Origin of the sequence: Pseudomonas sp. F8002 (genome assembly GCF_013385495.1) — a bacterium.
Taxonomy (GTDB): domain Bacteria; phylum Pseudomonadota; class Gammaproteobacteria; order Pseudomonadales; family Pseudomonadaceae; genus Aquipseudomonas.
Genome location: NZ_JACAPW010000018.1, coordinates 1 through 57,671, shown reverse-complemented (window position 1 = coordinate 57,671; position 57,671 = coordinate 1). Strand labels below are relative to the sequence as shown.

Annotated in this window: 51 protein-coding genes and 1 pseudogene (1 of these 52 running past the window's edge); 23 read left to right on the top strand and 29 right to left on the bottom strand. The window is 61.2% G+C overall.

The features are described 5' to 3' along the window. From HX811_RS15905 to bioB, 10 genes are all read right to left on the bottom strand, one after another. Window positions 1–1,076, bottom strand: the 5' portion of a protein-coding gene (locus tag HX811_RS15905) for an acyl-CoA dehydrogenase C-terminal domain-containing protein (RefSeq protein ID WP_177046501.1). 703 nt of this gene lie to the left of the window's left edge; 1,076 of the gene's 1,779 nt are visible here — the first part of the coding sequence; the start codon lies at window positions 1,074–1,076; its stop codon lies beyond the left edge, outside the window. 122 nt (window positions 1,077–1,198) lie between these two features. Beyond that, window positions 1,199–2,983, bottom strand: a complete 1,785-nt coding sequence (locus HX811_RS15900; protein ID WP_177008814.1) for an acyl-CoA dehydrogenase C-terminal domain-containing protein — start codon at window positions 2,981–2,983, stop codon at window positions 1,199–1,201. A 90-nt stretch (window positions 2,984–3,073) separates the two neighbouring features. After that, window positions 3,074–4,363: a diguanylate cyclase gene (locus HX811_RS15895; RefSeq protein ID WP_023659318.1), complete on the bottom strand. Its 1,290-nt coding sequence runs from the start codon at window positions 4,361–4,363 to the stop codon at window positions 3,074–3,076. 205 nt (window positions 4,364–4,568) lie between these two features. Continuing rightward, a complete protein-coding gene (locus HX811_RS15890; RefSeq protein ID WP_008434376.1) occupies window positions 4,569–6,374 on the bottom strand; it encodes a phenylacyl-CoA dehydrogenase in 1,806 nt (601 codons plus the stop codon). Window positions 6,375–6,713: 339 nt separating this feature from the next. Beyond that, complete coding sequence (locus tag HX811_RS15885; protein ID WP_008434375.1) at window positions 6,714–6,995, bottom strand: hypothetical protein; 282 nt, start codon at window positions 6,993–6,995, stop codon at window positions 6,714–6,716. 107 nt (window positions 6,996–7,102) lie between these two features. After that, window positions 7,103–7,783 carry a dethiobiotin synthase gene (bioD, locus tag HX811_RS15880; protein ID WP_008434374.1) on the bottom strand — a complete coding sequence of 227 codons (681 nt, stop codon included), beginning with the start codon at window positions 7,781–7,783 and terminating at the stop codon, window positions 7,103–7,105. Next, window positions 7,780–8,589: a malonyl-ACP O-methyltransferase BioC gene (gene bioC, locus HX811_RS15875; RefSeq protein ID WP_177046500.1), complete on the bottom strand. Its 810-nt coding sequence runs from the start codon at window positions 8,587–8,589 to the stop codon at window positions 7,780–7,782. Before bioC ends, bioD begins: the two co-directional genes overlap by 4 nt. After that, window positions 8,582–9,313 carry an alpha/beta fold hydrolase gene (locus HX811_RS15870; RefSeq protein ID WP_177046499.1) on the bottom strand — a complete coding sequence of 244 codons (732 nt, stop codon included), beginning with the start codon at window positions 9,311–9,313 and terminating at the stop codon, window positions 8,582–8,584. Before HX811_RS15870 ends, bioC begins: the two co-directional genes overlap by 8 nt. Further along, on the bottom strand, window positions 9,306–10,484 hold the full coding sequence (gene bioF / locus HX811_RS15865) for an 8-amino-7-oxononanoate synthase (protein WP_177008816.1): 1,179 nt from the start codon (window positions 10,482–10,484) through the stop codon (window positions 9,306–9,308). The genes HX811_RS15870 and bioF overlap by 8 nt, the downstream gene beginning before the upstream one ends. Before the next feature lie 153 nt (window positions 10,485–10,637). After that, on the bottom strand, window positions 10,638–11,693 hold the full coding sequence (bioB, locus tag HX811_RS15860) for a biotin synthase BioB (RefSeq protein ID WP_177046498.1): 1,056 nt from the start codon (window positions 11,691–11,693) through the stop codon (window positions 10,638–10,640). Window positions 11,694–11,782: 89 nt separating this feature from the next. Between bioB and HX811_RS15855 the strand changes: the two genes are divergently transcribed. From HX811_RS15855 to rarD, 5 genes are all read left to right on the top strand, one after another. Further along, window positions 11,783–12,520 (top strand): ComF family protein, encoded by a 738-nt coding sequence (locus tag HX811_RS15855; RefSeq protein WP_177046497.1) that lies wholly within the window; start codon window positions 11,783–11,785, stop codon window positions 12,518–12,520. 57 nt (window positions 12,521–12,577) lie between these two features. Then, window positions 12,578–13,342, top strand: a complete 765-nt coding sequence (locus HX811_RS15850; RefSeq protein ID WP_003211075.1) for a TOBE domain-containing protein — start codon at window positions 12,578–12,580, stop codon at window positions 13,340–13,342. Window positions 13,343–13,413: 71 nt separating this feature from the next. Next, a complete protein-coding gene (locus HX811_RS15845) occupies window positions 13,414–15,312 on the top strand; it encodes a PhoX family phosphatase (RefSeq protein ID WP_177046496.1) in 1,899 nt (632 codons plus the stop codon). Between the two features lie 178 nt (window positions 15,313–15,490). Further along, entirely contained in the window at window positions 15,491–16,465 is a 975-nt protein-coding gene (locus HX811_RS15840; RefSeq protein WP_003211077.1) for a serine/threonine protein kinase, read from the top strand. 178 nt (window positions 16,466–16,643) lie between these two features. After that, a complete protein-coding gene (rarD, locus tag HX811_RS15835; protein WP_177046495.1) occupies window positions 16,644–17,528 on the top strand; it encodes an EamA family transporter RarD in 885 nt (294 codons plus the stop codon). Between the two features lie 222 nt (window positions 17,529–17,750). Here rarD and HX811_RS15830 read toward each other — a convergent pair whose 3' ends face one another. After that, window positions 17,751–18,269, bottom strand: coding sequence for a glycine cleavage system protein R (locus tag HX811_RS15830; RefSeq protein ID WP_177046494.1), 519 nt, complete (start codon window positions 18,267–18,269; stop codon window positions 17,751–17,753). Window positions 18,270–18,689: 420 nt separating this feature from the next. On the opposite strand from HX811_RS15830, the gene HX811_RS15825 reads away from it, so the two are divergent. After that, a complete protein-coding gene (locus HX811_RS15825) occupies window positions 18,690–20,867 on the top strand; it encodes a malate synthase G (protein WP_003211083.1) in 2,178 nt (725 codons plus the stop codon). A 44-nt stretch (window positions 20,868–20,911) separates the two neighbouring features. Here HX811_RS15825 and HX811_RS15820 read toward each other — a convergent pair whose 3' ends face one another. Together HX811_RS15820 and HX811_RS15815 are read right to left on the bottom strand one after the other, a co-directional pair. Then, entirely contained in the window at window positions 20,912–21,340 is a 429-nt protein-coding gene (locus HX811_RS15820; protein ID WP_177046493.1) for a hypothetical protein, read from the bottom strand. A gap of 134 nt (window positions 21,341–21,474) precedes the next feature. After that, window positions 21,475–21,921, bottom strand: coding sequence for a response regulator (locus HX811_RS15815; RefSeq protein WP_003211086.1), 447 nt, complete (start codon window positions 21,919–21,921; stop codon window positions 21,475–21,477). 246 nt (window positions 21,922–22,167) lie between these two features. Between HX811_RS15815 and HX811_RS15810 the strand changes: the two genes are divergently transcribed. The 8 genes from HX811_RS15810 (at window position 22,168) to HX811_RS15775 (ending at window position 31,182) form a co-directional block, all read left to right on the top strand. Beyond that, window positions 22,168–24,090, top strand: a complete 1,923-nt coding sequence (locus HX811_RS15810; RefSeq protein ID WP_003211088.1) for a putative nucleotidyltransferase substrate binding domain-containing protein — start codon at window positions 22,168–22,170, stop codon at window positions 24,088–24,090. Then, entirely contained in the window at window positions 24,087–24,794 is a 708-nt protein-coding gene (locus HX811_RS15805) for a PolC-type DNA polymerase III (RefSeq protein ID WP_003211091.1), read from the top strand. The genes HX811_RS15810 and HX811_RS15805 overlap by 4 nt, the downstream gene beginning before the upstream one ends. 259 nt (window positions 24,795–25,053) lie before the next feature. Continuing rightward, on the top strand, window positions 25,054–25,572 hold the full coding sequence (locus HX811_RS15800; protein WP_134327431.1) for an RNA polymerase sigma factor: 519 nt from the start codon (window positions 25,054–25,056) through the stop codon (window positions 25,570–25,572). Next, complete coding sequence (locus HX811_RS15795) at window positions 25,569–26,537, top strand: FecR family protein (RefSeq protein WP_177008822.1); 969 nt, start codon at window positions 25,569–25,571, stop codon at window positions 26,535–26,537. Before HX811_RS15800 ends, HX811_RS15795 begins: the two co-directional genes overlap by 4 nt. A 211-nt stretch (window positions 26,538–26,748) precedes the next feature. Continuing rightward, a complete protein-coding gene (locus HX811_RS15790; protein WP_134327433.1) occupies window positions 26,749–29,178 on the top strand; it encodes a TonB-dependent siderophore receptor in 2,430 nt (809 codons plus the stop codon). Window positions 29,179–29,240: 62 nt separating this feature from the next. Further along, window positions 29,241–30,344, top strand: coding sequence for a PepSY domain-containing protein (locus tag HX811_RS15785; RefSeq protein ID WP_003209218.1), 1,104 nt, complete (start codon window positions 29,241–29,243; stop codon window positions 30,342–30,344). Continuing rightward, a complete protein-coding gene (locus HX811_RS15780; protein ID WP_003209216.1) occupies window positions 30,341–30,517 on the top strand; it encodes a hypothetical protein in 177 nt (58 codons plus the stop codon). Before HX811_RS15785 ends, HX811_RS15780 begins: the two co-directional genes overlap by 4 nt. 35 nt (window positions 30,518–30,552) lie before the next feature. Next, window positions 30,553–31,182, top strand: a complete 630-nt coding sequence (locus tag HX811_RS15775; protein ID WP_177046491.1) for a glutathione S-transferase — start codon at window positions 30,553–30,555, stop codon at window positions 31,180–31,182. Between the two features lie 219 nt (window positions 31,183–31,401). On the opposite strand, the gene creD is transcribed toward HX811_RS15775, so the two are convergent. From creD to HX811_RS15755, 4 genes are read right to left on the bottom strand one after another with little or no spacing between them, the layout of a single operon-like run. Beyond that, window positions 31,402–32,751, bottom strand: coding sequence for a cell envelope integrity protein CreD (creD, locus tag HX811_RS15770; protein WP_177046490.1), 1,350 nt, complete (start codon window positions 32,749–32,751; stop codon window positions 31,402–31,404). Window positions 32,752–32,803: 52 nt separating this feature from the next. Further along, a complete protein-coding gene (gene creC, locus HX811_RS15765; RefSeq protein WP_177046489.1) occupies window positions 32,804–34,243 on the bottom strand; it encodes a two-component system sensor histidine kinase CreC in 1,440 nt (479 codons plus the stop codon). After that, on the bottom strand, window positions 34,243–34,911 hold the full coding sequence (creB, locus tag HX811_RS15760) for a two-component system response regulator CreB (RefSeq protein WP_003209207.1): 669 nt from the start codon (window positions 34,909–34,911) through the stop codon (window positions 34,243–34,245). Before creB ends, creC begins: the two co-directional genes overlap by 1 nt. 9 nt (window positions 34,912–34,920) lie before the next feature. Next, the gene (locus HX811_RS15755) at window positions 34,921–35,421 is read right to left on the bottom strand and encodes an ATP-dependent zinc protease (protein ID WP_003209205.1); all 501 of its coding nucleotides are present in this window, start codon (window positions 35,419–35,421) and stop codon (window positions 34,921–34,923) included. Between the two features lie 173 nt (window positions 35,422–35,594). Here HX811_RS15755 and HX811_RS15750 point away from each other — a divergent pair, with 173 nt between their 5' ends. Further along, window positions 35,595–36,473, top strand: coding sequence for an acyltransferase (locus HX811_RS15750; RefSeq protein ID WP_177046488.1), 879 nt, complete (start codon window positions 35,595–35,597; stop codon window positions 36,471–36,473). A 51-nt stretch (window positions 36,474–36,524) separates the two neighbouring features. Here HX811_RS15750 and HX811_RS15745 read toward each other — a convergent pair whose 3' ends face one another. Next, the gene (locus tag HX811_RS15745; RefSeq protein ID WP_177046487.1) at window positions 36,525–37,154 is read right to left on the bottom strand and encodes a hypothetical protein; all 630 of its coding nucleotides are present in this window, start codon (window positions 37,152–37,154) and stop codon (window positions 36,525–36,527) included. 476 nt (window positions 37,155–37,630) lie between these two features. After that, a complete protein-coding gene (locus HX811_RS15740; RefSeq protein ID WP_177046486.1) occupies window positions 37,631–38,200 on the bottom strand; it encodes a DUF2780 domain-containing protein in 570 nt (189 codons plus the stop codon). A 153-nt stretch (window positions 38,201–38,353) separates the two neighbouring features. Here HX811_RS15740 and HX811_RS15735 point away from each other — a divergent pair, with 153 nt between their 5' ends. The 3 genes from HX811_RS15735 (at window position 38,354) to HX811_RS15725 (ending at window position 40,206) form a co-directional block, all read left to right on the top strand. Continuing rightward, complete coding sequence (locus HX811_RS15735; protein WP_032899276.1) at window positions 38,354–38,989, top strand: sigma-70 family RNA polymerase sigma factor; 636 nt, start codon at window positions 38,354–38,356, stop codon at window positions 38,987–38,989. After that, the gene (locus HX811_RS15730; RefSeq protein ID WP_177046485.1) at window positions 38,986–39,663 is read left to right on the top strand and encodes an anti-sigma factor domain-containing protein; all 678 of its coding nucleotides are present in this window, start codon (window positions 38,986–38,988) and stop codon (window positions 39,661–39,663) included. The genes HX811_RS15735 and HX811_RS15730 overlap by 4 nt, the downstream gene beginning before the upstream one ends. Window positions 39,664–39,747: 84 nt before the next feature. Continuing rightward, window positions 39,748–40,206, top strand: a complete 459-nt coding sequence (locus HX811_RS15725) for an anti-sigma factor domain-containing protein (protein WP_177046484.1) — start codon at window positions 39,748–39,750, stop codon at window positions 40,204–40,206. A 65-nt stretch (window positions 40,207–40,271) separates the two neighbouring features. On the opposite strand, the gene fdhA is transcribed toward HX811_RS15725, so the two are convergent. The 8 genes from fdhA to HX811_RS15685 form a co-directional block, all read right to left on the bottom strand. Then, window positions 40,272–41,471: a formaldehyde dehydrogenase, glutathione-independent gene (gene fdhA / locus HX811_RS15720; protein ID WP_177046482.1), complete on the bottom strand. Its 1,200-nt coding sequence runs from the start codon at window positions 41,469–41,471 to the stop codon at window positions 40,272–40,274. A 194-nt stretch (window positions 41,472–41,665) separates the two neighbouring features. Further along, complete coding sequence (gene purU / locus HX811_RS15715; protein WP_177046481.1) at window positions 41,666–42,523, bottom strand: formyltetrahydrofolate deformylase; 858 nt, start codon at window positions 42,521–42,523, stop codon at window positions 41,666–41,668. 120 nt (window positions 42,524–42,643) lie between these two features. Continuing rightward, a complete protein-coding gene (locus HX811_RS15710; RefSeq protein ID WP_102604381.1) occupies window positions 42,644–43,276 on the bottom strand; it encodes a sarcosine oxidase subunit gamma in 633 nt (210 codons plus the stop codon). 132 nt (window positions 43,277–43,408) lie between these two features. After that, the gene (locus HX811_RS15705) at window positions 43,409–46,426 is read right to left on the bottom strand and encodes a sarcosine oxidase subunit alpha (protein WP_177046480.1); all 3,018 of its coding nucleotides are present in this window, start codon (window positions 46,424–46,426) and stop codon (window positions 43,409–43,411) included. Further along, complete coding sequence (locus tag HX811_RS15700; protein ID WP_003209187.1) at window positions 46,423–46,725, bottom strand: sarcosine oxidase subunit delta; 303 nt, start codon at window positions 46,723–46,725, stop codon at window positions 46,423–46,425. Before HX811_RS15700 ends, HX811_RS15705 begins: the two co-directional genes overlap by 4 nt. 15 nt (window positions 46,726–46,740) lie before the next feature. Continuing rightward, a complete protein-coding gene (locus tag HX811_RS15695; protein ID WP_003209185.1) occupies window positions 46,741–47,991 on the bottom strand; it encodes a sarcosine oxidase subunit beta in 1,251 nt (416 codons plus the stop codon). Window positions 47,992–48,013: 22 nt separating this feature from the next. Further along, window positions 48,014–49,267 carry a serine hydroxymethyltransferase gene (glyA, locus tag HX811_RS15690; RefSeq protein ID WP_087694757.1) on the bottom strand — a complete coding sequence of 418 codons (1,254 nt, stop codon included), beginning with the start codon at window positions 49,265–49,267 and terminating at the stop codon, window positions 48,014–48,016. A 323-nt stretch (window positions 49,268–49,590) separates the two neighbouring features. Then, a complete protein-coding gene (locus tag HX811_RS15685) occupies window positions 49,591–50,319 on the bottom strand; it encodes a TraX family protein (protein ID WP_177046479.1) in 729 nt (242 codons plus the stop codon). A 90-nt stretch (window positions 50,320–50,409) separates the two neighbouring features. Here HX811_RS15685 and HX811_RS15680 point away from each other — a divergent pair, with 90 nt between their 5' ends. Further along, window positions 50,410–51,450, top strand: a complete 1,041-nt coding sequence (locus tag HX811_RS15680; RefSeq protein ID WP_177046478.1) for a low specificity L-threonine aldolase — start codon at window positions 50,410–50,412, stop codon at window positions 51,448–51,450. 39 nt (window positions 51,451–51,489) lie between these two features. Here the strand turns inward: HX811_RS15680 and HX811_RS15675 are convergent, their stop codons facing one another. Next, a complete protein-coding gene (locus HX811_RS15675; RefSeq protein ID WP_177046477.1) occupies window positions 51,490–53,307 on the bottom strand; it encodes an FAD-dependent oxidoreductase in 1,818 nt (605 codons plus the stop codon). Window positions 53,308–53,571: 264 nt separating this feature from the next. Here HX811_RS15675 and HX811_RS15670 point away from each other — a divergent pair, with 264 nt between their 5' ends. The 4 genes from HX811_RS15670 (at window position 53,572) to HX811_RS15655 (ending at window position 56,826) form a co-directional block, all read left to right on the top strand. Next, window positions 53,572–55,017 (top strand): cytosine permease, encoded by a 1,446-nt coding sequence (locus tag HX811_RS15670; RefSeq protein WP_177046476.1) that lies wholly within the window; start codon window positions 53,572–53,574, stop codon window positions 55,015–55,017. Next, window positions 55,014–55,829 carry a nitrilase-related carbon-nitrogen hydrolase gene (locus HX811_RS15665; protein WP_177046474.1) on the top strand — a complete coding sequence of 272 codons (816 nt, stop codon included), beginning with the start codon at window positions 55,014–55,016 and terminating at the stop codon, window positions 55,827–55,829. Before HX811_RS15670 ends, HX811_RS15665 begins: the two co-directional genes overlap by 4 nt. Before the next feature lie 174 nt (window positions 55,830–56,003). Continuing rightward, a complete protein-coding gene (locus HX811_RS15660; protein WP_076017825.1) occupies window positions 56,004–56,204 on the top strand; it encodes a hypothetical protein in 201 nt (66 codons plus the stop codon). Window positions 56,205–56,292: 88 nt separating this feature from the next. Further along, window positions 56,293–56,826, top strand: coding sequence for a transposase (locus HX811_RS15655; RefSeq protein ID WP_177046473.1), 534 nt, complete (start codon window positions 56,293–56,295; stop codon window positions 56,824–56,826). Window positions 56,827–57,377: 551 nt separating this feature from the next. Here the strand turns inward: HX811_RS15655 and HX811_RS15650 are convergent. Then, a pseudogene (locus HX811_RS15650) lies at window positions 57,378–57,530 on the bottom strand (2Fe-2S iron-sulfur cluster-binding protein); the annotation flags it as partial. Window positions 57,531–57,671: the final 141 nt, after the last annotated feature.

The window sequence follows — 57,671 nt, the reverse complement described above, 5'->3', positions numbered from 1 at the left end:
TCGTTGGAGGCTTTCATGGTCAGCAGCATGCGCCGCACGTCCGGGTGGACGATGATTGGGTCAGCGACCTTGTCCTTGGCTTTCGGACCGGTTGGCGAACGGCTTTGCAGGCGGTCGCGCGCATATTCGATAGCGTTCTGATAAGAGCGCTCACCGGAGGCCAGGCCCTGGATGCCCACACCCAGGCGCTCGTAGTTCATCATGGTGAACATCGCGGCCAGGCCACGGTTCGGCTCGCCCACCAGGTAGCCCACGGCTTCGTCGAAGTTCATCACGCAGGTCGCAGACGCCTGGATGCCCATCTTGTGTTCGATGGAGCCACAGGTCACCGGATTACGCGCCCCCAGGCTGCCGTCGGCATTGACCATGAACTTGGGCACCAGGAACAGCGAAATACCCTTTGGACCCGCCGGTGCGTCCGGCAGCTTGGCCAGCACCAGGTGGATGATGTTCTCGGTGAGGTCGTGCTCGCCACCGGTGATGAAGATCTTGGTGCCGCTGACCTTGTAGGAACCGTCTGCCTGAGGCTCGGCCTTGGTCCGAATTATCCCCAGGTCAGTGCCGGCATGAGGTTCGGTCAGGCACATGGAACCGGCCCACACGCCGGAGTACATATTCGGCAGGTAAGTGGCCTTGAGCTCTTCACTGGCGTGGGTGTTGATCGACACGCAGGCGCCGGAGGTCAGCATCGGGTACAGGCCGAAGGCCAGGCCCGAGGAGTTGATCATCTCTTCCACCTGAGCCGACACCGCCTTGGGCATGCCCATGCCGCCGTACGCCGGGTCGCCGCCAACACCTACCCAACCGCCTTCAGCGTAGGTTTTGTAGGCGTCCTTGAAGCCAGCCGGGGTGAAGACCGCGCCATTCTCCCAGCGGCAGCCTTCTTCGTCGCCGCCGCGGCTGAGCGGGGCGACGGTCTTGGAGGTGACTTTGCCGGCTTCTTCGAGGATTGCCTCAACGGTCTCGGCGTCAACGGTCTCCGCCAGCGCGGGCAGTTGGGCCCAGAGTTTGGCGACCTCGAAAACTTCGTTGAGGACGAAGCGCATATCGCGCAGCGGCGCTTTGTAGTCAGCCATGGCAAACCTCGTGAGAACTTTAACGTTATTCGGGTGGGGTCGGTTTTACAGACCCCGAGTGTAACCGAACAACTTTTGTGACACATAGGGTCTGCTTGTGACCAACAAGTATTTTACGGTCACTAAAGCGCAAACAGCTCCGCCGGCAGACTCATCAGGCACTCACTGCCCGCCTCCACCGCCGCCCGGTGCGCGGCCGTGCGCGGTAGCAGGCGCTTGAAGTAGAACTCGCAGGTCGCCAGCTTGCCTTGGGCGTAATCGGCATCACCGCTACCGCTGTCCAACTGCTCCTGTGCCACCAGCGCCATGCGCAGCCACAAGTAGGCAAGGATGATGTAGCCGCTGTACATCAGGTAATCCAGGGCTGCAGCGCCGACTTCATCCGGGTTTTTCATGGCTGCCATGCCTACCTTGACCGTCAGCTCACCCCACTGCTGATTCAACTGGTTGAGCTGAGCCACATGGGCCTTGAGTTGCGGATGTTCGGCGTTGGCCGCGCAAAACTTGTGGACGATTTTGGTAAAGCCGCGCAGCAGCTTGCCCTGGCTGCCGAGCACCTTGCGCCCGAGCAAATCCAGGGCCTGGATGCCGTTGGTCCCTTCATAGATCGGCGCAATCCGGCAATCGCGAACCAGTTGCTCCATGCCCCATTCACGAATGAAGCCATGGCCACCGAACACCTGCATGCCGTGGTTGGTCACCTCCAGCCCGGTTTCGGTCATGAACGCCTTGCAGATCGGCGTAAGGAAGGCCAACAGATCTTCGGCTTCCTGGCGTTGCCCCTCGTCGCCACTCAGGTGTGCGGTATCGAGCAACTGTGCCGAGAAGTAGGTCAATGCGCGGTTGCCTTCATTGAAGGCTTTCATGGTCAGCAACATGCGCCGCACATCCGGGTGGACGATGATCGGATCAGCGGCTTTTTCGGGTGCCTTGGCGCCGGTCAGCGAGCGCATCTGCAAGCGGTCGTTGGCGTACTTGATCGCACCCTGGAAGCTCGCTTCCCCCAGGCAAAGGCCCTGCATGCCGGTGCCCAGGCGCGCATGGTTCATCATGGTGAACATGCAGTTGAGGCCCTTGTTCGCCTCACCGATCAGGAAACCCCGGGCGCCATCGAAGTTCAGCACGCAGGTGGCCGACGCCTTGATGCCCATCTTGTGCTCGATGGAGCCGCAACTCATCGTGTTGCGCTCGCCCGAGTCGGCATGGAACTTGGGCACGATAAACAGCGAGATTCCCTTGGTGCCGGCCGGCGCATCCGGCAGCTTGGCCAGCACCAGGTGGATGATGTTGTCACTCATGTCATGCTCGCCGGCCGAGATGAAAATCTTGCTGCCGGTGACTGCATAACTGCCGTCGGCCTGCGGGACGGCGCGGGTCTTGATCAGGCCCAGGTCGGTGCCGCAATGGGCTTCGGTCAGGCACATGGTGCCGGTCCACTGGCCCGCGGTGAGTTTGCTCAGGTAGGTGTTTTTCTGCTCTTCAGTGCCGTGGGCACGGATCGCCGACATCGCACCGTGGGTCAGGCCGGGGTACATGCCCCAGGACGTGTTGCTGGAGGAGATCATCTCCGCGAGTACCAGGCCCAGGGACATTGGCAAGCCCTGCCCGCCGTAGGCCGGGTCAGCCGCCAAACCGTGCCAGCCGCCTTCCACGTACTGCGCGAAGGCTTCCTTGAAGCCCTTGGGCGTGGTCACCACACCGTTGTCGAAATGGCAGCCTTCTTCATCGCCGGAGCGGTTCAACGGCGCCAGGACGTTTTCGCAGAACTTCGCACCTTCCTCAAGGATCGCGCCGACCATGTCCGGGCTGGCATCGCTTGCACCCAGCGCGGCGTAGTGGCCGTGGAAGTCAAAGACGTGATCGATCAGAAAGCGCATGTCGCGCAGGGGAGCTTTATAGTCAGGCATGGCAATGTCTCCGGCAGCAGATGCCTTCAACCTACTGCCGCACGGCCCACCGGACAATCACTGTAGGGCCGCTGAATACACCACCATCACTCAACCGGCAGCGCTGTCCATGCGGACCGCGCCGCGGCGGGTCTGCCCCGCAGCGACCACGCAGTTACGCCCCGCGCCCTTGGCGTTGTACAGCGCCTGGTCGGCGGATTTGAGCACTTCTTCAGGGCTGCGCTGCTCGGCCTGGCGTTCGGCCACGCCGATGCTGACGGTCACCGACACGCTGGAAGCGCCATTGCCCACACGACGCTGGCGCCCCTGCTGGTCGTCGTGGGGACGGTCCGGGTTACGCAGCTTGATGTCGTAGTTGGCGATGATTTCGCGGATCTCTTCCAGGTGCGGCAGGCATTCATCCAGGGTCTTGCCGGCGAATACCACGGCAAATTCCTCACCGCCATAGCGGTAGGCCCGGCCGCCGCCGTTGACCTTGGACAACTTGCTGGCCACCAGGCGCAGTACCTGGTCGCCCACGTCGTGGCCATGGGTATCGTTGAAACGCTTGAAGTGATCGACGTCGCCCATGGCCAGCACATAATTGCGCCCCAGGCGTTGCATGCGCTCATTGAGCGCGCGGCGGCCCGGCAACCCGGTCAGCTCGTCACGGAAGGCCATTTGATAAGCCTCGTGGGCCACCCCGGCAGCGATCATCAGCATCACCTGGCTGCACATGATGTTCAGGGTGAACGGCAGAATGAACGTCTGCGGCAACATCCAGAACAAGCCCAGCAACCCTACCAGCTGCGCGGCGTGCAGCGGTCTTGGTTGATACCAGTACTGCGCGGCCAGGGTCACAAAACCAATCAGGAACATCGGATAGGATAGCTGGATCAGGCTCATCCAGCGGCCATGCAAGGCGGGCCAGCGAATTTCGGCCAACCAGCTTAACAAGGCATGGGGGAAACTTTGTTCAAGGGCAAGCGCCACGCTGCCTACCGCAAACAGCACCGCGCAGCGTGCGACGAAGTCGCGAAACAGGTGGGTTTTTTCTTGCCAGACCGCGTAGATGCCGAACAGCAACGGTAACAACAGGCAACACAGATGGAAGACCACGGCCGCGTCGTCCCGCACGCGACCGTTATCGCGGTAGTAATCGGTCTGGGTATCCAGCAGGAAATAGACCACGTACACCGTGATCATCAGGAACAGCTCTCGCTGGCGCCGGTAGACCGCGCAGTACGAACCGCCCAGCAGCAGCACGAGGGTCGGCAGCACATTGAACAGTGAAGTGAAGAACACATTGAGATCCTTCACATACGCAGCCGAGAGCCCCGCCAGCAGTAAAAGCAGTGAAGGTAAAAAATGACTGAAACGTACAGCAGACGCGCGCGACAAGGGTAAAGCTCCGACCCACAAAAAAAGATGGCACAGTGCCTTCACTGATCACAGTTAAGCACATTCAATGTGATGCGTATCACATTGCCATCACTGTAACGGCCGCTCGGAGCAATCCCTGAGTGCGGTACTGTGGTTTTTTATCGCGCAAAAAAAACCGCCGCTCCCGAAGGAGCGGCGGCTTTTGAAGCGAACTGGCCGAGGCTTAGTAGCCCAGGTCGAAGTTCTCTTCTTTCATGTCCATCAGGTTGTTGGCGCCCGACAGCATGGTTGCAACGTGGGTGCGGGTACGCGGCAGGATGCGCTGGAAGTAGAAGCGCGCTGTCTGCAGCTTGGCGGTGTAGAAGCCTTCTTCGGTGGTGCCGGCAGCCAGTTTCTCGGCGGCCAGGCGGGCCATGTCGGCCCAGAAGTAAGCCAGGCAGGCATAACCGGAGTACATCAGGTAATCCACCGAAGCGGCACCGACTTCTTCGCGGTCTTTCATGGCCGCCATGCCGACCTTCATGGTCAACTCGCCCCACTCTTTGTTCAGTGCCGCCAGCGGTGCAACGAATTCCTGTACGGCTTCGTTGCCTTCGTTGGCCTGGCAGAACTTGTGGACGATCTTGGTGAAGCCCTTCAGCGCTTCGCCTTGGGTCATCAGCACTTTACGGCCCAGCAGGTCGAGGGCCTGGATGCCGGTGGTGCCTTCGTACAGCATCGAAATGCGGCTGTCGCGAACGTTCTGCTCCATGCCCCACTCGGCGATGAAGCCGTGGCCGCCGTAGATTTGCACGCCGTGGTTGGCGGCTTCAAAACCGACTTCGGTCATGAACGCCTTGGCAATCGGGGTCATGAACGCCAGCAGTGCGTCAGCCTGTTTCTTGGCTTCGTCGTCGGTGCCGTACTTGACCACGTCAACCTGCTTGGCGGTGAAGTACACCATCGCGCGGTTGCCTTCGGCGAAGGCTTTCATGGTCAGCAGCATGCGGCGCACGTCAGGGTGCACGATGATCGGGTCAGCGGCCTTGTCCGGCGCTTTCGGGCCAGTCAGGGAGCGCATTTGCAGGCGGTCACGAGCGTATTTGAGGCCGCCCTGGAAGCCGATTTCAGCGTGGGACAGGCCTTGCAGCGCGGTGCCCAGGCGAGCGGTGTTCATAAAGGTGAACATGCAGTTCAGGCCTTTGTTCGCCGGGCCGATCAGGAAACCGGTGGCCGCGTCGAAGTTCATCACGCAGGTGGCGTTGCCGTGGATACCCATCTTGTGTTCCAGGGAACCACAGGACACCGCGTTGCGTTCGCCAATCGAACCGTCGGCGTTTGGTACGAACTTGGGAACGATGAACAGCGAAATGCCCTTGGTGCCAGCCGGTGCGTCCGGCAGGCGAGCCAGCACGATGTGGACGATGTTGTCGGCCATGTCGTGTTCGCCGGCCGAGATGAAGATCTTGGTACCGGAAACCTTGTAGGAACCATCAGCCTGAGGCTCGGCCTTGGTGCGCAGCATGCCCAGGTCGGTGCCGCAGTGCGGTTCGGTCAGGCACATAGTGCCGGTCCACTCGCCCGACACCAGTTTGGTCAGGTAAGCCTCTTGCTGCTCGGGAGTGCCGTGCTCGGAAATGGTGTTCATCGCGCCATGGGAAAGGCCCGGGTACATGCCCCACGACCAGTTGGCTTCGCCGACCATTTCGCTGACCGCCAGGCCCAGGGATTCCGGCAGGCCCTGGCCACCGTGCGCCACGTCGTGGGCCAGGCTTGGCCAGCCGCCTTCAACGAACTGTTTGTAGGCTTCTTTGAAACCGGTAGGGGTCTTAACGCCTGACTCGCTCCAGGTGCAACCTTCGATATCACCCACGCGGTTCAGCGGCGCCAGTACCTGCTCACAGAACTTGGCGCCTTCTTCGAGAATGGCGTCAACCATGTCCGGGGTAGCGTCCTGGCAAGCCGGCAGGCTCTGATAGTGCGCTTCATAGCCAAGCAGTTCGTCACGAACGAAGCGAATATCACGCAAGGGGGCCTTGTAGTCAGGCATAGCGATAAACCTCTGCTGATGTATCTGGGATGAACAACCGCATGGATGTGTTGTGGCGGTCAAACAGTTGTTTGAAACATACGTTTACGACCAATCCTTGTCAAGCGTCGCGCAAACGCCGTTTGTCATGACGCAGGTCAACGTCAGGCACGGCAAGGCCTGCAGCGAAATGCCGCATTACGATTCAGGGGGAAAAAGATTATTGAGCGGTGAAGATCAATGTGGGAGCTGGCTTGCCTGCGATGCGGGCGCCGCGGTGTATCAGGAGGATCGAGGTGACGCTATCGCAGGCAAGCCGGCTCCCACAGAGAAGCCAGCTCGCACGATAAGAGGGGGGGGTTATGCGTAAGTATCGATCAAGGTGCCGAGCATTTCGTCGGAAGCCTTGGCGACTTTGGCGCCCAGTTCAACCTGGAACTTGCCTTGGGCCATCTCGACCATGTTGCTCGCCGAGTTGCTCGCCTGATTGGCGTCTACCGAACGCAAACGATCATTTTGCGCGTCCGAAGGCTGGGAAGTGGCGGCGCTGGCAATCTTGCCGGCGGCCTGGTCGACACGGTTCTGCCCGGTCTGAATCGCGCTCAGTCCCGAGTAAAACGCACTGCTACCAGAGATTTCCATGGCGTGAACCTGCCTATAAGAGAATCGTGAACTGTTATTGAAGCAGACCTACCGGCAAAACGCCCGTCAAAAACACTAATGGCATAATGCCTTCGCGATAGGCAAAACTAGTCAAGCAGGTCCAGTTGCAAGTACGCGGCGACCGCTTCGGCGCTGGGATGCTTGAGCTTGGGCACCCTTCCCAGGCATGGCGCGGGGAGTCGTTCAGCCAGGGTCGCGAGGTTTTCTTCCAGACGAGAGGTCTTGGGGTCGATGATATTGGCCACCCAGCCCGCCAGCGGCAACCCGTCCCGGGCGATGGCTTCTGCGGTCAACAACGCGTGGCTGATACACCCCAGCCGCACACCCACCACCAGGATCACGGGCAGCTTCAGCGCCTGGGCCAGGTCCGACAAATTGTCCTGGTCCGCCAATGGCACACGCCAGCCGCCCGCACCTTCGATCAAGGTGAAGTCCGCCTGTTTGGCGAGAACGTGCTGCATGGGTTTCAACAACGACTGCACCGTCAGCGCCACGCCGGCTTCACGGGCCGCCAGATGCGGCGCGATGGCCGGCTCGAAGGCCACCGGGTTGACCTCGGCATAACTCAACGGCAACGAACACTCGGCCAGCAACGCCAGGGCGTCCGAATTGCGCAGGCCCTTGGGCGTCAGCTGGCACCCAGAGGCTACCGGCTTGCCCGCCGCCGTACTTTTGCCGGCTTGCCGCGCGGCATGCAGCAGGCCGGCAGCGACGGTGGTCTTGCCGACGTCGGTGTCGGTCCCCGTGATGAAGTAAGCGGCATTCATAGAGGTTTCTCCAGGACGGCGTACACCACTTGATAAGTTGCCGGCAGGCCCTGGGCCTGGCGGAACTGCTCGTAGGCTTGCACCAGTGCAACAATCCGCGCCCGGCCCGTCAACCCTCCTGGGCGCCCCGGGTTCAGATTGTGCGCACCCAACGCTTTCAGTTCGTGGGTCAGGCTGCGCACGTCGGGGTAATGCAACACGTGGGGACACTGCTCCAGGCTGCGCACCCGCAAACCACTGGCTGCGCACAGTTGCTCATAAGCACTGAACGGCCGGAAGCGGTTCACATGAACCATGCCATCCGCTGCGCGCCAGCTTTCGCGCAACTCATCCAGCGTTCCCACGCAGAGGCTGGCAAACGCCAGCACGCCGCCGGGCTGCAATACGCGCCGCGCTTCGCTGAGCACTGCGGAAAAATCCGAGCACCACTGCACCGCCAAACTGGAGTAGATCAGCCCGCAACTGGCGTCCTGCAACGGCAAGCGCTCGGCATCGCCAGCGATGAAATGTTGTGCACCGCCCAGCGGCCGGGCGTGTTTGAGCATGCCCTCGGCGATATCCAGGGCCAAACCTTGGCTACCCGCAAATGACTGGCCCAGCACACGACTGAAATAGCCCGTGCCACTGCCCAGGTCCAGCCAGCGTTGTGGAGAAAGACCTTCGGGCAAACGCCGCAACAGCTCGCTGCCCACCGCACGCTGCAACTCGGCAACGCTGTCGTAACTGGCGGCTGCGCGGGAAAAGGAGGCCGCTACCTGGCGCTTGTCTGGCAAGCCGCCGGGCAGCACATGGGACAAATCAGTCATCACCGCACTCATGCAAAAAAGCCTGGATGGCCCCCGCCACACCGTGGGGGTCCTCCAGTAGAAAAGCGTGACCGGCCTGTTCAATCAGGCCGATTTCAACGTCAGGCAACAAGGCGAACAACTCACTGGCCACTTCAGCCGGAACCAGCCCGTCCAGCCCGGCAAACAGATGCAACTGCGGCCCTTGAAAGTCGACCAACGCCTGGCGGGTGTCCAATCGGCCCAACAGCTCCAGACCACTGAGCAAGGTCTGCGCGCAGGTTTTAGGGGCACCCGCCAGCAATAGCCGAGCAAGTGATCGGGGATCGCTGGAACCCCGGGCGCAAAGCAGACTGAAGCGTTTTAACGTCGCAACCGGATCAAGGCGGCAACCGTTAAGAAACGCAATAAAATCCTCTTCGTGCATGCCATGGTCCCAGCGGGACCAGGCCACGAAGCTTGCGTTGCTGGCAAAGGTGAGCAAACCGCAACAATGATCACCGCGCCGGGCGGCCAACTCGGCAGCAAGCATGCCGCCGAGGGACCAACCACCCAGCCAGACGTCTTGGGGCAAGGTCGAATCCAGCTCATCGAGCCACTCTTGAAGGTCGTCCGACTCCACGTCCGGCAACGGTTCGATCTGCACCTGCAAGTGTTCATCCAGCCCCTGCAACGCCGCCGCCAGCGGTTCCAGCGGCGAAACGCCGAGGCCCCAGCCAGGCAGCAATATCAGTCGATCACGCATGGTCGGGCTCCTGGCCTAACAAGCGGAAACACTCTTCCAATGCGCTTAACAATAGCTGCACCTGGGCTTCACTGTGGGCTGCCGTGAGAGTCACCCGCAGACGGGCACTGCCGGCGGGCACGGTTGGTGGGCGGATCGCGGTCACCATCAGCCCGCGCTCGCGCAGCATCTGCGACAACCGCACGGCGCGGGCACTGTCGCCAATCATGATCGGCTGGATCGGCGTGAAACTGTCCATCAGTTCCAGGCCAATCTGCTCGGCGCCCTGACGGAACTGGCGAATCAGCCCATTGAGATGCTCACGGCGCCAATGCTCGGTGCGCAGCAATTCCAGGCTTTTCAGCGTGGCACAGGCCAATGCCGGCGGTTGGCTGGTGGTGTAGATATACGGGCGGGCGAACTGGATCAGGCTTTCGATCAGCTCTTCGCTGCCCGCGACAAAGGCGCCAGCGGTACCGAAGGCCTTGCCGAGGGTGCCGACCAGCACCGGCACATCTTCCTGGCTCAAGCCAAAATGCTCGACGATCCCACCACCGTTGGCGCCCAAAGGCCCGAAACCATGGGCGTCATCCACCATCAACCATGCGCCCCTGGCCCGGGTTTCACGGGCCAGTGAGGGCAGATCCGCCAGGTCGCCGTCCATGCTGAACACGCCGTCGGTCACCACCAGCGTATTGCCGGTGGCTTTCTCCAGGCGCTTGGCCAGGCTTTCAGCATCGTTGTGCAGGTAACGATTGAAGCGCGCACCCGAGAGCAAACCGGCATCCAGCAACGAGGCGTGGTTAAGGCGGTCTTCCAGCACCGTATCGCCCTGCCCCACCAGCGCGGTGACGGCGCCAAGGTTAGCCATGTAACCGGTGGTGAACAGCAGCGCCCGCGGGCGACCAGTGAGGTCGGCCAGGGCCTCTTCCAGTTCATGGTGCGGCGTGCTGTGGCCGATCACCAGATGCGAAGCGCCGCCACCCACGCCCCAGCGAGCCGCGCCCGCGCGCCAGGCTTCAATCACTTGCGGGTGATTGGCCAGGCCCAGGTAATCGTTGTTGCAGAACGCCAGCAACGGCTGGCCGTCGACCACCACGTCAGGGCCTTGCGGGCTCTGCAGCAGTGGACGTTGGCGATACAGGTGTTCGGCACGACGAGCCGCAAGACGCGCGGCGAGATCGAAAGACATGAGACCTCGGTAGATCAGGTTGAACGCAGTCAAAAATGTGGGAGCGGGCTTGCTCGCGAAAGCAGTGGATCAGTCAGCTTATGTATTGGCTGACACACCGCCTTCGCGAGCAAGCCCGCTCCCACATTTGGGTGGCATTCCAAAGTGGACTTATCAAACAGCCGCGTTATAGAACTGCTCGCTGCTCTTCTGCTCCACCAGCGCCTGCTCGATCGCCGCCTGGTGCACTTCATCGGCGTGCTCTTCACGAGCTTCCGGCAAGATGCCCAGGCGCGAGAACAGTTGCATGTCCTTGTCCGCCTGCGGGTTGGCGGTGGTCAGCAGCTTGTCGCCGTAGAAAATCGAGTTGGCGCCAGCAAAGAATGCCAGGGCCTGCATCTGCTCGTTCATCGCCTCACGCCCGGCCGACAGCCGCACATGGGACTGCGGCATCAGGATGCGTGCCACCGCCAGCATGCGGATGAAGTCGAACGGGTCGATGTCGTCGGCGTTTTCCAGCGGCGTGCCGGCAACTTTCACCAGCATGTTGATCGGCACCGATTCCGGATGCTCCGGCAGGTTGGCCAACTGGATCAGCAGGTTGGCGCGATCGTCCAGGGACTCGCCCATGCCGAGGATGCCGCCCGAGCAGATCTTCATCCCCGAATCACGCACGTATGCCAGGGTTTGCAGGCGCTCGCCGTAGGTGCGGGTGGTGATGATCGAACCGTAGAACTCCGGCGACGTGTCGAGGTTGTGGTTGTAGTAATCGAGGCCGGCCTGGGCCAGGGCTTCGGTCTGGTCCTGGTCGAGACGGCCGAGGGTCATGCAGGTTTCCAGGCCCATGGCCTTCACACCTTTGACCATCTCCAGCACATAGGGCATGTCTTTGGCCGATGGATGTTTCCAGGCGGCGCCCATGCAGAAGCGAGTCGAACCGATGGCCTTGGCGCGAGCGGCCTCTTCGAGGACCTTCTGCACTTCCATCAGCTTCTCTTTTTCCAGGCCGGTGTTGTAGTGGCCCGACTGCGGACAATATTTGCAATCTTCCGGGCAGGCGCCGGTCTTGATCGACAGCAGCGTGGAAACCTGGACGCGGTTGGCGTCGAAATGCGCGCGGTGCACGGTCTGCGCCTGGAACAACAGGTCGTTGAAGGGCTGCACGAACAGCGCTTTGACTTCGGCTAAAGACCAATCGTGACGCAGGTGGGCAGTGATGCTGGCGCTCATGGGCGATTCCTTGATTATGCTTTGGCAAGCCCTGTGGGAGTAATACCCACAGGTACGACACGGATGCTCGGCATATTTAAGGAAGATTCATGCACTGTCAACTTGAGAACAAACACGAGGTTTACATCTGGTTAAAAAGCAACCAAACCTGTTTAGTCTGCGATGAAAGCAGCGGAACGGCCGATCCTGTCTGCAGCGCCTGCGAAACCGAGCTGCCTTGGCTGATGGAACATTGCGAGGTGTGCGCACTGCCATTGCCGGCGACTGGCCTGGTGTGCGGCCAGTGCTTGAAGCAACCTCAGGCGTTCAAGCAGGTCGTCGCGCCGTGGACCTACAGCTTCCCCATCGACAGCCTGATCAGCCGTTTCAAGCATCAGGCCCGCTGGCCGCTGGGGCACCTGCTTGCGCACCTGTTGGGACAATTCCTGCAACACCGCTATGAAGATGCCGCGCTGGCTCGCCCCGACTGCCTGCTGCCCGTGCCCTTGGCCCGCAAACGCCTGCGGGAACGGGGCTTCAACCAGGCGGCGATGCTCGCCCGCTGGCTGAGCAAGGACCTGAACATTCCCTGGGATGAGCACCTGCTGTCACGGCCGCGTGAAACCGTGGCGCAGCAAGACCTCGACGCCAGGACCCGCAAGCGTAACCTGCACCAGGCCTTCGCCCTGGCCGACGGCGCGCAAGTCAAAGGCCGGCACTTGGCGCTGATCGACGACGTACTGACCACCGGCGCCACCGCCAGCAGTCTCGCCCGCCTGTTGATGGATGCCGGCGCCCGACAGGTGGATGTGTATTGCCTGGCCCGTACGCCCAAGCCCGGCCCATGACTTGACTCGCGGGCGCCCTGCCCGCAACGTCTGCCCATTCCATCGAAGCGTGTAACCATGTCCCTGCCAACCCTCTTGAGCCAACACATCGTCCGTCGCCCGCAGCGCATTGCACTGCTGCAACATATTGCCGAACAAGGCTCCATCACCCGCGCCGCAAAGAGCGCGGGGCTGAGCTACAAGGCGGCCTGGGACGCCATCGACGAGCTGAACAACCTGGCGCAAAAGCCCCTGGTGGAACGCAGCGTCGGCGGCAAGGGCGGTGGCGGCGCCAGGTTGACGGCCGAGGGTGAGCGGGTATTACGCCTTTACCAACGCCTGCAGGTGCTGCAAGCCCAGGTGCTGGACTCCGCCGAAGACGCCAGCGACTTCAACCTGCTGGGCCGCCTGATGCTGCGCACCAGCGCACGTAACCAGTTGCACGGCCGGGTGATCGCCATCGACAGCCACGGCCGCAATGACCTGATTCGCCTGGAGCTGGCCGCTGGGCTGCGCCTGGATGCGCAGATCACCCACGACAGTACCTTGCGCCTGGAGCTGGAGATCGGCACCGAAGTCGTCGCCCTGATCAAGGCCGGCTGGCTTGAAGTACTGGCCGTCACGCAGGCAGCAACACCTGGACACAATTGCCTGGAAGGAAAAATCGAGGCCATTCTCGATGCCGAAGACGGCCCCAGCGAGGTGCGGATCACCTTGCCCAACGGCCAGGTTCTCTGCGCCCTGGCCCGGCCCGACGCGCTTGCGCAGATCCATGCCGCCGAAGGCCTGCAAGTGAAGGTGCAGTTCTCCCCCAGCAACGTCCTGCTGGGCACTCCGGTGTAGCGCTTCAAACTGCAACAATTTCGTCACGACTGCTCCCTAAGGTGGCTGCAAAAACCCGCAGGGAGCCTGAAATGAGCCTATTAGAAGAAAACCAAGCCACCGACCTGGAACAGATGGTCGGCCTCACCCGCCGGCGTTTTATCGGCGCCGGCGCCCTGTGCGGTGCCGCGATGTTCCTCGGCGGCAACCTGCTGACCCGCAGTGCCCTGGCGGTCAACGCCGCGTCGAACAGCCCACTGCTGGGTTTCACCAGCATCGCCGCAGCCACCAGCGACACCATCACCCTGCCGCCCGGCTACAGCGCTTCGGTACTGATCAGCTGGGGCCAGCCGCTGCACAAGAACGCGCCGGCCTTCGACCCCAGCGGCAACGGCACGGCCAAGGCCCAGGAACAGCAGTTCGGCGACAACAACGACGGCATGAGCCTGTTCGCCTTCCCCGGTGACGACAACCGCGCGCTGATGGCGATCAACAACGAATACACCAACTACCGCTACCTCTACGCCCACGGCGGCGCGCCGCAGTCGGCCGAAGACGTGCGCAAGGCGTTGGCCAGCGAAGGCGTGTCGGTGATCGAAGTACGGCGCAAAGGCGACACCTGGCAGTTCGTCCAGGACTCGCGCTACAACCGGCGCATCCACGGCAACTCGCCGATCCGCTTCGGCGGCCCTGCGGCGGGCCATGCCTGGCTGAAAACCAGCGCCGACAAAACCGGCAAAAAAGTCCTCGGCACCTTCCAGAACTGCGCCAACGGCAAGACCCCGTGGGGCACGTATCTCACCTGCGAAGAGAACTTCACCGACTGCTTCGGCAGCAGCAACCCGCAACAGCCTTTCGACGCCGGGCAGAAACGCTATGGCGTGGTCGCCGCGAGCAAAGACATCAACTGGCACCCCCACGACCCGCGCTTCGACATGGCCAAGAATCCCAACGAACTCAACCGCCATGGCTGGGTGGTGGAAATCGACCCGTTCGACCCGCAATCCACACCGGTCAAACGCACCGCCCTCGGCCGCTTCAAGCATGAAAATGCTGCGCTGGCGGAAACCCGCGACGGCCGCGCCGTGGTGTACATGGGCGACGACGAGCGCGGCGAGTTCATCTACAAGTTCATCAGCCGCGACAAGATCAATCACAAGAATCCCAAGGCCAACAAGGACCTGCTGGACCACGGCACCTTGTACGTGGCGATCTTCGACGCGGGCGACGGCAATGCCGACCATCCCAAGGGCCAGGGCCAATGGGTCGAGCTGACCTACGGCAAGAACGGCATCGACGCCAACAGCGGTTTTGCCAGCCAGGCCGAAGTACTGATCCACGCGCGCCTGGCCGCCAGCGTGGTGAAAGCCACCCGCATGGACCGCCCGGAATGGATCGTGGTCAGCCCCACCGACGGCCAGGTGTATTGCACCCTGACCAACAACGCCAAGCGCGGCGAAGACGGCCAGCCGGTGGGCGGCCCGAACCCGCGGGAGAAAAACGTCTACGGGCAGATCCTGCGCTGGAAGGCCAATGCCAACGACCATGGCGCGCCGGACTTCAGCTGGGATTTGTTCGTGGTGGCCGGCAACCCGGCGGTGCATGCCGGCACGCCAAAGGGCGGCTCATCCAACATCAACCCGCAGAACATGTTCAACAGCCCGGACGGCCTGGGCTTCGACAAGGCCGGGCGGTTGTGGATCCTCACCGATGGCGACTACAGCAACGGCGGCGACTTTGCCGGGATGGGCAATAACCAGATGCTGTGTGCCGACCCGTCGACCGGTGAAATTCGGCGGTTCATGGTGGGGCCGGTGGCCTGTGAAGTGACCGGGATCAGCTTCTCGCCGGACCAGAAAACCCTGTTTGTGGGGATTCAGCATCCGGGGGAAACCGGCGGTTCGACCTGGCCGGAGCATCTGCCAAATGGCAAGCCACGGTCCTCGGTGATGGCGATTCGTCGGGATGATGGCGGGATCATCGGCGCCTGATAAGGCCTCTTCGCGAGCAAGCCCGCTCCCACATTTGACCGAGTTCCACCTTTGGAATGCGGTCAAATGTGGGAGCGGGCTTGCTCGCGAAGGCGTCCGCACAGTCACCACCTATCTCGACCCCGGTGCGTTACCATACCCGGCCGGACGCGGCGCCCTGCTGCGCGCAGGAGTTCGCATGGCACACCCGTTTGAAACACTGACCCCTGACCTGGTGCTCGACGCAGTCGAAAGCATCGGTTTCCTCAGCGACGCCCGCATCCTCGCGCTCAACAGCTACGAAAACCGTGTCTACCAGGTCGGCATCGAAGACTCCGAGCCCTTGATCGCCAAGTTCTATCGGCCGCAACGCTGGACCAACGAAGCGATTCTCGAAGAACACAGTTTCACCTTCGAACTGGCCGAGTGCGAAGTGCCGGTGGTGGCGCCGATGATTCACAACGGTGAAAGCCTGTTCGAACACGCCGGTTTCCGCTTCACCCTGTTCCCGCGCCGTGGCGGACGCGCACCGGAGCCGGGCAACCTCGACCAGTTATATCGCCTCGGCCAATTGCTCGGCCGCCTGCATGCGGTCGGTTCCACCCGCCCCTTCGAACACCGCGAAGCCCTGGGCGTGAAGAATTTCGGTCACGATTCCCTGAACACCCTGCTGGAAGGCAACTTCATTCCTCGCAGCCTGCTGCCAGCCTACGAGTCCGTGGCCCGCGACCTGCTCAAGCGTGTGGAGGAGGTCTACAAGGCCACGCCCCACAAGAACATCCGCATGCACGGCGATTGCCACCCCGGCAACATGATGTGCCGCGACGAGATGTTCCATATCGTCGACCTCGATGACTGCCGCATGGGCCCCGCCGTTCAGGATCTGTGGATGATGCTCGCCGGTGATCGTCAGGAATGCCTGGGGCAACTGTCGGAATTGATGGACGGCTACCAGGAATTCCACGACTTCGACCCGCGCGAACTGGCCCTGATCGAACCGCTGCGCGCCCTGCGCCTGATGCACTACAGCGCCTGGCTTGCACGGCGCTGGGACGACCCGGCGTTCCCCCACAGCTTTCCCTGGTTTGGCAGCGAACGTTACTGGGGCGACCAGGTGCTGGCGTTGCGCGAGCAGTTGTCGGCGCTCAATGAAGAACCCTTGAAACTGTTCTAACGCACACCACAATCCCCTGTAGTAGCTGGCTTGCCGGCGATGCAAGCGCCTCGGTGTATCAGTGGAACCGAGGTGAAGCCATCGCCGGCAAGCCAGCGCCTACAGAAAAGCACATCCCACTGACTGACAAATATCCTTACAATCGCGGCTTTGTTAGCTGCCTAAGCAAGGATTCTGCATGCAAGCCGCCAACCCCCGTCGCGGGTACATATTGGGCCTGAGCGCCTACGTCATCTGGGGCCTGTTCCCGCTCTACTTCAAGGCCATCGCCAGCGTTCCCGCCGCAGAAATCATCGTCAACCGCGTGCTGTGGTCGGCGCTGTTCGGCAGTGTGCTGTTGATGGTCTGGAAACACCCCGGCTGGTTTCGCGAACTGCGGGACAACCCCAGGCGCCTGGCGATCCTGGCCCTGAGCGGCACCTTGATCGCGGCCAACTGGCTGACCTATGTGTGGTCGGTGAACAGTGGCCGCATGCTGGAGGCCAGCCTGGGTTACTACATCAACCCGCTGGTAAACGTGCTGCTGGGCATGGTGATCCTCGGCGAGCGCCTGCGCCGCCTGCAATGGGTGGCCGTGGGCCTGGCGGCAGTGGGTGTGGCGCAACAGGTGTGGCAAGTCGGCAGCCTGCCGTGGGTATCCCTGGTCCTGGCGGCGACCTTTGGTTTCTACGGGTTGATCCGCAAGCAGGCGCCGGTCAAGGCATTGCCCGGGCTGGTGGTGGAAACCTGGATGCTGGTGCCGATTGCCATCGCATGGTTGCTGTTCAACCCCTCGGCCCACAGCGCACAGATGGAATTCTGGAGCACTTCCGAAGCGTGGTGGCTGGTGGCCGCAGGCCCGGTGACGCTGATCCCGCTGGTGTGTTTCAACGCCGCCGCACGGCATTTGCCCTACACCGCCCTGGGCTTCCTGCAATACGTGGCGCCCACCCTGGTGCTGCTGGAAGCCGTGCTGTTGTTCAACGAACACCTGGCACCCGCCACGCTGATCGCCTTCTGCTTTATCTGGGCCGGCCTGGTGGTTTACAGCATCGACGCCTGGATGACTGTGCGGAAAAACTGATCAAATAACGTACAAACCTCTGCAAGCCACAGCCGGTGTGGCTTGCAGGCATTCACCCCAAGGTTATCCACAGCCTGGTCCCCGGCGTTTGTGCACAAGCCCTTGAAACTGTTCGTTTTTTAGCCAGCCGGCGAAGAGCCACGGCCCGCCTGGGCCGGACGCGGGTCTCTACAGGTTATCCACAGGCCCATGCAAGATTTCCATGCATAACCTTGTGGGCAACTATTCCTCGCTGCGTAGTTCCAGTTCCACCATCAAGTCGTCGGCCAGGGTTTCCAGCGCCGCTTGCAAAGTTTCCAGCGGCAGCGTCAACGGCACCGCCAGCAAGGCTTCGGCGTGGAACAGCAGGTCGCTGCTCATGGGCGCCGGGCGCACGTCGGTGATCAAGCGCTCCAGGTTGACGCCCTGCTTGCTGAGCAGCGCGGTGATGTCGCGAACAATCCCCGGCCGGTCGTTACCGACCAGTTCCATCGCGATGGGTTGCGACTCGCTGGGGGCGAGCGAACTGCTTTCGCCCAGCAGCACGCGAATGCCGTGGGTGGACAAGTCTTCCAGCGCGCCAATCAAGTCCAGCCGCTTTTCCGCCGGCACGCTCACCCGCAAAATCCCGGCAAACTGCCCGGCCATGTGCGCCATGCGGCTTTCCAGCCAGTTGCCGCCATGGGCGGCGATGCATTGGGCGATGCGTTCGACCACACCGGGTTTGTCCGGGGCGATGACAGTCAGTACGAGATGGTCCATGGTGTCGTCCTCTTCTTATGAAAATCAGGTAGGAACCAGGCGTTCCCCTCGTACCTACCAAGGTGGACTCAGGTAGCCACGAAAACAAATCGTGTACCATTTTTATATTTATATGGAACAATCCAATAGTTTTTTGAGAACATCCCGTACCCCACTGTGACCGTACGACCAAAGTGGGTCGCTAAACGACGTATTTAGTCTAATTTTCACAACCGCAACTCATCATGTAGTATGCCCAATCGCGCACTACATAACGTTAGGTCGATGTCTGCCAAGGCAACCACGCACCGCGACGCAGCCCGCCCAGCCGCCTTCAACGGCATGTACTGGTGCGGCGTATTCGCGGTTTACATGGCCAGAGGCTTCATTGGTAAATTGAAAAGCTGAAAAGCGCATAAGCTCCGCAGAGTGAGGCAAGCAATGACTGAACACGTTCAAGTCGGTGGCCTGCAGGTCGCCAAAGTCCTGTTCGACTTCGTGAACAACGAAGCCATTCCTGGTACCGGCATCACCGCCGACCAGTTCTGGGCCGGTGCCGACAAGGTCATCCACGACCTGGCGCCGAAGAACAAAGCCCTACTCGCCAAACGCGACGATTTTCAAGCGCGGATCGACACCTGGCACCAGGCGCACGCCGGCCAGGCCCACGACGCGGTGGCCTACAAAGCCTTCCTTCAAGATATCGGATACCTGCTGCCAGAAGCCGCGGATTTCCAGGCCTCGACCCAAAACGTCGACGAAGAAATTGCCCACATGGCCGGCCCGCAACTGGTGGTGCCGGTGATGAACGCCCGTTTCGCCCTCAACGCTTCGAATGCGCGCTGGGGCTCACTGTATGACGCGCTCTATGGCACCGATGCCATCAGCGAAGCCGACGGCGCCGAAAAGGGCAAAGGCTACAACAAGGTGCGTGGCGACAAAGTCATCGCCTTCGCCCGCGCCTTCCTCGACGAAGCCGCACCACTGGCTGCCGGCAGCCATGTGGATTCCACCGGCTACAAGATCGTCGACGGCAAGCTCGTGGTCAGCCTCAAGGGCGGCAGCAACAGCGGCCTGCGCAGCGATGCCCAGTTGATCGGCTACCAGGGCGACGCAGCCAAGCCGACTGCCATCCTGCTCAAACACAACGGCCTGCACTTCGAAATCCAGGTCGACGCCAGCACCCCGGTCGGCCAGACCGACGCCGCCGGCGTGAAAGACGTGCTGATGGAAGCCGCCCTGACCACCATCATGGACTGCGAAGACTCCGTCGCCGCCGTCGATGCCGATGACAAGGTGGTGATCTACCGCAACTGGCTCGGCCTGATGAAGGGCGACCTGTCGGAAGAAGTCGCCAAGGGTGGCAAGACCTTTACCCGCACCATGAACGCCGACCGCGTCTACACCGGTGCCGACGGCAAGGAAGTGACCCTGCACGGTCGTTCGCTGCTGTTCGTGCGCAACGTTGGCCACTTGATGACCATCGACGCGATCCTCGACAAGGATGGCAACGAAGTGCCGGAAGGTATTCTCGACGGCCTGCTCACCAGCCTGTCGGCGATCCACAGCCTTAACGGCAACACCAGCCGCAAGAACAGCCGCACAGGTTCGGTGTACATCGTTAAACCGAAAATGCACGGCCCGGAAGAAGCCGCATTCACCAACGAGCTGTTCGGTCGCATCGAAGACGTGCTGAAGCTGCCGCGCAATACGCTCAAAGTCGGGATCATGGACGAGGAGCGCCGTACCACGGTCAACCTCAAGGCTTGCATCAAGGCCGCCAGCGAGCGTGTGGTGTTTATCAACACCGGCTTCCTCGACCGTACCGGCGATGAAATCCACACCTCCATGGAGGCGGGCGCGATGGTGCGCAAGGCCGCCATGAAGGCCGAGAAATGGATCGGCGCCTACGAAAACTGGAACGTCGATATCGGCTTGAGCACCGGCCTGCAAGGCCGCGCACAAATCGGTAAAGGCATGTGGGCCATGCCCGACCTGATGGCCGCCATGCTCGAGCAGAAAATTGCTCACCCGCTGGCCGGCGCCAACACGGCATGGGTTCCTTCGCCAACAGCGGCTGCGCTGCACGCGCTGCACTACCACAAGGTTGACGTATTCGCCCGCCAGGCTGAGCTGGCCAAGCGCGAACGCGCGTCGGTCGACGATATCCTGACCATTCCTCTGGCCCAGAATACCGATTGGTCCGAGGAAGAAATCCGCAACGAGCTGGACAACAACGCCCAAGGCATCCTCGGTTACGTGGTGCGCTGGATCGACCAGGGCGTGGGTTGCTCGAAAGTCCCGGACATCAACGACGTCGGCCTGATGGAAGACCGCGCTACCCTGCGTATCTCCAGCCAGCACATTGCCAACTGGTTGCGCCACGGCATCGTCAATGAAGCCCAGGTGATGGAAAGCCTCAAGCGCATGGCGCCGGTGGTGGACCGTCAGAACGCCGGGGATGCGCTGTACCGCCCGCTGGCTCCGGATTTCGACAGCAACATCGCGTTCCAGGCAGCGGTGGAGTTGGTGATTGAGGGGACGAAGCAGCCGAACGGCTATACCGAGCCGGTGTTGCACCGTCGGCGTCGGGAGTTCAAGGCTAAAAACGGCCTGTAAATAAAAAAGCCCTGGTCGAGAGATCAGGGCTTTTTTGCAGCAGTTTAAGAAGAGCTGAGTTCATAACCACCATTGAGAACGACCGTATTACCATCCGACTCGAACCGCACATTCAAAAAGTTACCCTTGTGCGTGAAAGCTGTACCGGTCGGGGGGCGTTCAACTTCAAGAAAGATCTTCCCTTCAGTGGGTCCGAAATAATCCTTACCGTCCGGCGCCCGGTAAGTCACGCGCCTGCCCCTTGCCTCGAATTCATGAAAGCCGTTCGGCACATCGTGCCCATAATCCAGGTCAATACGCTCTTGACCTGCCCCAAGCACCGCTGTCCATGACAGGAACCCGAGGACTTCCTTGGTGCTGAAAAACCGAAACTTGCCGGGAGCAAGCACAAGAACAAAAGCATCCCCGGATAGTGCCCTCACCCTTGCGTCCTGCAAGGCCTCATCTTCAACTCGAAAAAGTTTGGTGCTCATAGCGAACTCCTGTTCATGGCTTTATGAGGCGCTGATCGACGATCAGCACACCCCAAACCAGTAAACAGACGCTCTCAAGCTATTCATACTGTCAGAATTGACAGTTCTTCGCGATATCAGACCAATGGCACCGTCTAGGACGCCATCCCCAACTCCCGCTTCACCATTTTCGCCAGCTTCACGCTATCAATCGGCTTGAGCAAAAAGTCCACCACGCTCAAATGCATCGCATCAATCACATCCGGCGCTTCGGCGTCACCCGACATGATGATGATCGGCAGCGCCGCCCGGGTGGATTCGCGCACCTGGCGAATCAATTGCAGCCCGTTGCTCGGCGTCATGCGCAGGTCGGTGATCAGCAAGCCGATGGAGCTGCTGGAACTCAACAAGTCCCATGCAGCCTCGCCGCTGTCGGCGGTCATGCAACGAATGCCGTCCAGGCCAAGAATTTCTGCCAACAGTTCGCGCGCGTCCTTGTCGTCATCCACGATCAAAACCCGTTGTGGCGGCAAATCCGGCTCCTGCATAACAGCACTCAGGGCCTCGCGCTCGGCATCACTCAAAATATCGTGGTCGGACATACGTTTCTCGGCAGTTCTATTCAATCTCCCAGCACAGAAGTCAGACATCGCCGGAAGGGCGAACAATGTGCACTTCGTCGGAAAGTTTGCCTAGTGGGCGTTCTACGGGGTTTGGACGATATTCATGTAAGGTTTTTCCCTAGTAAGTGAGGGCGAATCGCTACCTAGACTTACGTCCAATGGGCACCCGCAGCGCAGGAGTCGACCATGGGGCACGATAACGACAAAAAAACTGCGGTCATAGGTATGAGTAAAGCTGATGCTTTCACACAAGCGGGGAAAACCGCTGTGTTGCAGAACATCCACGGCACCCTGCAATTCCTGCAACGCTTCCCGCCGTTCAACCAAATGGAAAACGCCCACCTGGGATTTCTGGTAGAGCAGTGTCAATTGCGCTTCTACGGCCCCGGCGAGAGCATCCTCAAGCCCTCGGGCGGGCCGGTGGAACACTTCTATATCGTCAAGCAGGGGCGCGTAGTCGGCGAGCGGCCGGACTCGACAGAAACCACCTTTGAAATCACCACCGGTGAATGTTTTCCGCTGGCGGCGCTGCTGGGGGAGCGGGCCACCCGTACCGAGCACAAAGCCGCCGAAGACACCTTCTGCCTGCAACTGAACAAGCCGGCCTTTATCAAGCTGTTCGCCCTTTCCAGCGCGTTTCGCGACTTTGCCTTGCGCGGCGTGAGCAGCTTGCTGGACCAGGTCAACCAGCAAGTCCAGCAAAAGGCCGTGGAAACCCTCGGCACCCAATATTCGCTGAACACCCGCCTGGGCGAATTGGCCATGCGTCACCCGGTCACCTGCAGCCCGCTGACGCCGCTGCGTGAAGCGGTCACGCAAATGCACGAGCAGCAAGTGGGCAGCATTGTGATCGTCGATGAACACAAGGCGCCCCTGGGGATTTTCACCCTGCGGGACCTGCGCCAGGTGGTGGCCGACGGCACCAGTGATTTCAACCAGGGCATCGAGCGCCATATGACCCAGGCGCCGTTTTTCCTCACGCCGGACCACAGCGCCTTCGACGCGGCGATTGCGATGACCGAACGGCATATCGCCCACGTGTGCCTGGTCAAGGATCAGCGCCTGTGTGGCGTGGTGTCCGAGCGTGACCTGTTTTCCCTGCAGCGGGTGGACCTGGTGCACCTGGCGCGCACCATCCGCAATGCGCCCAGGGTCGAAAACCTGGTGGCGATTCGCGGCGAAATCGGCCAGTTGGTGGAGCGCATGCTCGCCCACGGCGCGTCGTCTACGCAGATCACCCACATCATCACCTTGCTCAACGATCACACGGTGTGCCGTGTCATCGAGTTGACCCTGGCCGACAAGGGCGACCCGGGCGTGCCATTCAGCTGGCTGTGTTTCGGCAGCGAGGGCCGCCGCGAGCAGACGCTGTATACCGACCAGGACAACGGCATCCTGTTCGAAGCCCGGGACGCCGCCGAAGCCGCCGAGATTCGCGGGCGCCTGCTGCCGCTGGCACAACAGATCAACCAGAGCCTGGCGCTGTGCGGCTTCAGCCTGTGCAAGGGCAATATCATGGCCGGTAACCCGGAGCTGTGCCTGTCCCGGGCGGAATGGGCGCGGCGCTTTGCCGGGTTTATCCGTGAGGCGACGCCAGAGAATCTGCTGGGTTCGAGCATCTATTTTGATTTGCGGGTGGTGTGGGGCGATGAGCAAGGGTGCGAGCAACTGCGCCAGGGCATTCTCGACCAGGTGGCAGACAACCGTTTGTTCCAGCGCATGCTGGCCGAGAACGCGTTGCGCCAGCGCCCGCCGGTAGGGCGCTTCCGGGATTTTGTGTTGACGCGCAAAGGCGCCGACAAGGCAACCCTCGACCTCAAGGTGCAAGGCCTCACGCCATTTGTCGACGGTGCCCGTCTGCTGGCATTGGCCAACGGCATCAGCGCCATCAACACCCTGGAGCGCTTGCGCCAACTGGTGGCCAGGGAAGTCATCGAACGCCTTGATGGCGCCGCCTATGAAGAGGCCTATCACTTCATCCAGCAAACCCGCATGCAACAACACCAACTGCAAACCCGCGAGAACCTGCCCTACTCCAACCGCGTCGATCCCGACAGCCTCAACCACCTCGACCGGCGCATCCTGCGCGAATCCCTGCGCCAGGCCCAACGCCTGCAAGGCAGCCTGACGTTGCGGTATCAGCTGTGAGCTGGTTTGGCTGGTTGCGCAAACCCAAACCTGGCCTGGATGCGGCGCAACAACGGCGCGTCGAACAATTGCCCACACCTGGGGAGCTGGGGGACGGTTCGCTGCGGGCCCAGCGCTGGGTGGTGGTGGACCTGGAAACCAGCGGCCTGAACCTCAATCGTGACCAGGTGCTTTCGATTGGCGCCGTGGTGATCGAGGACGGCGCAGTGGACTTCTCGCAATTGTTCGAACGCACCCTGCACCGGGCCGAGACCAAGCTCAACCCCAGCGTGCTGATCCATGGCCTGGGGCCCAGCGCCATTGCGGCGGGCAGTGACCCGGCAGAAGCGCTGATGGACTTCATGGAGTTTGTCGGCGACAGCCCGCTGCTGGCGTTTCATGCGCCCTTCGATCAACACATGCTGTGCCGGGCACTCAAGGACAGCCTGGGCTATCGCTTGAACCACCCGTTCCTGGACGTGGCCGACATCGCCCCGCTGCTGTGCCCCGACGCCAACATCCGCGAAGCCGGGCTGGATGACTGGATCACGCATTTCAAGCTGCAAGTGGGCGAGCGTCACCATGCCAGTGCGGATGCGCTGGCAACGGCGGAACTGATGCTGATTTTGTTCAGCCGCGCACGGCAGCAGCAGATCGACAGCCCGCACGCGTTACAACAGCGCCTGGGCCAATGGAAACGCCGCAAGCAAGCCCCCTCATTCTAATGGTGGCGAGGGAGCTGCTCCCGCTGGGGTGCGAAGCGCCCCCAAATCAGCCAACCCATTTCCAACTGAATAAATGCACTGCCTGGATTACGACTGCTGCGCAGCCGAGCGGGAGCAAGCTCCCTCGCCACAGTAAGCGGCATCATCATGATAGATAGCATTACGCCGCCGCCCGACCAACGCCAATTGCACCCGCCTTACACCTCTGCCACAATCGCGAATAATTCTCGTTAGTTTAAACTTTCCGATCGGTGTCGCCTTGTCGTCAATCCAAAGTCCCCACAGTGAGCTTGTTGGCGCGTTGTACCGCGACCATCGCCGCTGGCTGTTGGCGTGGCTGCGACGCAACGTGGCCTGCCCCAGCCGCGCCGAAGACCTCAGCCAGGACACCTTCATGCGCCTGCTGGGCCGTGAAGAACTGCGTGAACCCCGCGAGCCGCGGGCGTTCCTGGTGGCCATCGCCAAGGGCCTGCTGTTCGATTATTTCCGCCGCGCCGCGCTGGAACAGGCTTACCTCACCGAACTGATGCTGATCCCGGAAAGCGAGCACCCGTCCCCGGAAGAACAGCAACTGATCCTCGAAGACCTCAAGGCCATCGACCGCCTGCTGGGCAAACTCTCGAGCAAGGCCCGCGCGGCCTTCCTCTATAACCGCCTGGACGGCATGGGCCACGCCGAAATCGCCCAGCGCCTGGGGGTTTCCGTGCCCCGGGTGCGGCAATACCTGGCCCAGGGTATCCGCCAGTGCTACATCGCCCTGTATGGCGAGCCGCTGTGAGCCCGGTCAGTTCCAAGCCGGTGTCGGCGCGGGTGCTCGACGCGGCCATTGCCTGGCAACTGTCCCTCGACTCGGGCGACGGCAGTGCCGTGGAGCAGGAAGAATTCGCCAAATGGCTGGCCAGCAACGAAGAACACGCCCGCGCCTGGCGCCAGTTGGGCATGCTCGATCAGCGTTTCAGTGTGGCCTCGGGCCCGGCCCGTGCGGCATTGCTGCAGTCACGCGAAGGCATTCGCCGCCGCGTGCGCAAGCTCGGCAGCGGCCTGGCCAGTGTGGTGCTGGTGTGCGGCCTGGCATTGTTCGTCGGCCAGCGCTACGTGCCGCTCAACTATTGGCTGGCCGACCAGCGCACCGCCACCGGTGAACAGCGCACCCTGAAGCTGGCGGATGGCACCGTGATCAACCTCAACACCCACAGCGCCATTGACGTGCGCTTTGACGAGAAACGTCGGCTGATCGTATTGCAGGAAGGCGAGATCCTTGTCGAAACCGGCCACAACGACGCCCGCCCGTTTTTTGTCGAAACCCGCGAAGGCAGCCTGCGCGCCCTGGGCACACGGTTTATCGTCAAGCGCGAGGAAGATGGCACCCGCCTCAGCGTGTTGCAGTCTGCCGTCGGCGCACAGCCTGAAGCGCTGCATCAAGAGCAGATCTTCAAGGAAGGCCAGCAAGTGCTGATGCGCCGCGACAGCCTCGGCCCGATGCTTGCCGTCAGCCCCGGCACCGACGCCTGGACGCGCGGCATGCTGGTGGTGGACAACGCGCGGCTCGGCGATGTGGTTGCCGAACTGAGCCGCTACCGCACCGGTTACCTGGGTGTGGATAAACAGGTGGCCGACCTGCGGATCACCGGCAGCTTTCCGTTGCACGACACCAACCTGGCACTGAACGCGCTGCTGCCGACCTTGCCGGTGCAGATTCAACAACACACGCCGTGGTGGGTGACGGTGGCGCCCAAGCCGTAGGCTCCTGTGGTGCATAGGCCATTGTCATCGCAGGCAAGCCAGCTCCCACAGGTGGAATGCGTTCCCCTGTGGGAGCTGGCTTGCCTGCGATGAGGCCCTCAGAAACAGCACTCACCCACTAATAGAAATTATTTTCATCGAGCCCTATCACTTTTTGCATCTCGCTCGGCACATAGGCAATTGAGAAATATTTCCATTCAGGAGCCGCCCTATGTCCCGCACGCTAGACACCTTGTTGCGCCCCAGCCTGTTGGCCGTGGCCATTGCCCTCAGCGCCCCGCTGGCCAGCACCCAGTTGCTCGCCGCCGAACAAGCGTCCAGTGTGCGCGCCTACAATCTGCCGGCAGCGTCGCTGGCCACCACCCTGAACCAGATCGCCAGCCAGGCCGGTTTGGCGCTGACGCTGAACCCGGGGTTGGCAGCGGGCAAGACTTCCGCGCCGGTAAAAGGGCAATTCGATGCACAAGGCGCATTGCGTGAAGCGTTGCGCGGGACCGGACTGCAACTGGAGCAAAGCAGTGCAGGCACGTTCAGCCTGGTAGCGATCCCGGATGGGGTCGTGGCATTGCCGGAGACCAGCATTACCGGCCAGGCCGACGCGGAAAGCGCATGGGGGCCGGTTGATGGTTACCTGGCGACCCGCACCGCTGCCGGCACCAAGACCGATACCGCACTGGTCGAAGCCCCGCGTTCGATTTCCGTCGCCACTCGCCAGCAAATGCAGGACCGCAACGTCCAGAACCTGGATGACGCCGTCAAATACATGCCCGGTATCGTGTCCGCCAGCTACGGCAGTGACACCCGCTACGACTGGATGCGTGTACGCGGCTTCGAACCCACCCAGTTCCTCGACGGATTGCCGCTGCCACGCGGCGTGTATGCCAACCCGAAAGCCGAAACCTGGAACCTCGACCGCCTTGCGCTGCTGCGTGGGCCGGCCTCGTCGGTCTACGGCCAGACGCCACCGGGTGGCCTGCTGGATATGGTCAGCCGCCGCCCCAGCGCTGAATCGAGCAATGCCATCCAGGTGCAGTACGGCAGCGACAACTACCGCCAGATCAACTTCGCCAGCACCGGCAAGATCGATGATGAAGGCCAGTTTCTCTACGGCCTCAGCGGTGTGGTGCGCGACGCCGGCACCCAGGTCGATCACATCGACAACAAGCGCTACAACATCGCGCCCAGCCTGACCTGGAATATTGATACCGACACCAAGCTGACGTTCCTGTCGCAGTTCACCCGCGACGATACCGGCGCCACCAGTCAGTTCCTGCCCATTGTCGGCACCAAGATCAAATCGCCGCTGGGGGACATCTCTCATCACAAGAACCTCGGCGACCCGGACTACGAGTACTACGACCGCACCTACTACGCGCTGGGCTACGCCTTCGAGCATCGCTTCAACGATACCTGGCAGTTCAAGCAGAACCTGCGTTACACCAAGTCGGAGCTGGCTTTCCAGCAACTGACCGTGGGTTCCTACGGTTACTCGACCATTGATGCCGAGGGCAATACCAGCCGCGGGTCGACCAACGTCGACGAAAACATCGGCCAGTTCGCCGTCGACAACAATTTCCAGGCTGACTTCGCCACCGGTGATATCACCCACACGCTGTTGCTCGGCCTGGATCACCAGCGCACCGACACCTCGTACCTGTCGATCTTCGGTGACGGCGGCACAGTCAACCTCTACAACCCCGTCAACACCAAGCCGGTGGTGCGTCCGGCGCGCTCCACCGCTTATTACGACTACAACCAGAAAACCATCCAGACTGGCCTTTACGCCCAGGACCAGATGGCCCTGGACAAGTGGCGCCTGACTCTTGGCGGGCGTGAAGACTGGGTGCACCAAGGCACCACCTACTTCAACAAAAACGATGCAACCAATACCGACCGCAGCAAGAACTTCAGTGGCAACGCCGCGCTGAGCTATGTGTTCGATTCGGGCTTCGTTCCGTACCTCTCCTACGCCGAATCGTTCCAGCCAGCGAGTAACGCCAGCGTCTCGCCAACCGAGTCGTACAAACCCACCGAAGGCAAGCAATGGGAATTGGGGGTCAAGTACCAACCACCCGGCTCAAATACCCTGCTGAGCGCCGCGGTGTACGACCTGACCCAAAAGAACGTGCTGGTTACCAGCTTCGGCGCCGGTGGCCAGTCGATCACCAACCAGACCGGCGAAGTGAAGGTCAAGGGCCTGGAATTGGAAGCCGTCTCTGACGTGACCGAGAACCTTAAGGTCATCGCGGCATACACCCTGGCCAAATCCGAAGTGCAAAAAGGCCAATACAAAGGCAACCGCCTGCAACTGATGCCAAACCAGCAAGCCTCACTGTGGACCGACTACACCTGGCACGCCGGTGTGCTCGACGGTTTCGGCATTGGCGCGGGTGCCCGCTACACCGGCAACACCTATGGCGACCAGGGCAACACCTGGCTGGGCAAGGCCAATGCCTACACCGTGTTCGATGCCTCCGTGCATTACGACCTCGGCCGCCTGGACAATAGCCTCAAGGGGGCTTCGGTGAAACTGAATGCCACCAACCTGTTCGACAAGGACTACATTTCCACCTGCGATGCTTCCTACTGCTACTACGGCGACCAACGCAGCGTCGTCGCCAGTGCCACCTACCAGTGGTAATCGGCTGAGTTAACAACCGGGCCGCCCCCGTGGGCGGCTTCGGTGTGTCTGAAGGCTAGAAAATGAAAAGCAAAACCATCCGCCGCTGGTCCTTCATCCACACCTGGACCAGCCTCGTCTGCACCGTATTCCTGCTGCTGCTCGCCCTCACCGGCCTGCCGTTGATCTTCCACCACGAGATCGACCACCTGCTGGGCAACGAACCCGAGCTGGCACAGATGCCCGCCGATACCCCACAGCTGAACCTCGAACAGCTTGTTGCCAAAGCCCAGGCCCATCGCCCCGGCGAAGCCATGCAATACCTGGCCTGGGACGAAGACGACAAGAACGGCGTGATCGCGATCATGGCCGCCACCGCCGGCACCGAACCCAATTCCTCCCACACCTTCATGCTCGACGCCCGCACCGGCGAGGCCGTGGAAACGCCTTCGGCCAACGGCGGGCTGACGATGTTCCTGCTGCGCCTGCACGTCGATATGTTCGCCGGGCTGCCGGGCAAGTTGCTGCTGGCGTTCATGGGCATTCTGTTTGTGCTGGCGATCATCTCCGGCACGGTGTTGTACCTGCCGTTCATGCGCCGGCTGAAATTCGCCACCGTGCGCCAGGACAAATCCACGCGCCTGCGCTGGCTCGACCTGCACAACTTGATCGGCGTGGTCACCCTGACCTGGGCGCTGGTAGTGGGCGTGACCGGCGTGATCAGCGCCTGCGCCGACCTGATCATCGCCGCGTGGCGCACCGACAGCCTCAGCGCAATGATCGAGCCTTACAAAAACGCCCCGCCGCTGACCCTGCGCGCCCCCGCCACCGACCTGCTGACGATTGCCGCCAAGGCCGCGCCCGGGATGGAGCCGGACTTTATCGCGTTCCCCGGCACGCGTTTCTCCAGCGAGCATCACTACGCGGTGTTCATGAAAGGCAGCACCCACCTGACTTCACACCTGCTGACGCCGGTATTGATCGACGCCAGCAACCTGCACGTCACCGCCATCGCCGAACGGCCGTGGTACATGGACGCCATGGGCATGTCCCAGCCGCTGCACTTCGGTGACTACGGCGGCATGCCAATGAAGATCCTGTGGGCGGTGCTGGATGTGCTGACCATCATCGTCCTGGGCAGTGGCGTGTACCTGTGGCTGGTGCGGCGCAAGGCGGCCAAGTCATGAAGCCGAGGCAATCGAGTTTCTGGAAGGTATTCGGCATTCCGCTGGCCATCGGGTTGTTGAGTGCTGCCGGATTGTTTGCGGCATTGCTGGGGGACGGCTTGTGGGATTCGCTGAGCTGGGTGGGGCTGGGCATTCCGGCCGCCATAGGTAGCTGGGCGTTGCTCAAGCGTTGAGATAGATTAGCGCTGCCCTTTTCCGAGGAATGCCCATGTCCACCCCCAGCATGACGTTGTTCCACAACCCTGCCTCGCCGTTTGTGCGCAAAGTACGGGTGTTGTTGCACGAGACCGGCCAACTGGACCGCGTGACGTTGCACGCCTGCGTGCCGACGCCGGTCAAGCCTGACGCGGAGGTGATCCAGGACAACCCGCTGGGCAAGATCCCCGCCCTGCGCCTGGCCGATGGCAACGTATTGCATGACAGCCGGGTGATCCTCGATTACTTCGACTATCAACATACCGGGAGCCCGCTGATCCCCCGTAACGGCCCGGCCCGCTGGCGGCGCCTGACCCTGGCCTCGACCGCCGACGGCATCATGGATGCCGCCGTGCTGGTGCGCTATGAAACCGCCATGCGCCCCGAGGAAAAACACTGGGACCTGTGGCTGGAAGGCCAGCGCGACAAGATCCGCCGCGCCCTCGACATGCTCGAACAGGACGCCATCGCCGAACTGGCCGGGCTGTTTGACGTGGCCGCGATCAGCGTGGCGTGTGCACTGGCTTACCTGGACTTCCGCCACCCGGACATGCAGTGGCGGTCGAGCCATCCGAAGCTGGCGGCGTGGTATGCCGAGGTGAGTCAGCGGCCGTCGATGCTCCAGACCCAGCCACCGGTTTAACCTGCTGCAAGGGTTCTCTTGTGGTGAGGGAGCTTGCTCCCGCTGGAGTGCGAAGCGCTCCCAGGATTTTTGGGGCCGCTGCGCAGCCCAGCGGGAGCAAGCTCCCTCGCCACAGCAAGCTCCCTCGCCACAAAAAGCTCCCGGGCCTCGGGAAACAGTGCATTGATCCGCATCATCAACGTTGCTCCGACCTGCTGATCTTCCCGCAACCCCAACGACCTACTCATCACACACCTCCTTGCGCTTGCCCACCCCATACCAATCCAGCTTGCGGGTCAGCACCATCACCGTGCCCAGCAACCCGAACAGCAGCAACGAGCCCATCAACAACGCGTAATCCTCGGCACTCAGCAACCCGTACAGCAAGCCATACAACGCCGCCAACCCTGCTGAAAACCCCAGGCCATGGGCGACACTGCGCAGCACATGGCAGACGTAAAACCCGATCAGCAACACACAGGCCGCCGCCGATATCAGGTAAGCCGGGCCAAACCCGATGTGCTCGGACAACGACAACAGCAGCAGGTAGAAAAACGCCAGGGCAAACCCCACCAGCGCGTACTGGATCGGGTGCACCGCCAGGCTCTTGAGCACCTCGAACAGGAAGAAACCGGCAAACGTCAGGGCAATGAACAGCAGCGCATATTTGATCGCCCGATCGCTCTTGAGGTACTGGTTCACCGGGTCGATAAAGCTCACGCCGAAGCTGCGGCTGTTGAAGTCGTCACAGCCGCGCTCGGCCAGGCAACCGCGCAGTGCTTCTTCCAGGTTGGTGGAGAAGAATGTGGTCTGCCAATTGGCGCTGAAGCCTTGGGCGGTGACCTCGCGCTGGGTCGGCAGGAAGTTGCCGATAAAGCTGGGGTGCGGCCAGTTGGACGCGAGCTTGACCTGGCTGGTCTTGCCCACCGGCACCACTTGCAACTGCTCGGTTCCTTGCAGGCGCAGGTCAAAGGCGAAGTCAAAAGGTGACGGATTGTGGCTGTCCTGCTCGGGCAGCATCACGTGCACACCCTCCCCCAGCCAAGCCACTTGAGTGCCCGGGGAAAACGCCAGTTGCTGGCTGCCCAGCTCCAGCTTCAACGCATTTTCGATGCCGCGAATGTCGCTGATACCCACTGCCAGATACGCCGGGTCAAAGCGGTAATCGGCAAAGTTTTCCGTGATGCCCCACTGCTCCGGCAACACAAACCGCCCACTGATACGGCTGTCGGCGTGGAACAACCGCGCCTGGTAGATGCCCCGGGCCCGCACTTCGGTTTGCACCTGCCCGTCGAGGGCAAATTGCTCCGGCAGGAAATACAGATGACCACGCACCTCGCGGGTTTCTTCGTAGCGTTCGTTGAGCTTTTCATTGAGCTTCCACTCCCGGACGGTCTTGCGATAAGGCACCACCAGCACCGGGCCATTGAGGCGCTGGCTGTAGCTGGAACTGCGGGCGATATCCTGCAAGACGTCGTCGCGCAGTTGCTGACGGTCGGTAATCACCCCATGGATCATCAGCAATGGAATCAACAACAGCACGATCAGCAGCGCGATGGCGCCCAATTTGAAAAGCAGATTGCGGTTCATGAAGCTCTCCCTGTTTTGATGGGGGAGAGTCTGGCGGGCGCTTAAGGGGGATTTATGAAGGGAATGTGGAGACTGTGTGGAGATGCAGTTTTACCTGCACGCCGCCAGGCACGTTGCCGATCTGCAGTGAGCCGCCGTGCAGCTTCATCACCTCTTCGACAAAATTCAGCCCAAGTCCGGTGCTCTTGCGCCCGCTGGCCGGGCGCGGCAGGGAATAGAAGCGCTCGCTCAGGCGCGGCAACGCGTACTCGGGAATCGGCTCGGCCTGGTTGAACAGGGTGAATTCGATCCCGTCATCCAAGGCCTTGGCGCCGAACCGCAATGTGCCACCGGGCGGTGTGAAATCCAGCGCGTTTTCCAGCAGGTTACCCAGTGCCTGGCGCAGCAGGAACGGCTCGCCGTACACCTGCAGATCCGCGGCAATCGCCTGCTCGACCTGCAACCCGGCGCCTTCAATGCGCGCACATTGAGCCCTGAGCACTTCGTCCACCAGCGCCGCCAACGACAGGCTGGCCTGGTCCTCAAGGCCCTGGCGCTGCTCCACCTGCGCCAGGTTCAGCAGGCGTTCGATCAACTGCTGCAAGCGTGCACTTTCACTGTCGATATTGCTCACGAAACGCTGCTGCTGGTCACGGGACATGTCGCCCTGCAACAGTTCCGCCGCACCACGAATCGCCGCCAGCGGGCTTTTCAATTCGTGGGTCAGGGTGTGCACATAACGTTCGACGTACGCCTTGCCTTCCAGCTGGGTGCGCATGTGTTCCACGGCGGTGGACAACTGCTCCAGTTCACCGCCGCGATAGTGCGGCAACTCGGCACGCCGGCCTTCACTCACCGCCTGGGCATACGCCGTCAGCCGGCGCAGTGCGACACTCAACCACCACGACAACAGCGCACCAAACAGCAAGCCCAGGGCGACCAGCCCGGCGCCGTACCACAGCAGCCGGTCTTCGGTGCGGTCCACATAGGGTTGCAGTGAACTGTTGGGCTTGGCCACAGTGACCACGCCGATGATCTGCCCGTTATCGCGGATCGGCGCGCCGACGTGCATCACCGACGAAGCGGGGTCATCCAGTTCGCTGCGGGTCGAGCGCGCACCGTATTCGCCGCGCAGGGTCAGGTACACGTCATTCCACTTCGAGTAATCCTCGCCTACGGCCTCGCCGCTGGAGTCCAGCAGCACAATGCCCTTGGCGTCGGTGACGTAGATGCGGTGGTTGACCTGGTTTTTCGGCAGGCCCCAGATATTCGCGCCGGGCTGACGCTCACCGTAGGCCTTGAGCAGTTCGGGCCAGTGGCTCTGGCCGAGGGTGCCGTTCTTCACATCGTCGCGCAGGATTTCCGCCAGCAGGTTGGCGGTGTCCACCAGGGTTTCCTCGGTGGACTGGCGCACGCCGGGGCGGATTTCCTTCATCACGGTGCTGAGTACGAAGTAGCCGGTCAGGCCGATAAACAATGCGTACACCAGGAAGAACCGAATCCCCAGGCGCATCAGCTGTTGCCCGGGCTGTAGCTGTAGCCAAGGCCACGGTGGGTCTGGATGGGCTCCGCCTCGGGCGCCACCGCACGCAATTTGCTGCGCACGCTTTTGATGTGGCTGTCGATATTGCGCTCGTAGCCTGCGTCCGCCGCCACGCCCACCGCATCCAGCAGTTGCTCGCGGCTGAACACGCGCTCGGGTTGCTCCAGCAGGCTGTGCAGCAGACGGAATTCATGGCGAGTGAGGCTCAGGGGCTGGCCGCGATAACTGATCTGCATGCGCTCCAGGTCCACCTGGAACACCGCCGGAGCAGCACCGGGGCCCACGCGCTTGAGAATGGCCCGTACCCGCGCTGCCACTTCCCGCGGGCTGAACGGCTTGACTACATAGTCGTCAGCGCCGATCTCAAGACCCACCACGCGGTCGATCTCGCCGTCCCGGGCGCTGAGGAACATCACCGGTACTTCGCTGAAACGCCGCAGTTGCTTGCAGGTTTCGAAACCGGTGATGTCCGGCAGGCCGATGTCGAGGATGACCAGGTCCGCCGGGGTTTGCCGCTGATGGGCCAGCGCCGCCTGGCCGAGGCTCAACCAGGTGGTGGTGAAGCCCTCGCCTTGCAGGGCGAAAATCAGCGTGTCGGCGATAGCCGCTTCGTCTTCGACAATCAGGATATGCGCCATGGTGTTCCGTCAGCAGTCCGGTTTGTCCGCAGTGTAACGGCGGGCCGGGTTTACCGCAGCGCCGAATTCACGCAGGGCCTTGGCGCCGATCAGCAGCGGGTAGTTGAAGCTGCTGCGGTCGGTGAGGTTGACCTCGACGGTACGCTTGACGTTGCCCAGGCACATTTCCAGGTCGATCACCGGGCGCTTGGCCACAGTCGCTTCGTCCTTGTCGTCATCTTCGTCGGCGCGGCTCTTGATTTTGCTGATGCGCGAAACCTTGTGCTCGTACACCTTGTTGGTGGCGTCCTTGCCGCCGAGGCGGAAGCGTACCCAGTCGTCGCCATCACGGGTGAAGGTCTCGATGTCCCGGGCCGACAGCGAGGCGGTCAGCGCGCCGGTGTCCATCTTGGCCTTGAAGGTCTCACCGATTTCCGGCAGTTGGATGTATTCGTAGCGACCGTAAAGGGTCGGCTCGGCGGCCATGACAGGCAAGGCCACCAGCGTTAGCAGGGCAAGGATGGATTTCACGTAGGAGGTTTCCTTGAAATAAGTGGGCCAATTCTAGACTGCAAATTCGCTGCTTAGTTAGATCACAGAGCATACCCAGCCCGCTGTGAAACATTCGTAAGCTTATTTGCGATTTGGCCTCTAGACCCAAGCTGCTTATCATGGCGGGCCAAAAATGATTCCAAGAGTTACTTATGCGCCGCCTGCTCACCGGCTGTTTCGTCACATTGCTGCTGTTGCTCAACACCCTGGTGCTGTTCGGGCCGCTGATGGTGTTTGCCCTGCTCAAGCTGGTGGCCCCCGGTCGCTTTCGTGACTATGCGTCCTGGGCCGTCATGTGGATCGCCGAAACCTGGGCCGAGATCGACAAGCTGATCTTCGCCCTGTGCATCCCTACCCAATGGGACATTCGCGGCGGCGGCGACCTGCGCGTTGATACTTCTTACCTGGTGATCAGCAACCATCAATCCTGGGTCGACATCCCCGCACTGATCCAGGCCCTCAACCGGCGCACGCCGTTCTTCAAGTTCTTCCTGAAAAAGGAACTGATCTGGGTACCCTTCCTGGGCCTGGCCTGGTGGGCGCTGGATTACCCGTTCATGAAGCGCTACAGCAAGGCGTTCCTGGCCAGGCACCCGGAACTGGCAGGCCAGGACCTGAAAATCACCAAAGAGGCCTGCGAGTTGTTCAAGCGCCAGCCGGTCACCGTGGTGAATTACCTGGAAGGCACGCGGTTCACCCCGGCCAAGCGCAAACAGCAGGCTTCACCCTTCGAGCGCCTGCTCAAACCCAAGGCGGGTGGCGTGGCGTTCGTGCTCGCGGCGTTGGGTGAACAGCTGGATGCGGTGCTCGACGTCACCGTGGTTTATCCACAGGAAAACATTCCGGGCTTCTGGGACTTGATCAGTGGTGCGGTGCCGAAGGTGATCGTGGATATCCGTACCCGAGAGCTGGATCCGGCGTTGTGGCAGGGGGATTACGAGAACGATCCAGCGTTTCGCCAGACCGTCCAGAACTGGGTCAACCAGTTCTGGATGGAGAAGGATCAACGTATTCAGGAACTTCTCAAATAAAAACTCCAGGGCCGGCAGGGCTTATGAAACCTACCGTTTCCCACCTGAAGCTCAGGCCAGCGAACGTATGCTTTTTTGCAAAGCATCCCGTACCGGGTTGTCGCCCGAAAGGGAATGTTGGTCAAGAGCCTTCAACGCCGAGCGCAAATCCGCCAATTGCTGAGTGACATCAGCTCCAGAAGCCTCAGCGTCCAACAACGCCTTGAGCTCCGAAACCACTGCATCGGCAGAGGAGCGCAAATTCCCTGGCTCGTTGCGCTGTGCTGTGGATGCCTCAACCTCTTTTGGCCTGCCGTCCTCGCCCTTTACTATGGCAATGCTGTCTTCAGGTAGCTTTCCGCCTGCCCCCTCTTTAGCCGCAGGGACCTCTTTGGGGTTGCCGTCCTCACCCTTTACTATGGCAATGCTGTCTTCAGGCAGCTTCCCGCCTACCCACTTCTTAGCCACAGGGGCCTCTTTGGGGTTGCCGTCCTCGCCCTTTACTAAGGCAAGGCTGGCTTCAGACAGCTTCCCGCCAACCCGCTCCTTAGCCAGAGGGACCTCTTTGGGCTTGCCGTCCTCGCCCTTTACTAAGGCAATGCTGTCTTCAGACAGCTTCCCGCCAACCCGCTCCTTAGCCAGAGGGACCTCTTTGGGCTTGCCGTCCTCGCCTATCACGAAGGCCTTGCCGCCTTCAGGCATGCCTTTTCCGGCTGGCCATTCTTTAGCCCTCGCTTGATCGGAGCGCAAGAGATGCTCCAGCCCAGCCAGGACGTTATTGAGTGCACGATCAGGACGCGACCCATTAGCTACGGCTTTCAGGTCCAGGCGCAGGTTATCCAGAAGAGCCGGGCTCAATCCCAGCTTATGCAGCGCATTGGCGTCAGCCTGCCCGGTCCTGGTGTTCGGCTCTTTGTCAGGGGGTAATTGGGAAACAAGGTTCGTCAAAGGCATCATAGGCAGCAGAGTTTGTAATTCCATCGGATCACCAATAAGTTAGTTGAGCGCCCCCTCAAACAGTCTCAACATAATGCTGCGAAGGGGACTACTGCGTGGCACTGCAACGCCCCACAGTTCCTGACACCTAGCTACAAGGCATTACAGCGACAATCCAACTCATGACGAAAGAGGACAGCAAAATAACTGTAGGACATGCACTCCTTTGGCGAGCAGCGCGGTTAACCGCCGGTGCCCCAAGCCTGAGCCAGTTTGCCCAGCACCGATTCGCTGGCGCCCTGGCCGCCCAGGTATTTCAGGATAACCGGCGCAAACTGGCCCACCATCCCGCTGTCCATGCCCAGCGCGCTGAACGCAGTGTTCAAGTCATTGGTGTTTTTCACGTTACCCAACACGCCATCCAGGCCCGAGGTCTTGCTGCCGCCGCTCTGGCCGAGCATGCCGCTCAGGGCGCCGAGGCTGCCCAGGGAGTTGCTGCCGGAGAGCTTGTCCAGGCCCGGTACGCTTTTGGTCAGTTGCGAGTAATCACCGCCGCCCAATTTATTCTTGGCCAGGCCCAGCATTGCGCCGGTACCACCAACGGCCTGCTCAGGGGTCACGTTCAATTGCGAGGTCAGTGCCTGCAGCAGACCAGCGGTCTGTGAAGTGGGTGCAGCCGCTGCTGCCTTGTCGCCACCTTGTGCACCGGACACGGCATTGGCCACGTCGCCGAGGCTGAAACCTGCCGCAAATACCGGGCTGGCCGCCACGGTCAACAGGCAGGACAGGGCAAAACCGCGTGAAATCTTCATCAAGACAACCTCTGAAAGTAAGCGCAAAAAGCAGGAGTTTGACTGGGTACGCCGAAGGATTGTTCCCTCCCTGCAGATTAGTTCAGAAAACCACTGCATCCGATGCGCCTTGCGCTGCGTATATCCACCACGAGCCGCACGGAGGTAGATGGAATGAATGCCCAAGCTGGACTAACCTCAGCCTGCCCTCTTTACCGTGCGCCGTCCCATCGCTCTGTTGCAAGCGCCTGGAGAAGCCCTATTTCGACCCACGATGCAGATCAGCTACGGCAATTGCTGGCCCAGTGTTCACTGGGTAATCGCCAGGCGTTCGAAACGCTCTATCGCAGCGTTTCCCCGCGTTTGCATGGTGTTGCCTTGCGTTTCATGGGTCGCAAGGATCTGGCCGAGGAGGTGTTGCAGGAAAGCTTCGTGCGCATCTGGTACAACGCCTCACGCTATGAGGCCCATCTGTCGGCGCCCATGACCTGGATGGTCAATATCACCCGCAACCTGGCGATCGACCAGTTGCGCAAACACCGCGAACAACCCTTGAACGAAGGCCAGGAGGACGCCACGGCCGACGAAAGCCCCAGCGCCCATGAACAGCTCGACAGCGAGCGTGAAGCCCTCGCCCTGAACCGCTGCCTCGACAGCCTCGAAGGCATGCAGCGCCAGTCGATCACCGTGGCCTACTTCCAGGGCCTGTCGTGCTCGGAATTGGCCGAACATCTGGCCGCGCCCCTGGGCTCGGTCAAATCCTGGATTCGCCGCGGCATGGAGCGCTTGCGCAGGTGCCTTGAATCATGAACTACCAGACCACCGCCCTGCGCCGCGCCCTGGCGGCTGACTACGCCATCGGGCTGATGCCTGCCACCGCCCGCCGGCGCTTTGAAGCGCTGCTGCGGGATGACGCGGCGCTGCGCGTCGAACTCGGGCACTGGCAGGATGCCCTCGCCCGCCTCACCGGGCCGCTGCCTGAACGGCCGGTGCCGGACCACGTATGGGAAGGGATCAAGGCGCGCATTGAGCCGCAAGTGCTGCATATGCCGGCGAAGAAACCGTTCTGGATGAACCTGCGCTTGCTGGTAGCGGCGTGCGGGGTGGTGATCGCGGTGTTGGTGGGTGTGTTGTACCAGCGCGATCTTGGGGTGGAGTACAACGCCACGCTGGTGGCGGCTGATCAGCAGCCGGCGCTGAAGATCCAGGCCTACGCGGATCATCTGCAAGTGGAACCGCTGACCCTGGCGGCTGTGGAGCCGGCCCGCGCGTTGGAACTGTGGGCAATCCCGGCAGGCGGCAAACCCATCTCCCTGGGGTTGTTGCCGGTGTCGGGTAAAGGCCGAATCCAGTTGAGCAAAGAACACCAGGCGCTGCTGACGGCGCCGCTGACCCTGGCAGTGAGCCTTGAGCCTGAGGGCGGCTCGCCGACCGGACAACCCACCGGGCCGGTGCTGTACCAGGGCCAATTGGCATCACTCTGATCCGAGGCTCAATACGACGGATGAGGAACCGATCGCCGTTAACTGGGTCCATGAAAGACTACAAAACATGTCAGGAAGAGCCTAATGACTGCGATCAACCCCCAAGTGATTGAGCACAAGCCTTCATTCTGGAACCGCCCACGCCTGTTCATCGGCGCGTGTCTGGTGGTAGTCGCCGGCGTCGGCGGCGCCCTCTACACCCAGGACAGCGTCAAGGCTGCCGCACTGCTGGTGAACACCACCCAGCAACCGGCCACGCAAATCGTGGCCCACAAGGATTACCTCGAAGTGCAGCCGATTGCCGCCACGGCACCGGCTCCGGACCAAAGCCTGGAGCTGTGGGCGGTTCCGGCTGACGGTACGCCGGTGTCACTGGGCCTGTTGCCGGAAGACGGCAAAGGCATTATCGGCATCAACCCTCGCCAGCAGGAGTCGATCAGCAAGCCGGTGACACTGATGGTCAGCTCGGAAACCAAGGGCGGCTCGGTGAGCAAGCAGCCGACGGGGCCAACGGTGTATCAGGGGGCTTTGGCGATTCGCTGATTCTCCTACCCAACCGCAGATGCAAAAAAGGCGACCCTGAGGTCGCCTTTTTATTTGCCCGCGATTTAAGCCGCGCTGAACAACGTGTGCGGATCAATCACAAACTTCTTCGGCACGCCCGCATCGAACTCGCCGTACCCGCGTGGCGCGTCATCCAGGCTGATGACTTCCACACCGACGATGTCGGCAATGTTGATACGGTCCCACATGATCGCCTGCATCAGTTGGCGGTTGTACTTCATCACAGGGGTTTGCCCGGTGTGGAAGCTGTGGGACTTGGCCCAGCCCAGGCCGAAACGAATGCTCAGGCTGCCCATTTTTGCAGCGGCATCCACGGCACCCGGGTCTTCGGTGACGTACAGGCCCGGAATACCGATTTTGCCAGCCACCCGCACCACGCCCATCAACGAGTTGAGCACGGTGGCCGGAGCCTCCGCCTTGGCCCCTTCATGACCATGGCCGCGCGCTTCGAAACCCACGGCATCGACGGCGCAATCCACTTCCGGCTCGCCCAGCAACGCAGCGATCTGTTCGTGCAGCGGGGTGTCTTTCGACAGGTCGGCAATTTCAAAACCCTGGGCCTTGGCGTGGGCCAGGCGGATCGGGTTGACGTCACCGATGATCACCACCGCAGCGCCCAGCAGGCGAGCGGAGGCGGCAGCTGCCAGGCCCACGGGCCCGGCACCGGCGATGTAGACCGTGCTGCCCGGGCCAACGCCCGCAGTGACTGCGCCGTGGTAGCCGGTGGGCAGGATGTCGGAGAGGCAAGTCAGGTCGCGGATCTTCTCCATGGCCTTGTCGCGGTCCGGCAGTTTCAGCAGGTTGAAGTCGGCGTAAGGCACCAGCACGTATTCGGCCTGGCCACCGGTCCAGTCGCCCATGTCGACATAGCCGTAGGCGCCACCGGCACGGGCCGGGTTGACGGTCAGGCACACGCCGGTGTGCTGCTCCTTGCAGGAACGGCAACGGCCGCATGCGACGTTGAACGGCACCGACACCAGGTCGCCGATCTTCAGGTTCTCGACGTCGCTGCCCTTCTCGATCACTTCGCCGGTGATTTCGTGGCCCAGGACCAGGCCGGTCTGGGCAGTGGTGCGGCCGCGCACCATGTGTTGGTCGGAGCCGCAGATGTTGGTGGAGACCACGCGCAGGATGACGCCGTGCTCAATCTTCCTGCCACGGGGGTCCTGCATTTTGGGATAGTCGATTTTCTGTACTTCGACCTTGCCGTTGCCGAGATACACGACACCACGATTACCAGACATGCTTTCACCTCGCTGTTGTTTTTATGGAACCGCGTTGCCCAGGCAGGCAGCGCGTTTAAGTGCTCGGGTACAGATGCTGTTTTTGCGTTGTTAGTGATGGCCTCTTCGCGAGCAAGCCCGCTCCCACAGTTGACCGAGTCCTACCTTTGAAATGCGGTCGAATGTGGGAGCGGGCTTGCTCGCGAAGGCGTCCATCAGAGCACCACTGTCCGATTGGCGTTCAAGAACACCCGCCGCTCAATGTGATACCCCACGGCCCGGGCCAGGGTCAGGCCTTCGATGTCCCGTCCCTTGGCTATCAAATCTTCCGGATAGTGACTGTGGTCCACCACCTCCACGCCCTGGGCGATGATCGGGCCTTCGTCCAAATCGTTATTGATGTAATGCGCAGTGGCGCCCACCAGTTTCACCCCCTTGTTGTAAGCCTGGTGATACGGCTTGGCGCCCTTGAAACCGGGCAGCAGGGAGTGGTGGATGTTGATGGCCTTACCGTCGAGCTTGCGGCACAGCTCCGGCGACAGCACTTGCATGTAGCGCGCAAGGATCACCAGTTCAGCGCCGGATTCCTCGATCACCTGCCACACCTGGCGCTCTTGCGACGGCTTGTCGTTGGGGTCCAGGGGAAAGTGGTAATACGGAATCTGGTGCCAGTCGGCCAGGGGCTTGAGGTCCGGGTGGTTGGAGACTACGGCGACCACGTCCATCGCCAGTTGGCCGATGCGCTGGCGGTAGAGCAAATCGTTGAGGCAGTGATCGGCCTTGGAGACCATGATCACCACTTTCGGCCGGTAGTTCGGCGCGGTCAGTTCGAAGATCATGCCGAAGGCTTCGCCACGGGTGGCCAGGCCATCGCGGAAGGCTTGTTCGTCGAAACCATCGGGCTGGCGGAACTCCACGCGGATGAAGAACCGGCCCGAGAGCCGGTCATCGAAGGAGTGGTGCTCGGTGACGTAGCAGCCCTGCTCGAACAGGTAGCGAGTGACCGCGTCCACCGTGCCGAGCACGCTGGGGCAGTCGGCGGTCAAAATCCATGTATCGGGTACGCGGCTCATTATTCGTGACTCCTTGATCGTTCCCACGCTCTGCGTGGGAACGCCGCAATGGACGCTCTGCGTCCGCTCTTGGGACGCGGAGCGTCCCGGGATGCATTCCCACGCGGAGCGTGGGAACGATCAGGCCTGGACGCTTAAACCATACTCAGCCGCCGCATCCTGCAACCACAGCCACCAGTAATCCGAGAAGCTGCGACGAATCACCAGCTCCCAGGTGTCTTCAGCAGTATGGCGAATCACCAACTGCGACTTGGCGAACACCGTGCCCACCGCCTTGCCCACCGGGAAGCTGTTGGGGTGCACGTCGTAGCTGGTGGATTTCATCAGCACATCGCGCACGTTCGGGCCGCTGAGTTCGAGAATTTGCTGGCCGCCGCTGACGTTGACGACCTGGATATGCAAATCACCCAGCGCCTCACGCAAGCTTTTCTCGGCGGCGAATTCCTCACCGCCTGGCACTACCAGCAACCACTCATCCGGACCGAGCCATTGCAGGCTGGTCTCACCCTTGACGATGACTTGCAGGGCACCGGGCAATTCGATACCCAAGGCTTTGTGCACACCGGCGGCGAAGGCTGCGTCATGGCCATCGCCACGAATGGTCAGGTGGCCCAGCAGTTTCTTTTCACGCACGGTCACGCCGGCGTTCTTGCGGCCCTTGCCTACCAGGCTGGCGAGGTCTGCATGGTGCAGCGACGACTCGGCCTTGGCTCCGGAGGTGGGGCGTTGTTGGTAAACATTGGCTGCTGTCATAAAGCACCTGTTTGAATTCTGTAGGTCTTGCGGTGACTGTTCTGGCCTCATCGCGGGCAAGCCCGGCTCCCACAGGGGAATGCATTCCAACTGTGGGAGCTGGCTTGCCTGCGATGCAGGCGACTCGGTCTGTCAGATGTTCTGGCGGTCGCCTTTAGGATCAAAGAACACCGAAGAAACAATCTCCGCCTCGATCACGCTGCCATCCGCCAGCGGGGCAAACACCCGCTCGCCGATGCGCTTCAAGCCGCCCTTCACCACGCCCATGGCAAACGAATAACCGAGGGAGTTGTGGGCATAACTGGAGGTGACGTGGCCGACCATCTTCATCGGGATCGTCTGCTTGGCGTCGAACACCAACTGCGCGCCTTCCGGCAGCCACACGTTCGGGTCGATCGGCTTGAGTCCGACAAGCTGCTTGCGGTCTTCACGCACGCAATCCTCGCGATTCATCCCGCGCCAGCCGAGCCACGAGAACGGTTTGGTGCGGCCTACACACCAGCCCATGTTCAGGTCGTCCGGGGTCATCGAGCCGTCGGTATCCTGGCCAACGATGATGAAACCCTTCTCGGCCCGCAGCACGTGCATGGTTTCGGTGCCGTACGGGGTCAGGTTGTACTGCTTGCCGGCCTCGACGATTTTCTCGAGCACGCCCATGGCGTAGTCGGCCTGCACGTTGACTTCGTACGACAGCTCACCGGTAAACGAAATCCGAAACACCCGCGCCGGCACGCCGCCAACCAGGCCTTCTTTCCAGGTCATGAACGGGAAGCCGTCCTTGTCCAGGTCGATGTCGGTGACTTCGCTCAGCAGTTTGCGGCTGTTGGGGCCGGACAAGGTCATGGTTGCCCAGTGGTCGGTGACCGAGGTGAAGTACACCTTGAGGTCCGGCCATTCGGTCTGCTGGTAGATTTCCAGCCACTGGAGTACGCGTGCTGCGCCGCCGGTGGTGGTGGTCATCAGGAAGTGGTTGTCGGCGAGGCAGGCAGTCACGCCGTCGTCGAAGACCATGCCGTCTTCCTTGCACATCAGGCCGTAGCGGGCCTTGCCCACGTCGAGCTTGGTCCAGGCGTTGCTGTAGATGCGGTTGAGGAACTCGCGGGCATCCGGGCCCTGGATGTCGATCTTGCCGAGGGTGGACGCGTCCAGCAGGCCGACGCTGTCACGCACGGCCAGGCATTCGCGCTTCACTGCGGCGTGCAGGTCTTCACCGTTGCGCGGGAAATACCATGGGCGTTTCCACTGGCCGACGTCCTCAAACTCGGCGCCGTTTTTCACGTGCCAGGCTTGCAGCGCGGTGTAGCGCACCGGCTCGAAGATGTGCCCACAGTGCCGGCCTGCTACCGCGCCGAAGGTCACCGGCGTGTAGTTGGGACGGAACATGGTGGTGCCCATCTGCGGGATGGTCACGTTCAGCGAACGGGCCGCGATGGCCAGGCCGTTGACGTTGCCGAGCTTGCCCTGGTCAGTGCCGAAGCCTAGTGCGGTGTAGCGCTTGACGTGCTCCACCGACTCGAAACCCTCGCGGGTGGCGAGTTCGATGGCGGCTGCGGTGACGTCGTTCTGCAGGTCGACAAATTGCTTCGGCGCCCGTGCGGTAGCTTTCTCGTGAGGTACCTGGAACAGCGCCAGGGTCGGTTCTTCCAGACGGCTCAAGGCTTTGGGCAGCGTACCTTCCACCGGCGCAAACCCGGCTTCGCTGGCAGCGCGCACGCCACCTTCAAAACCGTCGGCCAGGGAATCGCCGAGGCCGTAGACGCCATTGATGCCACCGACGCACACGCGTTTCTGCGGTGCTTCGCCCGGTACAAAACCGAGGATGTCTTCACGCCAGGTCGGCTTGCCGCCCAGGTGCGAGGCCAGGTGGACCACCGGGCTGTAGCCGCCGGAGCTGGCGACCAGGTCGCAGTCCAGCCATTCGCCGGGGCTGGTGACTTTATGGGCCTTCACATCAATGGCCGCAACGCGGGCGCCAGTGACGTGCTTGCTGCCACGGGCTTCGATCACGGCGCTGCCGGTGAGGATGCGAATGCCTTTGGCACGCGCCTCTTCAACCAGCGCGCCCCGTGGGTTGTGGCGGGCATCGGCTACGGCGACAACGCTGAGGCCGGCGTCGAACCAGTCCAGCGCCACGCGGTAGGCGTGATCGTTGTTGGTGGACAGCACCAGCTTCTTGCCCGGTGCCACGCCGTAGCGACGCACGTAAGTGGAGACCGCACCCGCCAGCATGTTGCCCGGTACGTCGTTGTTGCCGTACACCAGCGGACGCTCGCACGCACCAGTGGCCAACACCACGCGCTTGGCGCGAACCCGGTGGATACGCTGACGCACCTGGCCAATCGGCGCACGGTCACCGAGGTGGTCGGTGAGGCGCTCGTGAATGGTCAGGAAGTTATGGTCGTGGTAACCGTTGACGGTGGCGCGAGGCAGCAACACCACGTCCGGCAGGGATTTCAGTTCAGCAATAACACTGGCAACCCATTCGGCCGCCGGCTTGCCATCGAGGCTTTCGCGGGAGTCCAGCAAGGAGCCGCCGAATTCTTCCTGCTCGTCCGCAATGATCACCCGGGCGCCACTGCGGGCAGCGGCCAACGCAGCCGCCAGGCCGGCAGGGCCCGCGCCTACAATCAGCACGTCGCAATGACGGTTCATGTAGTCGTAGGTGTCCGGATCGTTCTCGGTCGGCGAGCGGCCAAGACCGGCTGCCTTACGAATGTACTTCTCGTAAGTCATCCAGAACGATTGCGGGTACATGAAGGTTTTGTAGTAGAAACCCGGCGGCATCAGCTTGCCGCCGACCTTGCCGAGAATGCCCATCATGTCGTTGTTCACGCTCGGCCAGCCGTTGGTGCTGGTGGCGACCAAACCCTGGTACAGCGCCTGTTGCGTGGCGCGCACGTTGGGGATTTGCGTGGCTTCGGTGGCGCCGATCTGCAGCACCGCGTTCGGCTCTTCGGCACCGGCGGCGAAGATGCCGCGCGGGCGGGAATACTTGAAGCTGCGACCGATAATGTCGACGCCGTTGGCCAGCAGCGCAGCGGCCAATGTGTCGCCTTCAAAGCCTTTGTAGCTCTGGCCGTTGAAGGTGAAGCTCAGGGCTTTGTTGCGGTCGATGCGGCCACCGTTGGACAGGCGATTGATCTGGCTCATACCTTCTCTCCAGAAGCCTTGGCGGTGAATTGCGGCTTGGTGCCTATCTTGTAGGTTTCAAGAATTTCGTAGGTCACGGTGTCGCGGGTCGCGTTGAAATACTGGCGGCAACCGGCGGCGTGAATCCACAGTTCGTGGTGCAGGCCCCGCGGGTTGTCGCGGAAGAACATGTAGTCGCCCCACTCCTCGTCGGTGCAGGTGTTCGGGTCCAGTGGGCGCGGGATGTGCGCTTGGCCGGAGGCGTGGAATTCCTCTTCGGAGCGCAGTTCGCCACAGTGAGGACAGAAGATATGCAACATAGGGAATTTCTCCTGTTAGTGGGCGACGGCCGCGGCGCCGTGTTCGTCGATCAGCGCACCGTTGTGGAAACGGTCGATGGAGAATGGAGCAGCCAACGGGTGCATTTCACCCTTGGCGAGGCTTGCGGCAAATACGTTGCCTGAGCCTGGAGTCGCTTTAAAACCACCGGTGCCCCAACCGCAGTTGAAGAACATGTTCGGGACCGGGGTCTTGGAGATGATCGGGCAGGCATCCGGCGTGGTGTCGACGATACCGCCCCACTGGCGGTTCATGCGCACGCGGGACAGCACCGGGAACATCTCGACGATGGCCTGGATGGTGTGCTCGATCACCGGGTACGAGCCGCGCTGGCCATAGCCGTTGTAGCCATCGATACCGGCGCCGATCACCAGGTCGCCCTTGTCGGACTGGCTGATGTAACCGTGCACGGCGTTGGACATGATCACGCTGTCGATGATGGGTTTGATCGGCTCCGACACCAGTGCTTGCAGCGGGTGGGATTCGATCGGCAGGCGAAAGCCCGCCAGGGATGCCATGTGGCCGGAGTTACCGGCGGTCACTACGCCGACGCGCTTGGCGCCGATGAAGCCCTTGTTGGTTTCCACGCCGATGCACACGCCGTTTTCCTTGCGAAAACCGATGACTTCGGTCTGCTGGATCAGGTCCACGCCCAGTGCATCGGCGGCGCGGGCAAAGCCCCAGGCCACGGCATCGTGACGGGCCACGCCGCCGCGCCGTTGCACGGTGGCGCCCATGACTGGGTAGCGAGTGTTCTTGGAGCAGTCGAGGTACGGAATCTCATCGGCCACTTGTTTGGCGTTGAGCAGTTCGCCGTCCACACCGTTGAGGCGGTTGGCGCTGACGCGACGCTCGGAGTCACGGATATCCTGCAGGGTGTGGCACAGGTTGTAGACGCCACGCTGGGAGAACATCACGTTGTAGTTCAAATCCTGGGACAAACCTTCCCAGAGTTTCATCGCGTGTTCGTACAGGTGCGCCGACTCGTCCCACAGGTAGTTGGACCGCACGATGGTGGTGTTGCGTGCGGTGTTACCGCCGCCCAGCCAGCCTTTCTCGACCACCGCCACATTAGTGATGCCGTGTTCCTTGGCCAGGTAGTAAGCCGTCGCCAGACCATGCCCGCCGCCGCCGACGATGACCACGTCGTAGACCTTTTTCGGGGTGGGCGTGCGCCACATCTTCTGCCAGTTTTCGTGGTGACTGAGTGAGTGCTTGAAGAGGCCGAAGCCCGAGTAGCGTTGCATAGTCATTACTCCAAAACCGCGCTCAGCGATAAACCGGGAAATCAGCGCACAGGGCGGCCACATGCTTGGCGACGTTGGCCTCCACATCGGCGTCGCCGAGGTTGTCGAGGATGTCGCAGATCCAGCCGGCCAACTCCAGGCATTGGGTCACTTTGAAGCCGCGTGTGGTCACCGCCGGCGTGCCGATACGCAGGCCCGAGGTCACGAACGGCGACTGCGGGTCGTTGGGCACGGCGTTCTTGTTGACGGTGATGTGAGCGCGACCGAGGGCGGCGTCCGCCTCTTTGCCGGTGAGGCCCTGACGGATCAGGCTGACCAGGAACAGGTGGTTATCGGTGCCGCCGGACACTACATCGTAGCCGCGTTTGATAAACACGCCGGCCATGGCCTGGGCGTTGTCGATCACTTGCTGTTGATAGGCCTTGAAACCTGGTTCCTGGGCTTCCTTGAAGCACACCGCCTTGCCGGCGATCACGTGCATCAGCGGGCCGCCCTGGGCGCCCGGGAATACCGCAGAGTTGAGTTTCTTTTCAATTTCTTCGTTGGACTTGGCCAGGATCAACCCGCCACGTGGACCGCGCAGGGTCTTGTGGGTGGTGGTGGTGACCACATCGGCGTAGGGCAGCGGGTTCGGGTACAGACCGGCGGCCACCAGGCCGGCGACGTGGGCCATGTCGACGAACAGCAACGCACCGACCTTGTCGGCGATCTGGCGAAAGCGCGGGAAATCCAGGGTCTTGGAGTAGGCGGAAAAACCCGCCACGATCATCTTCGGCTTGTGCTCCACGGCCAGGCGCTCGACTTCGTCGTAGTCGATCAGCCCGGTGTTGGTGTCGATGCCGTATTGCACCGCGTTGTACAGCTTGCCCGAGGACGACACTTTGGCGCCGTGGGTCAGGTGGCCGCCGTGGGCCAGGCTCATGCCGAGGATGGTGTCGCCGGCGTTCAACAGCGCCAGGTACACCGCACTGTTGGCGGACGAACCGGAGTGCGGCTGCACGTTGGCATAGTCGGCGCCGAACAGTTGCTTGGCGCGCTCGATGGCCAGCACTTCAACCTTGTCCACATGTTCGCAGCCGCCGTAGTAACGCTTGCCCGGGTAACCTTCGGCGTACTTGTTGGTGAGGCCGCTGCCCTGGGCTTCCATGACACGCTTGCTGGTGTAGTTCTCTGACGCGATCAGCTCGATATGATCTTCCTGGCGCTGCTCCTCGGCATTCATGGCCGCCAGCAGTGCATCGTCATAACCCTGGATCTGGTCTTGCTTGCTGAACATCGCGTCTCTCCCAGCATTTCGTCTTGTTGAGGCACGTGCACGCGGCAGCGCCCTTTGATGCGATGGTAGGGCTGGTGCAGATAGACCAAATGCCTACGGACGCCACGCAAAGGTGCGTTTACGACATCGAATGAACGACACAGGATAATGATCGTTCCCACGCTCTGCGTGGGAATGCCGCCTGGGACGCTCCGCGTCCCGCTGCTGGCGCAAGGCTTGAGTCCTGCGCAATGGTGACGCGGAGCGTCACGGGATGCATTCCCACGCAGAGCATGGGAACGATCAAGGTATCTGCATCGCAGGCAAGCCAGCTCCCACAGGGGTTAGGCGATGATCTTTCGAAGGAGTAGCAGCAGCAGGAAATGCGCGGGATAAAGCGCATACGCCCAGCGCCGCATGGCCGGTGGCGATACCTGCCCGGCATGTCGCAACAAGACCAATCCGGCCAGCGGCGCAATCAGGCATGTCGCCAATCCCAGCATCGCCACCAGCGTGCCGCTGTCGAGCAGGATCTGCCATTGGTTGGCAGCCAAGCACACCACACCCGGCAGCACGCTGGAATACCACGGCCGGCGAAACACCAGCAACATCGCCAGCGGCAGCAGTACGCCAAAGAAACCGAACATCAGCTGCGCCGAGAAAAACCCCGCCAAAACCAGCGCGATCAACGCCAATCCTCGATCAATAAGCGTCTTCTGCTGCCATCCCCGGGCAACCAGCAAACCCAGCGCCAGGGTCGGCAGTACGTTCAGCGTGTCGGCGTCGTCGATGAACATCCGGTACGGCACCTCACTGATCACACTGAACAGCAGCAACCAGCCCAGATAGCGCCACTGCCCCGTCACCGGCGCGTCCTTGACCCGATGCAAATTCGCCGCGATCGCCAGGCAAAACCACGGGAACGCCAGGCGCCCCGGCACATACAGCCCGTCCAGGCTCAAACCGACATACCGCAGGTGGTCCAGCACCATACTCAGCAGCGCCAGCCACTTGAGCAGGTCCAGGGCGCCATCGCGGACGCGGCTTACAGGAACGCTTTCAGAACCGTGCATAATTCCCCAATGACTTTGCATTAACAGTGCGTGCGCCCGCCCGACAATCTTGGGTAAAGTGCGCACCAACATCGACCACAGGACTGGGCCATGACCGACAAGAGCCAACAATTCGCCAGCGACAACTATTCCGGCATCTGCCCGGAAGCCTGGGCCGCCATGGAACTCGCCAACCAGGGCCATCAACGCGCCTATGGCGATGATGAATGGACCCACCGCGCCGCCGACGGTTTCCGCAAACTGTTCGAAACCGACTGCGAAGTGTTCTTCGCCTTCAACGGTACCGCAGCCAACTCCCTGGCGCTGTCCTCCTTGTGCCAGAGCTACCATAGCGTGATCTGCTCGGAAACCGCCCACGTCGAAACCGACGAATGCGGCGCGCCGGAGTTTTTCTCCAACGGCTCCAAGCTGCTCACCGCCCGCACCGAAAACGGCAAGCTGACCCCGGAGTCGATCCGCGAGATCGCCCTCAAGCGCCAGGACATTCACTACCCGAAACCTCGCGTCGTGACCCTGACCCAGGCCACCGAAGTCGGCAGCGTCTACACCCCGGAAGAAATCCGCGCCATCAGCGTCACCTGCAAGGAACTGGGGCTGAACCTGCACATGGACGGCGCACGGTTCTCCAACGCCTGCGCATTCCTCGGCTGCTCGCCGGCCGACCTGACCTGGAAAGCCGGCGTCGACGTGCTGTGCTTTGGTGGCACCAAGAACGGCATGGCCGTGGGTGAAGCGATCCTGTTCTTCAACCACAAGCTGGCCGAAGACTTCGACTACCGCTGCAAACAAGCCGGGCAGCTTGCCTCAAAGATGCGCTTCCTCTCCGCCCCGTGGGTGGGCCTGCTGGAAAACGACGCCTGGCTCAAACACGCCCGCCATGCCAACCACTGTGCACAATTGCTCAGCAACCTGGTGGCGGATATTCCGGGTGTGGAGTTGATGTTCCCGGTCCAGGCCAACGGCGTATTCCTGCAACTCTCGGAACCGGCAATTGCCGCGCTGACGGCCAAGGGCTGGCGCTTCTACACCTTCATCGGCAAGGGTGGCGCGCGATTCATGTGTGCGTGGGATACCGAGGAAGAGCGCGTGCGGGAATTGGCGGCAGATATTCGGGAAGTGATGCAGGGCTGAACATCCTGGGCGCGGCCATACCCGCCGCGCCCTCCGGAATTACAGCTCTACCGGCTTGAGCACCTCCCACGCGTCCACCGGCCCTGGGTTTTCGATAAAGGTGCCACCGCCGAATTTCACGGCCAGCTTGTTGACCGCGTTCAATGCGGTGGTCACCGCGCCCTCCGCCCAGCCGCCGGTCCAGGAAACATCATCTCCCGCCAGGATAAACCCGTCCGGGTTACTGTCCCGAATACCGCTCATGAACTGTGAAAACAACCGGCGCTGATACTCGTACTGCCCCGGCAGGTTCATCTTGAACGCGCACAGAAAGAACGGCTCATCCTCCCAGTTGATCTCGATAAACGGGTCCTCCCAGCCGAACTCGGCCGCAAGGTTCAGCTGCGAATCGGCATACACCGTGTCCAGCAGCGTCGTGCATAGCTTAATGTGGGTCGGCAGCGGCGCCATGCGATCACCCAGAAACTTCAGGCTGTCGTCATTCCAGGTGTAGGAGAGGAACACGCCACTGCCTTTGTGCGGCCCTTGGCTGGCGGAATAGTCCAGCAGATAGGTGCCCCGGGTCAGACGGTCCGACAGGGTCACACTCATCCTGTAGCGATGGTCGGCCCCACGCTCGGTCCAGAACGGACGCTGGGTCGCAGCGAACACTTTGGCTGACTGCATGTAATGCGTGTACATCACCGCTTCCCAGGTGGGTTGTGGCAACAAGCTGTCCATCTGCATGAACCGGTCCTTGCCGTCCATATAGCGGAACTTGTCGAGAATCCGCACGTGCGGCGTGTAGATCACTGCGGGAAAGTTGTAGCGGGTATCCGCCCCCAGGTTTCGGTCATGGATATGCACATCGAAGGTGCCGTCCGCGCGCCGCCAGATCTGGCGGACTTCCTGGTTGAACGGCTGCGGGATCACCCGACAGGTAAGCGCTTCCACCGTAACATCGTCGCTCCAGCCCACCACCACATCGCCCAAATCCCTCGGCGAACGGCTCCACAAGCGCTTGGGCAACTCACTGGAGCCGTCATACATCAGCGAATGGTTGGTATCCAGCCCGGTGTAGAGCACCCGCAAGACCTCGAGGAAGCAGTTTGGATAGTCGGTGTTCCAACCTCCAGTGCCAAAACCGATCTGGCCAAACAGGTCGATATCCGCACGACTCCAGCCAGCCTTTTCGACCATGGCCGCGAAGAAACTCAGGTTGTCCCAATCTTCGGCAAGGATCGCATTCCACAGTCGCTTGATCTTGGCCTGGTCCAGGGAGCCTTCAGACATTGCCGCCTCCATCTCGCTGAAATGGATGGGGTCAATCTCAAGGAACACTTCAAAGAACAGGCGTTCGATTTCTGCGTATTTCGCGGGCAAGTCGCTGCCTTCGTAGTAGGTCTGGAGGTTCTGATAGTCGACCACGGTGCTGGCAGTTGCGGCTGAGCCGGGGTTGGGAAAATCTGCTGAGTTGAGGCTCATGCCGACCTTGTCGAAGTAGTGCAGCAACGCCTTGCCCGACTTGGGAAAACGCATGGCGCCCAACTCGCAAATGACGCTGTTGGCAGGGTCCTCAGGGTCGCCCATGACCCGCGAATACAAGCGCCCGCCGATCCGGTCCGACGCCTCTACCAGCACAGGATGCAACCCCATGCGCAGCGCCTCATAGGCCGCTACCAGCCCGGCCGCGCCGGCGCCGACGATCAACACCTGAGCCCCATGATGCCGCGTGGCAATCTGGGCCAGTGGCTTGCTATTGGCGGCAGCCTGGGACAGGTACCGGCCATAGTGAAAAGGAAAATCCGGAATCAGTGCAGTGACATCATTGGCCAGCAAGCGCTGAACATTGCGGGTACGCGAGGGGACAGCAGACATGGTGAGCTTCCTTGCAATGAGGGAATGTCCACCCCTGACTACAAGGCTAAAGGTGACAACGACGGGACGTGTGGTCAGCGTAGAAGATCCGGAAACGCCTGGTTATACCGCTTCGAAATAAATCTGATTGAGTTCCATGGCAACTGACGAAAAGGCATTACTTAAGGAAAGTCTGAAGTAATTATTTATATATCCCGATTCAATACGCCCTCCACTTACCAGATGCTCCGACACTCAAACACTATAAAAACAGACCGTGAACCTATGAACGCGCTTTCCGAAAAAACGGCTCCGCCCGTCACCCCCGGCCTGAAAATCGAAACCCGCTCCATCGATTACGTCCCGCGCAATGAACGCCACGGCAAGGTCTGGCATCAAGGCCCCTTCTGGTTCACCGGCAACTTTGTGCTCACCACCATGGTGACCGGTTTCACCGGTGCAGCCCTGGGGCTGAGCATGGTGTATTCGATCCTGGCGATTGTGATCGGCGTCGGCCTGGGTACCTTTGCCATGGCCTTCCACGCCAATCAGGGCCCGCGCATGGGCTTGCCGCAGATGATCCAGTCCCGGGCACAGTTCGGTTTGCGCGGGGCGATCGTGCCGTTTATCGCGGTGATCTTCGTATACATCGGCTTCAACGTGTTCAACGTGATCCTCGCCACCGACGCCATCAACACCGTACTGCCGGGCAGCCGTGCGCCGTGGTACGCGCTGATGATCATCCTGGCGGTTGTGATCGCGGTGATCGGCCACGACCTGCTGCACACCGTGCAACGCTGGCTGACCTACGTGATGATCAGCGTGTTTGCGGTACTGACCGTGGCAGCCCTCATGAGCCTGACCGCCGATGCAGCGGTGGCCAATGCGCATTTCTCCTGGTCGGCATTCCTGATTCAGCTCTCCGCCGCCGCCGGTTATCAGATCAGCTACGCGGTGTACGTATCCGACTACTCGCGCTACCTGCCGCACAAAACTTCATCGCGCAGTGTGATTTTCTGGACCTACCTGGGCGCCGCCGGCTCGGCGTTGTGGCTGATGTCCCTGGGTGCGTTCCTGGCTTCCGCCCTGCCCTCGCCCGACGCCATCGGCAGCGTGCGCGCCGTGGGCAACCAGGTGATTCCCGGGTTCGGCACCTTCACCGTGCTGATCGCCGTGCCCGCGCTGATCGGCATCATGGCGGTCAACTGCTACGGCGCGATGCTCACCGGTATCAGTGCGATTGACGGCTTTGTGAAGATTCAGCCGCGCCTCAAAAGCCGGGTGATAGGTATCGGTCTGGTGGCAGCGGTAATTTTTATGATCACCCTGAGTATTCCCGAGAGCTACCTGGCAAGTTTCAACACCTTTGTGTTACTGATGTTGTACTTCCTGGTGCCGTGGACAGCGGTGAACCTCGCGGACTTCTACCTGGTGCGCAAAGGCAAATACGCCATCAGCGACATCTTCAACCCGGCCGGCATCTACGGCCAATGGGGCAGCGCCGGCCTGGTTGCGTACTGCCTGGGGCTGGTGTCGATGGTGCCGTTCATGTCGCTGAGTTTCTATGAAGGTCCTGCCGCCGCAGCGCTGGGTGGTGCGGATGTGGCATTCGTTATCGGGCTGGCGGTTTCGGCAGTGATCTATTGTGTGATGAGCCGCAACCTCGACCGCGAGGCAGAGCGTCGTGCCATTGCCGCCAGCGAGGCGGCGCTGGAAGGAGTCCAGCCATGAATCCTGTACGGGTGATGTGTCATCAACTGTCACCACGGATCGCCGATGTACCTTACAACCGCGCACTCTGCGCCGACGCCATCCGTGGTGCAGCGGCACTGGGCGCACAGGTGGTAGTCCTGCCGGAGCTGATACAAAGCGGCTACGTGTTCAATGACCGAGAAGAAGCCCATGCGGTGTCGGAGACACTGGACGGGCCGACGCTCAACCAGTGGAAGACCCTGGCCGCCGAACTGAACATCATCATCGTTGCCGGCTTTTGCGAGCGGCTGACCGCCGGGCGCGTGGCCAACAGTGCGGCGCTGGTAGAGCCCGACGGCGGCCTGACGGTGTATCGCAAGGCGCACCTGTGGAATCGCGAAAAGCTGATCTTCACCCCCGGCAGCGCACCGCCGCCCGTGGTGGAAACGGTCGTGGGCCGGATTGCCGTAATGATTTGTTATGACCTGGAACTGCCCGAATGGGTGCGTCTGGCGGCACTCGCTGGTGCCGACCTGCTGTGCGCCCCGGTGAACTGGCCCGACGGCCCACGCCCCGGCGGTGAACGGCCAGGAGAAGTCGTGCGGGTACAAGCCAACGCGGCGGTCAATCGCATGTTTATCGCCGCCTGCGACCGCTACGGCGAAGAACGCGGCGTCAACTGGGTGGGTGGCTCGGTGATCGTCAGTGCCGAAGGTTACCCATTGGCCGGTGGCACCGCCCATCAGAAAGAACTACGGCTAATCGTTGACCTGCCACTGGACCAGGCCCGGGACAAATACATCAGCGACCACAACCATGTGCATCAGGACCGTCGACCGGGATTGTACTGAGCCCGACAACGAATGGTGGCGGAGTGCCGAGACTGTTTTTTGATATTTCTGACAGCAACCAACCTGAATTTCTTTGACTAGCCTCTTGGAACCCGAAAGGAAAAGGCCGCCTTTCGGGACTCACCGCCAGCCGAATAATCGGCCGGAAACGGAAATCCAGCAGAGGGCAATACCATGGAAGCGCAACGCTACGGCAACAACCTGCAAGGTGAAGGCACTATCAGCACCACCGTCATCGACTGGGACGAATTCAGAAAATCCGCGAAAATCGGTGACACCATCAGCGAACCGACGAGGACATTGCGGATCACTGACAAGGTCTATGAACTGACAGCATCCGGCCAGCACTTCGTCGTGCATATCTATGCCCAATAACCTCTAACTGATCGTTCCCACGCTCTGCGTGGGAACGCCTCCCCGGACGCTCCGCGTCCAGGCCACACCACGGTTCAAGGACGAATTGATGGGCAAAAGCCGCTACACCATTACCGAACCTGAAAAACCACACTTCCTGACATGCACCGTCATGGAATGGATACCGCTATTTACCCGCGACTACCTTGTCGGCCACCTGTTGAGTTGCTGGCGATATCAACAAACCCACGAACATTTCAATCTCTACGGCTACGTCGTTCTCGAAAACCATCTGCACTTCGTCGCTCAAGCACCTGACCTGGGTAAATGTGTCAGCCAGTTCAAATCCTTCACCGCTCGAACCATCATTGACGACCTGCAGAAACGAGGAGCGGAGCGAGTGTTGCAGCGTTTGCGTTTCAGCAAACGGGCGCATAAAACGGACCGGATTTATCAGCTATGGCAAGAGGGGTCACACGCCGAGTTGGTGTACAGCGAAGCGGTGATGCGCCAAAAGCTTGGTTACATTCACCACAACCCTGTGAAGCGGGGTTATGTGGACTTGGCCGAGCACTGGCGGTATTCCAGCGCCCGCAACTATGCAGGACAGGATGGCCTGATTGAAATTCAACGCTGGGCCTGATCGTTCCCACGCTCTGCGTGGGAATGCAGCCCGTGACGCTCCGCGTCACACAGCGGGACGCAGAGCGTCCAAAGAGGCATTCCCACGCGGAGCGTGGGAAAGATCAGGGAAAAATTCTCAGTAAACCATAACTCAGCAGCTCTTCGTTAGCTGTCAACATTGACAGGTATCAGACCAAGCAGAAAAGGTTTTTACTTACTTCTCGCTGAGTAATTTCAGCTACGGCTATAAAATCAAACGTGGAGTTTTTTGAAATGACTAAACATACAGAAGTACCCACTGAAGTCTTACGCAAGAAACCAAATGGGCAAACTATATTAGATCTTTCGCCGGAGTTGGCTGAAAAAATACACCCAGGCGACACAGTCGTATTAAAAAACATTGGTACATATACTTGTACCCGAAGGGTTTTTCATATCACCTACGTCGGTGAAATAATTAATGAAATTGATATCTGGGTCGACATCATTGACACCACAAGTTGATATTTAAACCGCCACCCATCTCCGATATTAAAAATATGGACGTGGGTGGCGGTACGCGTAAAGCCATCAGAACTCAATGCGCACATCACCCTTCGGCACGCTGCAGCACGACAGGATGTAACCCTCGGCTTCGTCTTCCTCGGTGATCCCGCCGTTGTGGTCCATCTCGACCTCCCCGCCCAGCTTCAGCACCTTGCACGTCCCACAGATGATCGCTCCAACGCTCTGCGTGGGGATGCAGCCCGTGACGCTCCGCGTCACACAGCGGGACGCGGAGCGTCCAAAGAGGCATTCCCACGCGGAGCGTGGGAACGATCGGTACCTGTGAAGCGGGGTTGTGTGGACTTGGCCGAGCACTGG

What these genes read in the sequence shown, in the direction of transcription:
- HX811_RS15655 (WP_177046473.1), top strand. Translation starts at nt 56,293, where the DNA reads ATGGGCAAAAGCCGCTACACCATTACCGAACCTGAAAAACCACACTTC.
- creB (WP_003209207.1), bottom strand. Translation starts at nt 34,911, where the DNA reads ATGGCGCATATCCTGATTGTCGAAGACGAAGCGGCTATCGCCGACACG.
- HX811_RS15775 (WP_177046491.1), top strand. Translation starts at nt 30,553, where the DNA reads ATGTCCACCCCCAGCATGACGTTGTTCCACAACCCTGCCTCGCCGTTT.
- HX811_RS15740 (WP_177046486.1), bottom strand. Translation starts at nt 38,200, where the DNA reads ATGAAGATTTCACGCGGTTTTGCCCTGTCCTGCCTGTTGACCGTGGCG.
- HX811_RS15825 (WP_003211083.1), top strand. Translation starts at nt 18,690, where the DNA reads ATGACTGAACACGTTCAAGTCGGTGGCCTGCAGGTCGCCAAAGTCCTG.
- HX811_RS15735 (WP_032899276.1), top strand. Translation starts at nt 38,354, where the DNA reads ATGAATGCCCAAGCTGGACTAACCTCAGCCTGCCCTCTTTACCGTGCG.
- HX811_RS15870 (WP_177046499.1), bottom strand. Translation starts at nt 9,313, where the DNA reads ATGCGTGATCGACTGATATTGCTGCCTGGCTGGGGCCTCGGCGTTTCG.
- HX811_RS15830 (WP_177046494.1), bottom strand. Translation starts at nt 18,269, where the DNA reads ATGGACCATCTCGTACTGACTGTCATCGCCCCGGACAAACCCGGTGTG.
- HX811_RS15710 (WP_102604381.1), bottom strand. Translation starts at nt 43,276, where the DNA reads ATGACAGCAGCCAATGTTTACCAACAACGCCCCACCTCCGGAGCCAAG.
- HX811_RS15745 (WP_177046487.1), bottom strand. Translation starts at nt 37,154, where the DNA reads ATGCCTGAAGGCGGCAAGGCCTTCGTGATAGGCGAGGACGGCAAGCCC.
- HX811_RS15840 (WP_003211077.1), top strand. Translation starts at nt 15,491, where the DNA reads ATGGCACACCCGTTTGAAACACTGACCCCTGACCTGGTGCTCGACGCA.
- HX811_RS15815 (WP_003211086.1), bottom strand. Translation starts at nt 21,921, where the DNA reads ATGTCCGACCACGATATTTTGAGTGATGCCGAGCGCGAGGCCCTGAGT.
- glyA (WP_087694757.1), bottom strand. Translation starts at nt 49,267, where the DNA reads ATGTTCAGCAAGCAAGACCAGATCCAGGGTTATGACGATGCACTGCTG.
- bioD (WP_008434374.1), bottom strand. Translation starts at nt 7,783, where the DNA reads ATGAATGCCGCTTACTTCATCACGGGGACCGACACCGACGTCGGCAAG.
- HX811_RS15705 (WP_177046480.1), bottom strand. Translation starts at nt 46,426, where the DNA reads ATGAGCCAGATCAATCGCCTGTCCAACGGTGGCCGCATCGACCGCAAC.
- HX811_RS15665 (WP_177046474.1), top strand. Translation starts at nt 55,014, where the DNA reads ATGAATCCTGTACGGGTGATGTGTCATCAACTGTCACCACGGATCGCC.
- HX811_RS15700 (WP_003209187.1), bottom strand. Translation starts at nt 46,725, where the DNA reads ATGTTGCATATCTTCTGTCCTCACTGTGGCGAACTGCGCTCCGAAGAG.
- HX811_RS15885 (WP_008434375.1), bottom strand. Translation starts at nt 6,995, where the DNA reads ATGGAAATCTCTGGTAGCAGTGCGTTTTACTCGGGACTGAGCGCGATT.
- HX811_RS15780 (WP_003209216.1), top strand. Translation starts at nt 30,341, where the DNA reads ATGAAGCCGAGGCAATCGAGTTTCTGGAAGGTATTCGGCATTCCGCTG.
- HX811_RS15820 (WP_177046493.1), bottom strand. Translation starts at nt 21,340, where the DNA reads ATGAGCACCAAACTTTTTCGAGTTGAAGATGAGGCCTTGCAGGACGCA.
- HX811_RS15680 (WP_177046478.1), top strand. Translation starts at nt 50,410, where the DNA reads ATGACCGACAAGAGCCAACAATTCGCCAGCGACAACTATTCCGGCATC.
- HX811_RS15695 (WP_003209185.1), bottom strand. Translation starts at nt 47,991, where the DNA reads ATGCAACGCTACTCGGGCTTCGGCCTCTTCAAGCACTCACTCAGTCAC.
- rarD (WP_177046495.1), top strand. Translation starts at nt 16,644, where the DNA reads ATGCAAGCCGCCAACCCCCGTCGCGGGTACATATTGGGCCTGAGCGCC.
- fdhA (WP_177046482.1), bottom strand. Translation starts at nt 41,471, where the DNA reads ATGTCTGGTAATCGTGGTGTCGTGTATCTCGGCAACGGCAAGGTCGAA.
- creC (WP_177046489.1), bottom strand. Translation starts at nt 34,243, where the DNA reads ATGCGCCTGGGGATTCGGTTCTTCCTGGTGTACGCATTGTTTATCGGC.
- HX811_RS15790 (WP_134327433.1), top strand. Translation starts at nt 26,749, where the DNA reads ATGTCCCGCACGCTAGACACCTTGTTGCGCCCCAGCCTGTTGGCCGTG.
- HX811_RS15670 (WP_177046476.1), top strand. Translation starts at nt 53,572, where the DNA reads ATGAACGCGCTTTCCGAAAAAACGGCTCCGCCCGTCACCCCCGGCCTG.
- HX811_RS15845 (WP_177046496.1), top strand. Translation starts at nt 13,414, where the DNA reads ATGAGCCTATTAGAAGAAAACCAAGCCACCGACCTGGAACAGATGGTC.
- HX811_RS15855 (WP_177046497.1), top strand. Translation starts at nt 11,783, where the DNA reads ATGCACTGTCAACTTGAGAACAAACACGAGGTTTACATCTGGTTAAAA.
- HX811_RS15785 (WP_003209218.1), top strand. Translation starts at nt 29,241, where the DNA reads ATGAAAAGCAAAACCATCCGCCGCTGGTCCTTCATCCACACCTGGACC.
- HX811_RS15685 (WP_177046479.1), bottom strand. Translation starts at nt 50,319, where the DNA reads ATGCACGGTTCTGAAAGCGTTCCTGTAAGCCGCGTCCGCGATGGCGCC.
- HX811_RS15675 (WP_177046477.1), bottom strand. Translation starts at nt 53,307, where the DNA reads ATGTCTGCTGTCCCCTCGCGTACCCGCAATGTTCAGCGCTTGCTGGCC.
- HX811_RS15890 (WP_008434376.1), bottom strand. Translation starts at nt 6,374, where the DNA reads ATGCCTGACTACAAGGCCCCCTTGCGTGATATTCGCTTCGTTCGTGAC.
- HX811_RS15850 (WP_003211075.1), top strand. Translation starts at nt 12,578, where the DNA reads ATGTCCCTGCCAACCCTCTTGAGCCAACACATCGTCCGTCGCCCGCAG.
- HX811_RS15725 (WP_177046484.1), top strand. Translation starts at nt 39,748, where the DNA reads ATGACTGCGATCAACCCCCAAGTGATTGAGCACAAGCCTTCATTCTGG.
- bioF (WP_177008816.1), bottom strand. Translation starts at nt 10,484, where the DNA reads ATGTCTTTCGATCTCGCCGCGCGTCTTGCGGCTCGTCGTGCCGAACAC.
- HX811_RS15750 (WP_177046488.1), top strand. Translation starts at nt 35,595, where the DNA reads ATGCGCCGCCTGCTCACCGGCTGTTTCGTCACATTGCTGCTGTTGCTC.
- HX811_RS15900 (WP_177008814.1), bottom strand. Translation starts at nt 2,983, where the DNA reads ATGCCTGACTATAAAGCTCCCCTGCGCGACATGCGCTTTCTGATCGAT.
- bioB (WP_177046498.1), bottom strand. Translation starts at nt 11,693, where the DNA reads ATGAGCGCCAGCATCACTGCCCACCTGCGTCACGATTGGTCTTTAGCC.
- HX811_RS15660 (WP_076017825.1), top strand. Translation starts at nt 56,004, where the DNA reads ATGGAAGCGCAACGCTACGGCAACAACCTGCAAGGTGAAGGCACTATC.
- creD (WP_177046490.1), bottom strand. Translation starts at nt 32,751, where the DNA reads ATGAACCGCAATCTGCTTTTCAAATTGGGCGCCATCGCGCTGCTGATC.
- HX811_RS15810 (WP_003211088.1), top strand. Translation starts at nt 22,168, where the DNA reads ATGAGTAAAGCTGATGCTTTCACACAAGCGGGGAAAACCGCTGTGTTG.
- HX811_RS15730 (WP_177046485.1), top strand. Translation starts at nt 38,986, where the DNA reads ATGAACTACCAGACCACCGCCCTGCGCCGCGCCCTGGCGGCTGACTAC.
- purU (WP_177046481.1), bottom strand. Translation starts at nt 42,523, where the DNA reads ATGAGCCGCGTACCCGATACATGGATTTTGACCGCCGACTGCCCCAGC.
- bioC (WP_177046500.1), bottom strand. Translation starts at nt 8,589, where the DNA reads ATGACTGATTTGTCCCATGTGCTGCCCGGCGGCTTGCCAGACAAGCGC.